The organism is Foetidibacter luteolus (assembly GCF_009650435.1).
Taxonomy (GTDB): Bacteria; Bacteroidota; Bacteroidia; order Chitinophagales; family Chitinophagaceae; genus Foetidibacter; species Foetidibacter luteolus.
In genome coordinates this window covers 1-57,671 of sequence record NZ_VVIP01000030.1, presented here as the reverse complement: position 1 = coordinate 57,671, position 57,671 = coordinate 1, and the positions used below count along the sequence as shown (strand labels likewise).

37 protein-coding genes (1 of these 37 running past the window's edge) are annotated in these 57,671 nt (G+C 44.2%); 19 read left to right on the top strand and 18 right to left on the bottom strand.

Annotated elements, in window-relative coordinates; all coding sequences use genetic code 11:
- From F0364_RS08475 to tatC, 3 genes are all read right to left on the bottom strand, one after another.
- Positions 1 to 75: the 5' portion of a ferritin-like domain-containing protein gene (locus F0364_RS08475; protein WP_153797342.1), read on the bottom strand. The gene continues 774 nt to the left of window position 1, outside the view; only the first 75 of its 849 coding nucleotides appear in the window; it begins with the start codon at positions 73 to 75; the stop codon falls past the left edge of the window.
- 11 nt (positions 76 to 86) lie between these two features.
- Positions 87 to 806: a ferritin-like domain-containing protein gene (locus F0364_RS08470; protein ID WP_153797341.1), complete on the bottom strand. Its 720-nt coding sequence runs from the start codon at positions 804 to 806 to the stop codon at positions 87 to 89.
- A gap of 128 nt (positions 807 to 934) precedes the next feature.
- Positions 935 to 1,768 (bottom strand): twin-arginine translocase subunit TatC, encoded by an 834-nt coding sequence (tatC, locus tag F0364_RS08465; protein ID WP_153797340.1) that lies wholly within the window; start codon positions 1,766 to 1,768, stop codon positions 935 to 937.
- Positions 1,769 to 1,907: 139 nt separating this feature from the next.
- On the opposite strand from tatC, the gene F0364_RS08460 reads away from it, so the two are divergent.
- Complete coding sequence (locus F0364_RS08460) at positions 1,908 to 2,081, top strand: Sec-independent protein translocase subunit TatA/TatB (protein WP_153797339.1); 174 nt, start codon at positions 1,908 to 1,910, stop codon at positions 2,079 to 2,081.
- Positions 2,082 to 2,406: 325 nt separating this feature from the next.
- On the opposite strand, the gene F0364_RS08455 is transcribed toward F0364_RS08460, so the two are convergent.
- The 3 genes from F0364_RS08455 to F0364_RS08445 form a co-directional block, all read right to left on the bottom strand.
- Positions 2,407 to 3,363: a gluconolaconase gene (locus F0364_RS08455; protein ID WP_153797338.1), complete on the bottom strand. Its 957-nt coding sequence runs from the start codon at positions 3,361 to 3,363 to the stop codon at positions 2,407 to 2,409.
- A gap of 7 nt (positions 3,364 to 3,370) precedes the next feature.
- Entirely contained in the window at positions 3,371 to 4,549 is a 1,179-nt protein-coding gene (locus F0364_RS08450) for a PQQ-dependent sugar dehydrogenase (RefSeq protein WP_153797337.1), read from the bottom strand.
- Positions 4,550 to 5,261: 712 nt separating this feature from the next.
- Complete coding sequence (locus F0364_RS08445) at positions 5,262 to 6,365, bottom strand: DUF6688 domain-containing protein (RefSeq protein WP_153797336.1); 1,104 nt, start codon at positions 6,363 to 6,365, stop codon at positions 5,262 to 5,264.
- 542 nt (positions 6,366 to 6,907) lie between these two features.
- Between F0364_RS08445 and F0364_RS08440 the strand changes: the two genes are divergently transcribed.
- The 3 genes from F0364_RS08440 to F0364_RS08430 all read left to right on the top strand — a co-directional run bounded on the left by F0364_RS08440 (position 6,908) and on the right by F0364_RS08430 (position 9,044).
- Positions 6,908 to 7,870: an aldo/keto reductase gene (locus F0364_RS08440; RefSeq protein WP_153797335.1), complete on the top strand. Its 963-nt coding sequence runs from the start codon at positions 6,908 to 6,910 to the stop codon at positions 7,868 to 7,870.
- Between the two features lie 27 nt (positions 7,871 to 7,897).
- Positions 7,898 to 8,713: a helix-turn-helix domain-containing protein gene (locus F0364_RS08435; RefSeq protein ID WP_153797334.1), complete on the top strand. Its 816-nt coding sequence runs from the start codon at positions 7,898 to 7,900 to the stop codon at positions 8,711 to 8,713.
- 79 nt (positions 8,714 to 8,792) lie between these two features.
- Positions 8,793 to 9,044 carry a hypothetical protein gene (locus F0364_RS08430; RefSeq protein ID WP_153797333.1) on the top strand — a complete coding sequence of 84 codons (252 nt, stop codon included), beginning with the start codon at positions 8,793 to 8,795 and terminating at the stop codon, positions 9,042 to 9,044.
- Positions 9,045 to 9,082: 38 nt separating this feature from the next.
- On the opposite strand, the gene F0364_RS08425 is transcribed toward F0364_RS08430, so the two are convergent.
- Positions 9,083 to 11,245 carry a xanthine dehydrogenase family protein molybdopterin-binding subunit gene (locus F0364_RS08425; protein WP_153797332.1) on the bottom strand — a complete coding sequence of 721 codons (2,163 nt, stop codon included), beginning with the start codon at positions 11,243 to 11,245 and terminating at the stop codon, positions 9,083 to 9,085.
- A gap of 377 nt (positions 11,246 to 11,622) precedes the next feature.
- On the opposite strand from F0364_RS08425, the gene F0364_RS08420 reads away from it, so the two are divergent.
- Positions 11,623 to 13,716: an outer membrane protein assembly factor BamB family protein gene (locus F0364_RS08420; RefSeq protein ID WP_153797331.1), complete on the top strand. Its 2,094-nt coding sequence runs from the start codon at positions 11,623 to 11,625 to the stop codon at positions 13,714 to 13,716.
- Positions 13,717 to 13,848: 132 nt separating this feature from the next.
- Positions 13,849 to 15,846 (top strand): sensor histidine kinase, encoded by a 1,998-nt coding sequence (locus F0364_RS08415; protein ID WP_153797330.1) that lies wholly within the window; start codon positions 13,849 to 13,851, stop codon positions 15,844 to 15,846.
- Between the two features lie 20 nt (positions 15,847 to 15,866).
- On the opposite strand, the gene F0364_RS08410 is transcribed toward F0364_RS08415, so the two are convergent.
- The gene (locus F0364_RS08410) at positions 15,867 to 16,502 is read right to left on the bottom strand and encodes a response regulator (RefSeq protein ID WP_153797329.1); all 636 of its coding nucleotides are present in this window, start codon (positions 16,500 to 16,502) and stop codon (positions 15,867 to 15,869) included.
- Between the two features lie 616 nt (positions 16,503 to 17,118).
- Here F0364_RS08410 and F0364_RS08405 point away from each other — a divergent pair.
- The 3 genes from F0364_RS08405 to F0364_RS08395 all read left to right on the top strand — a co-directional run bounded on the left by F0364_RS08405 (position 17,119) and on the right by F0364_RS08395 (position 26,987).
- Positions 17,119 to 22,221, top strand: coding sequence for a beta strand repeat-containing protein (locus F0364_RS08405; protein WP_153797328.1), 5,103 nt, complete (start codon positions 17,119 to 17,121; stop codon positions 22,219 to 22,221).
- Positions 22,222 to 22,802: 581 nt separating this feature from the next.
- A complete protein-coding gene (locus tag F0364_RS08400; protein WP_153797327.1) occupies positions 22,803 to 23,675 on the top strand; it encodes a sugar phosphate isomerase/epimerase family protein in 873 nt (290 codons plus the stop codon).
- A 429-nt stretch (positions 23,676 to 24,104) separates the two neighbouring features.
- Positions 24,105 to 26,987 carry a T9SS type A sorting domain-containing protein gene (locus F0364_RS08395; RefSeq protein ID WP_153797326.1) on the top strand — a complete coding sequence of 961 codons (2,883 nt, stop codon included), beginning with the start codon at positions 24,105 to 24,107 and terminating at the stop codon, positions 26,985 to 26,987.
- 971 nt (positions 26,988 to 27,958) lie between these two features.
- Here the strand turns inward: F0364_RS08395 and F0364_RS08390 are convergent.
- Positions 27,959 to 28,414, bottom strand: a complete 456-nt coding sequence (locus F0364_RS08390; protein WP_153797325.1) for a hypothetical protein — start codon at positions 28,412 to 28,414, stop codon at positions 27,959 to 27,961.
- Positions 28,415 to 28,442: 28 nt separating this feature from the next.
- On the bottom strand, positions 28,443 to 29,090 hold the full coding sequence (locus F0364_RS08385; protein WP_153797324.1) for a hypothetical protein: 648 nt from the start codon (positions 29,088 to 29,090) through the stop codon (positions 28,443 to 28,445).
- Between the two features lie 324 nt (positions 29,091 to 29,414).
- On the opposite strand from F0364_RS08385, the gene F0364_RS08380 reads away from it, so the two are divergent.
- Positions 29,415 to 30,815 carry a Gfo/Idh/MocA family protein gene (locus F0364_RS08380; RefSeq protein WP_153797323.1) on the top strand — a complete coding sequence of 467 codons (1,401 nt, stop codon included), beginning with the start codon at positions 29,415 to 29,417 and terminating at the stop codon, positions 30,813 to 30,815.
- Between the two features lie 367 nt (positions 30,816 to 31,182).
- Here the strand turns inward: F0364_RS08380 and rfaE2 are convergent, their stop codons facing one another.
- From rfaE2 to panC, 4 genes are all read right to left on the bottom strand, one after another.
- Positions 31,183 to 31,683, bottom strand: a complete 501-nt coding sequence (gene rfaE2 / locus F0364_RS08375; RefSeq protein ID WP_153797322.1) for a D-glycero-beta-D-manno-heptose 1-phosphate adenylyltransferase — start codon at positions 31,681 to 31,683, stop codon at positions 31,183 to 31,185.
- A complete protein-coding gene (locus tag F0364_RS08370; protein ID WP_153797321.1) occupies positions 31,655 to 32,650 on the bottom strand; it encodes a lysylphosphatidylglycerol synthase transmembrane domain-containing protein in 996 nt (331 codons plus the stop codon). The genes rfaE2 and F0364_RS08370 overlap by 29 nt, the downstream gene beginning before the upstream one ends.
- A gap of 54 nt (positions 32,651 to 32,704) precedes the next feature.
- Positions 32,705 to 33,049, bottom strand: coding sequence for an aspartate 1-decarboxylase (gene panD / locus F0364_RS08365; RefSeq protein ID WP_153797320.1), 345 nt, complete (start codon positions 33,047 to 33,049; stop codon positions 32,705 to 32,707).
- A gap of 246 nt (positions 33,050 to 33,295) precedes the next feature.
- Positions 33,296 to 34,144, bottom strand: coding sequence for a pantoate--beta-alanine ligase (panC, locus tag F0364_RS08360; RefSeq protein WP_153797319.1), 849 nt, complete (start codon positions 34,142 to 34,144; stop codon positions 33,296 to 33,298).
- Positions 34,145 to 34,252: 108 nt separating this feature from the next.
- Between panC and F0364_RS08355 the strand changes: the two genes are divergently transcribed.
- The 4 genes from F0364_RS08355 (at position 34,253) to F0364_RS08340 (ending at position 39,338) form a co-directional block, all read left to right on the top strand.
- A complete protein-coding gene (locus F0364_RS08355; RefSeq protein ID WP_153797318.1) occupies positions 34,253 to 35,071 on the top strand; it encodes a glycogen/starch synthase in 819 nt (272 codons plus the stop codon).
- Positions 35,072 to 35,093: 22 nt separating this feature from the next.
- Positions 35,094 to 36,533: a DUF4270 family protein gene (locus F0364_RS08350; protein ID WP_153797317.1), complete on the top strand. Its 1,440-nt coding sequence runs from the start codon at positions 35,094 to 35,096 to the stop codon at positions 36,531 to 36,533.
- Positions 36,534 to 36,587: 54 nt separating this feature from the next.
- Positions 36,588 to 37,841: a methionine adenosyltransferase gene (gene metK / locus F0364_RS08345; protein WP_153797316.1), complete on the top strand. Its 1,254-nt coding sequence runs from the start codon at positions 36,588 to 36,590 to the stop codon at positions 37,839 to 37,841.
- A 1,089-nt stretch (positions 37,842 to 38,930) separates the two neighbouring features.
- Positions 38,931 to 39,338 (top strand): hypothetical protein, encoded by a 408-nt coding sequence (locus F0364_RS08340; RefSeq protein WP_153797315.1) that lies wholly within the window; start codon positions 38,931 to 38,933, stop codon positions 39,336 to 39,338.
- 50 nt (positions 39,339 to 39,388) lie between these two features.
- On the opposite strand, the gene F0364_RS08335 is transcribed toward F0364_RS08340, so the two are convergent.
- Entirely contained in the window at positions 39,389 to 40,165 is a 777-nt protein-coding gene (locus tag F0364_RS08335; protein WP_207632572.1) for a helix-turn-helix domain-containing protein, read from the bottom strand.
- Between the two features lie 517 nt (positions 40,166 to 40,682).
- Between F0364_RS08335 and F0364_RS08330 the strand changes: the two genes are divergently transcribed.
- The 5 genes from F0364_RS08330 to F0364_RS08310 all read left to right on the top strand — a co-directional run bounded on the left by F0364_RS08330 (position 40,683) and on the right by F0364_RS08310 (position 49,814).
- Complete coding sequence (locus F0364_RS08330; RefSeq protein ID WP_153797314.1) at positions 40,683 to 41,087, top strand: type III secretion system chaperone family protein; 405 nt, start codon at positions 40,683 to 40,685, stop codon at positions 41,085 to 41,087.
- Complete coding sequence (locus F0364_RS08325; protein WP_153797313.1) at positions 41,084 to 41,791, top strand: PspA/IM30 family protein; 708 nt, start codon at positions 41,084 to 41,086, stop codon at positions 41,789 to 41,791. The genes F0364_RS08330 and F0364_RS08325 overlap by 4 nt, the downstream gene beginning before the upstream one ends.
- Before the next feature lie 11 nt (positions 41,792 to 41,802).
- A complete protein-coding gene (locus F0364_RS08320) occupies positions 41,803 to 42,480 on the top strand; it encodes an OB-fold-containig protein (protein ID WP_153797312.1) in 678 nt (225 codons plus the stop codon).
- Positions 42,481 to 42,528: 48 nt separating this feature from the next.
- Positions 42,529 to 44,559, top strand: a complete 2,031-nt coding sequence (locus F0364_RS08315; protein ID WP_207632571.1) for a flotillin family protein — start codon at positions 42,529 to 42,531, stop codon at positions 44,557 to 44,559.
- 362 nt (positions 44,560 to 44,921) lie between these two features.
- Positions 44,922 to 49,814 (top strand): DNA repair ATPase, encoded by a 4,893-nt coding sequence (locus F0364_RS08310; RefSeq protein ID WP_153797310.1) that lies wholly within the window; start codon positions 44,922 to 44,924, stop codon positions 49,812 to 49,814.
- A gap of 141 nt (positions 49,815 to 49,955) precedes the next feature.
- Here the strand turns inward: F0364_RS08310 and F0364_RS08305 are convergent, their stop codons facing one another.
- The 3 genes from F0364_RS08305 to recG form a co-directional block, all read right to left on the bottom strand.
- Entirely contained in the window at positions 49,956 to 50,993 is a 1,038-nt protein-coding gene (locus F0364_RS08305; RefSeq protein WP_153797309.1) for a PorP/SprF family type IX secretion system membrane protein, read from the bottom strand.
- Positions 50,994 to 51,190: 197 nt separating this feature from the next.
- Positions 51,191 to 54,823 carry a DUF7948 domain-containing protein gene (locus F0364_RS08300; protein WP_153797308.1) on the bottom strand — a complete coding sequence of 1,211 codons (3,633 nt, stop codon included), beginning with the start codon at positions 54,821 to 54,823 and terminating at the stop codon, positions 51,191 to 51,193.
- A 356-nt stretch (positions 54,824 to 55,179) separates the two neighbouring features.
- Positions 55,180 to 57,273 (bottom strand): ATP-dependent DNA helicase RecG, encoded by a 2,094-nt coding sequence (gene recG, locus F0364_RS08295; protein WP_262885372.1) that lies wholly within the window; start codon positions 57,271 to 57,273, stop codon positions 55,180 to 55,182.
- Positions 57,274 to 57,671 lie beyond the last annotated feature (398 nt).

The window sequence follows — 57,671 nt, the reverse complement described above, 5'->3', positions numbered from 1 at the left end:
GCGGCGGGTGTCTGTTCTTTCGGCAAATTCCGGGTCTGCCTGTTGCAGGTTTGCCTGTATATTTTCAAGATTCATTGTTGTTGTTTTTAGGATGGAAGATGACTGGCGTCGAGTTTGGTTCTGATATATGTTTTGGCGATGGGGAGCACTTCTGCCGGTTTGCGGCTGGTGTCCAGGCCATTGTTGTCTACAACGGTAGAATCGGCGAAGCTGCCATAGTCAATCAGGTCGCGGATATAAGCAGCATGCCTTGCTTCTACTGAAACAATCTTACCGGCAAGCAGCAGGTAATCTCCTGAGGCTATGAGGCTGCCCGCGCCATTGTAAGCAGATACACCCAGGTCTTCAAAAGCTTTGGCTGTAGCCAGTACGCTGCTGCGATTGAGGAAATTTACTGAGCTAAAGTCGAGCTTAAGGGAGGGTATGGCATTACTGCCCAGGGCGTTTTTGAAGAATTCGCGGTGAGCAATCTCATGATCCCGTATGTCCTGGAAGAGCTTTCTTTCGTAGGCCGTACACCCGTTGAAAGGGTTGCTGCAAACAAGGGTATAAAAAGCGGCTTCCAACTGTTCCAGCGTATAGGCATAGTTGAGGATACCTATATCGCCGCTGCCAAGGTCAACCACATCGTTGTCGCCTGGGTCTTTACCGGGTATGGGAAACCATTGCCCGATTTTTTGACAGGATGCCAAACCGGCGGTAAGAAGCCCTGCCGTGCCCGCCATGGTAAGAAACTTTCTCCGGGAATGCTGTTGCCTTTTTTCACCGCTGTCTATAGCAGTGCCAGGCATGTTGGTGTTTAACATGTTCTACCGTGTTTAGATTGTAAATAATGAGGAATAACGGCCAATCGTTTAGTTCAGGAACAGTAGTTTACGAAATGTTAAAACCTTTGGATTTAAAGAAGCTAAATATTTTTTGATATTTAATATGATTAAACATGCATGTGTGAACGCTTAAAGGCATAACCGGATACAAGAATACTGAGCTGGTACAATGCAAATAGCGGAATGAAGACAATGAGCTGGCTTACCCAATCTGGGCTGGGTGTTATAATTGCAGAAACGACGAGGATGATGACGATGGCGTATTTACGCGATTGTTTAAGGGTACGTGGCGTTACAATACCCAATTTGGTAAGCGCCCATGCAATTACAGGCAGCTCAAATGCAATACCGCACCCAAGTATGATGTTGGTGAGGTTATCGAGGTAATCGTTGATGGTGGGTTTGGTTTCTACCATGAAACCCAGTTTAAAACTTGAAAGAAAATTAAATGTAAAGGGCCCGAGTACAAAATACCCGAAAGATGCACCCAGAAAGAAGAAAAAGGAGACCCAAAAAATAATAAACCGGGTGCCGCTTTTTTCTTTTGGCTTAAGGGCCGGTTTTACAAAACTCCAAATTTCCCAGCATATGTAGGGAACAGCTATCACAAGGCCACCTATGAACGACATGGAAATGCCACTGAGAAACTGTCCCCCAAACGTGGTGGTTTGCATGGTTACATTTACAGGGGGCATACAAAGCGTATCACCTATATGCAGCCAGTGGCTGAAATTGCAAAGCATGCGATAACTGATGAAAGACGGGTTAACGGGGCCTGCAATGATTTGTTCGTACACCCAGTTGATATTGATGAAGATGAGCAAGGCAAACAAGAGAACGACAGCAAGGGAACGAAGGATGTGCCAGCGCAGCGCTTCCAGGTGATCTACTAATTTCATTTGCCTGTCTGATTTCTGTGCCGGAATAAAAGGTATAGCCATTGCAGGATTTTTTTAATGCAAGCATATACGGTCAATCAGGTAGCATGGTTTAACCAACCCTGGAAAACCGGAGCGGAATTTATTCCGTAAATAAAGTGCGATTAGCTAAACATCCTTTAATCACATCTAAACTTTTGTTATGGGCGGCTTAGGTTTCCAGGAAATACTCATTATTGCAGCAGTAGTACTGATTTTATTCGGTTCAAAGAAGATACCCGAGTTTATGAAGGGCATTGGCAAAGGCGTACGCGAATTTAACGATGCCAAATCTAATGTAAAACGTGAGTTTGACGAAGGGATGAAAGCTGAATAATTAACGGGCAGCTTACAAGAAACGGTAAGTACAGTTTGCTAATAACTGCGCAGTTGCCTGCCGGCAGAAAAGCAAGACAACTTTTTGCAGTTTAAAAGACTACGGTTCCGTCAAAATGCAACACTGGCAAAGCGATGGGAGAGGGCGTTACCAATCCTTCGCGCCTCATTCAAACCGTGCCGGGAAGATGGGCCGTTATGGTAAATAGCTTTTTTGTGATGCATTTGCTGCATAATCCGCTGCTTTTATTAAGACCTGGCAAATCACCTCTTTCGCATGGCTTTGTTTATGATGTACTGGCGGGTAGTGCAAAAGCATCAAGTTTTTATAATGGCTTTAATTCTGCAACCTGTAACGAAAATTCTTTGGATGGTGGTAACGTTGGATCATTCAGTTCATTGAGTTTGGAATTGAGGACATATAATTTATCGCCCTGGTAGGTAGCTGTAGATGGTTGTGCAAAACGGTCTTCAGTACTTGTTGCTGCCACGATCACCGCGGTCTTAAAGTCATCCTTGCTTTGAAGCATGAAAATTTTGTTTACACCTTTGTTTTGTACCAGAATAAGATTGTTGTTTTTATCCAATAACAAACCATCTGCTCCCGGGAAAAAATTGTCTGTCATAACAGTTTGAATCATCGATGAATTCAAAACGTCTATTTTAAGTATGGAGCCGTTATTATTGTTAACCGCCAGTAAATACCCATTTGGGTGATATACAATCCCGTTCAGCCCGATATCAAAGCCTTTAAACAAATCGCTGGTTACAAATAATGAGGCTTTTCCATTAACATCCACTTTGTAAATGGCCGGGGAGTAACTATCTGTTATATATACATTGCCTTTGTCATCCAGGCACAGGTCGTTTGCAAAATGTTTTCCCTGATAGATTGCCGATAAATCCACGTCAAGCGTTTTTTTGCCGCTTTTTAAATCAATACCAATAAGCCGTATCATTTTTTTGAACGTAGCAGAATCTTTGTACATCGAATACTTTGGATCGCCGGTACAAATGAGCAAAAGGTTACGTTGCCCGTCAACCTTCATCCCAAAGCTGGACTTAAGCGAGCTATCCTGAAAAAATGGCTTATAAACTCCGTCCGGAGTAACAGTACCAATTGTTGCCCGGGTGGCAGAACTTACAAAAAATCTTTGTCCCGCTTCATCCCAGGCAGTGCCTTCCGGGTAAACCCCGGGCGCTTCAAAGTTGATACGGCTTGTTTGTGCGGTGCCTACTGCTGCAACTGAGAGCAATGAGCATAGTATCAGTATTTTTTTCATAGACAATTTATTTGGGAATGACGGCATAAATCACTCCATTAGCATCATCGGTTACATAAATAATTCCAGTTGGGGATATTGCGAGCCCTGCCGGCCTGCCAAACCTCGTTTTCCCGTCGTTACTTAAAAAGCCGCTTAAGAAATCGGTTACTTCAGCCGGGGCGCCGTCTTTAAACTTTATGCATTGCACTTTAAACCCTTCCGGCTGTTGACGGTTCCAGGAGCCATGCCAGCAAACCAGTGCTGCATTTTGATAAGCTGCCGGTACTTTGCCCGAAGCTTTCAAAAATTTGAAATCAATAGGAGCGGAGTGTGCCGGAAATTCCATGACGGAGGGGATTGTTGTTTTGGCATAAGCTTCTTTGGTAGTGCCCAAAGGATCTTCCCTTGTTGGGTCTGCCTGTTGCTTTCCATAAACCTGCGGCCAGCCATAATTGCCCCCATCTATAATCATGTTCAGCTCTTCGGGAGGTATGCTGTCTCCACGCCAATCTGTGCCATTGTCTGCCCCCCAAAGCTCCCGGGTAACGGGGTGCCAGTCAAAACCTATGGTGTTGCGCAAACCCCGTGCATAGATTCTTCTGCCCGTTCCATCTGCATTCATTTGAAGTATGGTGGCATGTTCAGGATTGGTCTCTTTACAATCGTTACAACTGCTACCTACAGATATGTAGAGTTTTCCATCGGGCCCAAAAGAGATGACACGATTATCATGCTGGCTGCCTTCCGGCAGATCGTTTAAAATAGTAACGGTATCGGATAGCATCCCTTCACTGGTAATACGGGCTTTTTTCAGTTCCTTGTCCGAACAGCCGTACAACCAGCCGTCTTTTTCAGTTAACCCATGTACGCCCTTAAAATTAGCCCATACTGTTGTCAGCTTATCCATAATGCCATCGCCATTGGTATCGGTTAAAAACAGTATATCGCCCTGGTCCCGCCGCGAAACATACAGCCCTTTGTTTGTAACCACCACCATGCGTGGTTTACCCAGGCCGGTAGCAACCGCCTTTACGGTATATTCCTGTGGCACTTTAAGCTGGGCAATCATCGTTTGTCTGAAATCTACATGTTGCGGAAAGGTTGTATGAACGACCGCCTCGGTTGGCAGTTTTGCAGGCAGACCTTTTTGCGTGAAAGCTTCGGTAGAAAGAAATATAAAAAATAGAACTGTAATTTTTTTCATGCGTTTGGAGTTGTCAATAACGCTGCAAAATCATGCCACAGTAAACTACAATGAATGGTAAAAGATAATGGGTAGAATTCTCCTTAACCGCAATAAAAACGAGGAAAGTTTCATCATACCTTAAGCCTTATAACAGGCGCCGCTATGGATATTGATGTACTAAGAACAACTTAAAATGAATAAGAAAGATGTGGTACAAGCAGTTATTTCCACCCTTGTGGGTAAGTTGAACTAACGTCCAGTATAGCTTCGCCTGTACAAGTGAGTGACAAGATTTTTTGGGGGTGTCCCTCGTACCTCGGGCCGGGCTTTCCGCTATTACTCCGGCACAAAAGCTATGCTGCAATGGCTTCACCGGGGTAGCCGCTTCAATCCCTCACCCGCAGGTGCAACATGCTGCTTTTGTGAGCAAACTTTATAATTGCAAATCAGAACACGACAGCCATGATGATGCACTTAATAAACTGCAAACATGAAGTGGAGATGTACACAAATGCTGTCAATTAAATTGTTTTACAGGAGTTTGAATGTGCCATAATTCTGTTGTCATGACTGATCAGTTTACACTAACCGTGAAATACAAAGGCATTGCTTGCAGGCGAATAACATTATTCCGAAACGCAATTGCGGCAGTACGATACAAATGAACTTCTCATAATTAAATCCTTGCGGGTTATGACACTTACAAGGATTAAATGCCACATTTGAAAGATTAAGCCATTATATCGTTTTTACTGTTTTTAATTGCTTCCTTATCTTCTTTACTTAAGTACTGTCTGGCTATCCTATTTTCTGGCTTTAGATCCAGAGTGTATAACGCTAATACAAAAAACAATTCCAAGGGTTTCATCAAAAGATAGATAAGATCTGATATTAATTTGTGTTTGAAAATGCCGTAATAACGATGGATAAAGTCGCCGACAACGTCATACTTTTTTCTAATAAACTGGTGAAGCCCTGGAAATTTTTCCTGTAGCAATTCCTCAAACGCATTAGCAATAAGTAATTGGCGATTACAAATGATAGGCATCCCTTTTCTGATACCCAATCTAACTGGCTTAACCACTCCCTTATGGCCGTTTGCCGCAATGGTGCATAAATAGTGTCCACCCCCACATGGCTGATTATCTCCCTGGCAATTAAACGCGGCGCCAGACAATCCACGGTCATAGGCTTCTGTAAAGGCCCGGATAAATGCATCCGGCTCTTGACCCAGCAATAAAAGAAAGGAGCTAATTAGCAATAAGACCGGTAGACAAAGAACCAATAAAAAAGGAAATTTCAGCAATGGCTTCGATTGAAGTATAGACCAACATATTTTTTCCATTCTGCTTCTTGTAGCCTTGTTATGACTAGCGTACTTGATAAAAGCTCTTTGATTATTGGCAAGCGCAAGAACGTATAAACAAACAATGGGCAGGTTTCCTGGCAATGCCAGTTCGATATCATTAATCTGAATAGCGATAAATACATTCAATACAATTGCAATCACCAAAACAGTATTTACAAGCACTTCAAGAATTGGTGTTGCAAGCTTTTTTCTATAAGATGAATAATAATAGGTTATGATACACAAAACAATAAGTATAAATGTACTAAACGCATGTTTAGGTGCAAACAGTGCTGCAAATAGCGACCCATGGCAACAATCATTTTCGCTTGCAAAAAGCCAAAAAAGAAAAGGCAGGATAACCAGAACGGCAAATTCACAAAAAAGAAAAAGAAAAGACCGATAATTAATTCGGCCGGATACGAGGTAAATAACAATATAACTTAGTATGATAATGCATGGAATCCAGAAAGGGATTAAGAGCATATAGTTAAGAGTTATAATTAGCGGTTGATAGTTTTGTATAATACCTTTTAAAAAGCGGGATAAAGAGAGGACGAAAGTATAAATTTTTCTCTTGAAAATTATAAAACTAAGAAATGAATGAGCTTTAACAACGATCCTAATGCAGTGTTTCCAGGCAGTCTTTATTTTGACATACTCCATTTAGTTAGAGAATATCAATCAATAAGCTAAAGGTTAAATAATGGTTTTGTGCTCAGTGCCTTATACCCAGGTTTAAGATGCAAGACACGAGTACTTCACCTCAATGTTAAACCGGCTATATCATATCTAAACTGCGGGAAAAGCTCCATAGCATATCCAGCCGTACAAGTGTGCGACGCAAGAATGTTCAATGCTTATTCTATCGCCGGGCCCATAAATTTTTTCTTGTTTACACATTTTCACACCTGCACATTGGCATATTATGCCCTGAGCCGTACAGGCAAGTAAATTGAGCTGTTTAAGAAATATGTTATTGCTGAATGCGTAAGACCTTTACCTGGTAAATAAAACAACAAATGACTATGACACAAATTAAGCTTGGCAATAACGGTCCGCTGGTATCTAAGTTAGGGTTAGGTTGCATGCGCATGTCGCCTGTTTGGGGTGGTGCGGCCAGTGATGAAACTGAAAGCATTGCCACCATACAAATGGCACTGGATAATGGTATTAATTTTTTGAACACCGGTGATTTTTATGGGGCAGGCCACAATGAGCTGCTGGTAGGCAAAGCCATTAAAGGCAGGAGAGACGATGCCTTCATCAGCGTAAAGTTCGGCGCTATCTTTTACAATGGCCAGTGGCTTGGTTTGGACCTTCGCCCCATTGCTATCAAAAACTTTATCAACTATTCACTGGTGCGCCTGGGTATAGATACGATTGATCTTTACCAGCCCTGCCGGCTTGACGGCAGCATACCTGTAGAAGATGTAATAGGCACTATTGCAGACCTTATAAAAGAAGGTAAAGTGCGCCACCTTGGTGTATCTGAAATAACTGCAGAACAATTGCGCAAAGCCAACAGTGTTTACCCCGTAACGGCGCTGGAGATAGGTTATTCATTAGCTGACAGGCAAATAGAAACTGACCTGTTGCCTGCGGCAAAAGAGCTGGGTATAGCAGTAGTGGCTTTTGCCAATACCGCCGAAGGGTTACTTACCGGTGATATGAAAGCGCCGCTTGCCAAAGGAGATTATCAAAACCATTTTACCCGTTTCCAGGGGGATAACCTGGTAAAAAACCTGGAGAAAGTGGAAGTGTTGAAACAAATGGCACAGGAAAAAGGCTTTACACCTGCACAACTGGCTATTGCATGGGTTAACACGCAGGGCGGTCATATAATGCCATTGGTTAGCATGAGCCGCAGGAAGCGATTGCCTGAGAACATGCAGGCGATGGAAATAGCTTTTACACCTGCTGAAATGGATATGCTTAACAACAGCTTTGCACAAGGCGCCATATTAGGCGGTACGTACCTGCAACGATAGTAACAGGCAGATATATATCTTTACAAAGTGACAAATCCTGCAGAAATAATACCCGGGGTACTTTTCTATTCTTATCTCTCCGTTACAAGAAAAGATAAGGTGGGTTTTCTTAAGCATAACACGCTTGTGTTACAGGTGTCCGGGCATTTTACTTTAGAAACCGCGGCACAGAAAATTACGATGACAAAGGGCCAAATGTTGTTGATTGGCAAAAACCAACTTGGCACCATTACGAAAACGCCATTGCCGGGTGATGAAGCGTATGAAACGATCGTTATATCCTTACAGGAAGAAATGCTCCGGAAGATAGCTCTGGAAGAGCGTATAGAAACAAAACAAAAATATACCGGTGCGCTAAACGTGCTTTTACCGCCAAGTGATTTTTTGAAAGGATACTTTCAATCTGTTGTACCTTATGTAAGAAACCCATCAGCAACGATATCGGCTGACATGGGCTTGCTGAAAGTAAGAGAAGCGGTAAAGCTGATACTGCATGCCATGCCACAGCTAAGCGACCTGTTGTTCGATTTTTCAGCACCCTACAAGATAGACCTGCAAGAGTTTATGCTCAGCAATTTTCATTTTAACCTGCCAGTTGAAAAGTTTGCACAGCTTACCGGCAGAAGCCTTGCAGGTTTTAAACGCGATTTTCAAAAAGTATTTGATATGTCTCCACGGCATTGGCTGCAGGAAAAAAGATTATCGGAAGCCCTGCACCTGATAGAGAAAAAACACAAGAAACCTTCCGCCATATATCTGGACCTGGGCTTTGAAAGCCTTGCACATTTTTCGCATTCCTTTAAAAAGAAGTACGGTAAACCGCCAACAGAATGGTTGAATTAAAAAGGATTTACAGCAAGGGCGAACAGGACTGGACAGGTTATTTTCATGAAGGCGTTGCAGGTATTGTAATTTTGCTGCCATGACAGATCAGTTTATACTAACCGTGAAATACAAAGGCATTCAACTGGACCTGGAGTCGAAGTTGTTGGTTAAAGGCTATAGCTACCAGTTTTGCATTCAGCTTGATGAAACAGAAGTGTATTTTGAGCGGGATGAAGACCAACATTACCGGGCCCTGGCTATGCCGGGACAAAATGAAAAATTACTTCACAGGGTAGATCCTGAATTATTAAAAGAGATTGCCCTTAAACTGGAAGCTACTTTTAGTTGATACCGTGATCTGCGGGCAGTTAAGGGGGGAGTTAAATATCAGAATTCATTTAAGCTCAAGGGCAGCTTCCTGATGCGTTTACCGGTAAGATCAAATATTGCATTGCACAGGGCCGGCGCAAAAGGAGGTAAGCCAGGCTCGCCCACACCGCCCGGCAGTTCATTGTTCTCCATAATATGCACTTCAATTTCCGGTATATCGTTAATGCGGGGCATACGGTAAGTATTAAAATTCTTTTCAACCGCCATGCCATCTTTAAACCGTGTTTCATGAAATACGGCGGCGCCCAGCGCCATTACTATGCTGCCTTCCACCTGGGCATGTATAATATCCGGGTTTACATACCACCCACAATCAATTAACGCAAATACTTTATCAATTTTTATTTTCCCGGTACCGGGCCTGAATACTTTTACTATCTGCCCCACAATGCTGCCGAAGCTTTCTGTAATGGCAACACCCCATCCTGCATTTTTGCTACGGTTGTTCCAGTTACTGATGGCGGCCAGCTTATCTGTGAATGCCTGGTACCGTGAAGTATTAAGATGTGCTTTTCTAAAAGCCAACGGGTCCGCCCCTGCAAGATGTGCCAGTTCATCAATAAAACATTCACAGGCAAAACCATCTACATTGGCGCCGGGGGCACGCCACCACATGGTGGGTATGGGGCATTTAGTGGTTATACCGCCAAAACTATAATGCGGCATAGATTGATAATACGGTTGTGCCATACCGCTTATTTGACCGCTGTTTACTGTTACTGCTGCCGGTGCGGCATTTTCTGTTGTCCCTTCTCCAAAATGCGAGGTAGAAATAATTTGCATGCTGTGTATTTTTCCCCGGCCGTCAATACCACCACGGCAGCGGTAGGCTGCACCGGCACGAAAAGGCCCAGCCGTCATATCATCTTCACGTGTCCATACAACCTGTACGGGGGCTTTTATTGCTTTTGAAATTAGCGCAGCTTCATGCGGGTAATCCGTAAACGCTTTACGGCCAAAACCACCACCCAGGAAAGTCATGTTAACCGTTACATTTTCAATAGGTATATTGAGTCGCTCACTAAGGTCTGCCTGTATCCAGTTGGCTTCCTGGATAGGCCCCCAGATTGCTATACTGTTTTCCATTACATCGGCTATGCAGTTAAGCGGCTCCATGCAACTGTGCGACTGGTAGGGCATTTCATAAAAAGCCTCAGTAGTACGGTTTGCCTGTTTAAAGGCATCTTCAAATATTTGTGAGGGGATAGGTTTTGTAAGATTTTCCTGCATTCTTGCAGTTATTTCTGCGGAATCCAGGTGTTCAAATCCATCATCGTCCCACACTATTTTCAGTTGTTTGCGGCCCTGCATGGCTGCCCACAGTGTATCTGCTACAACAGCAACCCCTTCCAGCAATAAACCAAAAACAGCCCTCTGCACTTTCATTACATGCCGTACACCGGCAACAGACCGTGTAGCGGTATCATCAAAACTTTTTACTTTGCCTCTTATTCGCGGGTTACGCTCTACTACGGCGTATAACATGCCCGGTAATTTTTTGTCCAACCCAAAAATGGCGGTGCCGTTTATTTTAGGGGCGGCATCTTTTCGCGGCAGGGGCTTACCGATGATTTTATAATCCTTTCGCTCTTTCAGGCTTACATTTTCAGAAGGCGTTAAACGTGCTGCATCCATTACCAACATACCATAATGAAAAGATTGCTTTGTTTTCCGGTGCCAGACTTTTCCGTTTTCTGCATAACATTCCGAAGCATGTACCTGCCATTTACCTGCTGCGGCGGCTATCAGCATTTCCCGGGCCGTTGCACCTGTGCGTAGTAAATCAAGATACCAGCCTCTTACAGAAAAGCTGCCTTCCTGTGGTTGCGGGCCATATTTTTTGGGGTGCGCAGCCGCGTATTTAACAGTTACGTCTTTCATATCCACTTCAAGCTCTTCAGCAATGATCTGCGGAATAGCCTGCCAGGTTCCCTGGCCCATTTCTGAGCGGTGGTTGAAAATGGTAACCTTGCCGGAAGTGTCAATGGATATCCATGACATTAGCTCTGTACCCGTAACTTCACTTGCATCTCCGCCTGCAGACTTACCAAACTCTTTGCCCCTTGCCGCCAGGCTGCTGCCGATAACCAATGCCAGGCCAGACATGCCAGCCTGCTGAAGAAACACCCTTCGTGTATTGCCTTCCCGGTTATATTTCATGGGTTAATACATTGTTTCTTTAAATGTAGTTTGATTAATGGCCGTGAAAAAAAGTAATTGACCAATGGTAAGAAGGAAAAGCTGAACTGCATTTTTTAGAACGTAAAATTCGGTACAGCTCAGTTTACTAATTTCTGATAAGCGCCTTGCAACCGAAGCTTCCGGAGGAGTGGCAACAATCTACTCTGCGGGAAAAGCTTAGTAGCGGACAGAACGTACAAGAGTGCGACGCAACGATGTTCAATTATATTCCTGTAGCCCGGCTACAAAAAAATTCTTTCATGCTTATGTTGGTGTTGGGTACATGAAAAACTATACTGCTTAATTCCGGTTCAAATGTGTTTATTTTATACAAATATTTGAACCCAATTATTCGCATGACCATATCGAACGTACAACGGTTGCTTACCTGCCTTTTATTGGTATTTCTCGGCGCATGCTCGCCTGACAAAAAAGATAACAGCGCCGCATGGCCCACTTTTGGCCATGATGTTTCCAACAACAAGTTTTCTGCACTTACAGAGATTAACACAACAAATGTATCGCGGCTGCGGGAAGTGTGGCGTTATGAAGACACCACGGAAGGCGGTGGCGTGTATTTTAACCCGGTAATGATGGACAACAGGGTTATAGGCCTGATGCCTTCCAACAAGCTGGTGGCAATGGATGCTGTTACAGGAAAACTGTTATGGGAGTTTGTGCCCGATTCATCGGCTATATCTAACTGGTCAAAAGGCATGACCTACCATCCCGGCAACCCAGACCGTATCTTTCTTATTTCCGGTGGTACGCTCTACGCCATCAACGCCGGGAACGGCAGGGTGATGAAAGATTTTGGCAACAATGGCCGCGTAGATTTTTATGAAGGGCTGGAAGTGCCTGAAGCCATGCGGGCCAGTGTACCCGTATCAAGTAATGCGCCGGGTGTAGTGTATAACGACCTGTTTATTGTTGGGTGCAAAGTACCGGATGAACTTCCATCTACACCTGGTGATATACGTGCGTTTAATATTAATACCGGCAAGCTGGAATGGGTGTTTCATGTAATACCAAAACCCGGTGAGTTTGGGGCCGATACCTGGAACCCCGGCGCCCGCCAGCGCAATGGAGGCGCTAATTGTTGGGCAGGAATGGCGCTGGATGAAAAAAGGGGCATCGTCTTCGTGCCTACCGCTTCGCCATCATTTGATTTTTACGGGGCAGACAGGCCCGGTCAAAACCTTTTCGCCAACTGCCTGCTGGCGCTGGATGCCAAAACAGGCAAACGCATCTGGCATTTTCAGACCACGCACCACGACCTTTGGGACAGGGACAATGGTTCCCCGCCCAACCTTGTTACCGTAAAGAAGGATGGAAAAGAAATAGACGCGGTGGCATTGGTTACCAAGATGGGGTACCTGTTCCTGTTTAACCGCGAAACCGGCGAATCGTTGTACGGTGTGAACGAAGTGCCGGTTGATACAGTGAGTAGCATGCCGGGGGAAAAACCCTGGCCTACGCAACCGTTGCCTGTTAACCCGCCATTTGCCCGGCAGGGTTACCAGGAAAAGTACTATGGCCGTTCATCGGCATGGATAAAAGATGAGGTTGCCAAAAACAAATACAAGACCGGCGTTTATGAACCGCCATCCATGGAAGGGTCCATCATGCTGCCCACGGCCCATGGCGGTAGTAATTGGGGTGGCGCAGCGGTAAACCCGGCAACCCAAATGCTGTTCGTAAATTCCACAGATATTCCGATGATACTGAAACTGACCGACCTTAAACAAATACGGGCAGCCAACCAGCTTAACCCGGAAATCTTATTCAGAACTTATTGCAGCAACTGCCATGGCGCCGATAAGAAAGGAACGGGTGTTGGGCCAGACCTTACAGGCCGCGCTAAAAAGTATGAAAACTCACAGATTGCAAGTATACTGAGGAAAGGTGCGCCACCAATGCCATCGTTTAAGTTTTTATCGCAGGAGCAAATTGCGGCCATCGTGGCGTATGTAAAAGATACCGTGGCGCAACAATCATTCGAAACAGCAGCCATTCCGGAGAACAACGAACCATATGGCTTCAACGGGTACAGCTTTTATCTTGATCCTGAAGGCGATCCCGCCATTGCACCTCCATTTGGTACCCTGAGCGCCATTGACCTTAACACCGGCAACATTGTGTGGCAGGTTCCGCTGGGCGAAGACCCGAAATTCAAAAAGATGGGCATCCCTAATTCGGGTATGTTCAACCGTGGCGGCTGCGTTGCTACCGCCGGTGGCGTAATCTTCATCGGCGCTACGGGCGACAATATGTTTCGTGCGTTTGACCAGAAAACGGGAAAAGTTTTATGGGAATACCAACTGCCGGGAATGGCGAGTTCTATCCCTTCCACCTTCGCGGTGGGTAACAGGCAGTATGTGGTGGTATCTGTAAATGGAGAACAGGCCAATAATTTTAAGGGAGGGTATATTGCTTTTGCGATTGAGTAAGGTTTTATTGCGTTCTTTTCAACCATTAACTCGTAGTTGATAGCAGCAACCATCACGTTAATTAAAAAATGATATAGGAAATTTTACGTGCACAAGGTGTGACTAATTTTGCTTAAATATCCTAATCAGTTAATGAAAATAACTTTATTAGTATTTGTTAGCCTGTTTACCTTGATTTGTCACTTTTCCTCCGCTCAGATAAGTGACAGCTTGTATAATGCATTGCCTGAGCATGCCAGGCCTGCAAACAAACAGGTTTTATCAATTACCGATAAACAAAACATTCTTCACAACGCAAATCTTTTAAGAAAGCACGAAAAAGAACTTGAACAAATAGCGTTATGGTTAAAGGAGGAGTGTACTAACACCATTAACTGCCAACTTAAAAAAAGCAGTCTTGCCGCCCTAACTGCTTATTATTTTAATGTGGCGCCAGACTCATGTAAAAAATATTATAGGAAACTGGCAACCTGCGATGACGGCGCTCAGGCAAATAACTTAATGGCAGACGCGTACCTTGGGGCTGCCGAAACATATTTTTATAACGACCTGTACGATACGGCTTTACAGGCATCACATACCAGTTTAGATTATGCGGTTCGCTTGAAGGATACCGGATTGATAGTAAATTCCTATGACAACCTATCTCTTATTCACACTTACCTGACAGCATACGACAAAGGGTTGGAGTATATGGACAAGCTGCTTGCGATTTATCCCCGTTACAAATTGTGGGATGAAAATTATGTTTTATACCTTTTAAACAAAGTGGTTATTTATAACAGGCAATACACACATACTAAAAGTATGCAAGCTAAACTGAAAAGCCTGCGCCTCATAAGAGATGTAATGAGTCATGAAGCTCATAATAGTAAATATTGGTTCAAAGCCTGCTATAATTTTCTGGGCTACCTCAATTTTCTGGATAGTAATTACCTGTCCGCCATTCAATTATTCGATTCAAGCATGCTGCCCGCATATCATGACTCATCCCGTTTTTTTGGCGTTAAAAATATTTATTCACCGCTGTACAAAGCAATTTCCTTGATAAAGTTGGGCCGGTTTGCAGAAGGCAAAAAAATGCTGGAGCAACTGGATGTATCCAGGCCCCACCGGCTAAGTATGGGTATAAGACAGGCAGCTTACGAAGCTTTGTCAGAAGCTGCAGAAGCCATGGGTAACAACATACAGGCCCTGGAATATTACAAAAAATTTAAGTTGTATACAGACACGCTCGACTTGCAGGAGCAGCGTATAAAGGCGTATGAAACCGAACAAAAATATAACCTGGTAAAACTTCAGAACGAAAATCTTAAAAATGAGCAGGAAAAGCAACGGATAAAGTTTATCGGCATTATTGCCATTGCCTGCCTGGTCGTGGCCGTTTTATTAGTTTATCTGCTGTATAGAAAACAGCAGGTGACAAGGTTGCGGGAACGCCAGGCGCTGAGCGACGAGCTTGATAAACTTGAGCAGCAAAAAGAAGCCGAAGGCCTCAAGCAAAGGGAAGAATATGAGCAAGCCGTCTCCGGGTTAAGGAAAACTATTTCGCGGGATATTCATGATGAAGTCGGCAGCAGCCTGGCCATGTTGCCAATGATGATCAATGATGTTAAACAAAATACCCTCAATCCTGAAACGGCAGCTTTACTGGCAGGTATTGAAGCAGAAGCCCGTAGCGTATATACGCAGGTTCGGGAATTTATCTACCGGCTTCACCATTCTGCCAGAGCTGCCAGTTACGACGTATGCGAGTTGCTTGAAAATCTTGACCTTCGTTTCGGCAGAGGCACTGGTTTGCAGATAACTTACGAGGTAAATAAAAGTTTAGTCCGCCAGTATTTTACTGTTAATCAACACAGGGAAATGTACCGTATTATCAAAGAAGCTGTAACCAACACTGTAAAGCATTCCAATGCATCAAACATACATATAGACATATCCTGCAACAATGAATACTTTTTCTTTGAAATTGCCGATAATGGAAAAGGCATGCAGGATGGTTCTTCAAAGGGTTTGGGGCTGGCAGCCATAGAGCAGAGGCTTCTGGCTCTTGGAGGAAAGTTTGCCATTGCGTCCTCTATCAATGGCTTACGGTTAAGCGGCAGCTTCCCTGTAAGCCAGGATTAAGAAAGTTCATAAAAAAATACTCAACTATTAGTAGGGTTATGTAAACCTTTTTTAATCGCAAACAATACCAATTCTGTTGTCCGGGTAATCTTAAATTTCTTCATGATACCTTTAATGTATTGCTGAACGGTATTAATGGTTAGTCCCATATCAGCGGCAATTTCTTTCGGCACTTTGCCTTTACATATATGTTGTAATACTTCATTTTCACGGGGCGAAAGGTGTAATTCAGGCAGTTCGTCTTCAAAAACCTGTAGCAGTAAGCGCTCCTTTAAAGAAGCGTTCATGTATTTTTCATTTCTTATCACAGCCTTTACGGCATCCAGCAATTCCGTTTCCGTACAGTCTTTGGTAAGGTATGCTTCGGTTCCTTTTTTTACCGCTAGTTTCACCATCGACAAATCCGAAATAGAGGTTAGCAAAATAAATTTTGTACCAGGTAGCTTTGTCCTTATGGTGGTCACCAGGTCCATACCGCTCATTCCAGGCAGTAATATGTCAGAAATCACAATATCCGGCAGCCATTTTTCAAAATCACCTATCGCAGCCTCCGCATTTATATAAACTTTTACCACACTATCCGGATAGTTTCTTTCAAGCTGATCCTTTATCAGTTTTGCAATCAGCATGTGGTCGTCAATAACTCCAAAATTCATGGTTGAGGATTTAGTTTTTTGGTGTGGATGTAAGTTCTGCGGTCTTCCCTGCAATTTAGACGTTAATTATCAGGCTGCAGTTAATTAAGGGGGTGCCCCCAAGCTATCGCAAGGGGTCGGGCTTTTCGCTGCAAGTCCTCGCCAGTCGTTCCTCCTGGCTGTGGGCTTTCCGCTTCAATCCCTCACCCGGGTGCGTATACAGCTTCCTGTTTTTCGGCAAAAGGGGGGATACACCGTCGAAGCAGCAAAGTTATTTTTTCTTTTTGTTGTCATTGCTTGCCGTTTGGAAAGTTAGCACTATTCCTATTTTTCTACGGCTACCCCTCCAAATTATGAGTGGTTCTAACCTACCCTTGGAGTGTAACTTTGCTATCACAATAAGTATCCAGTAAAAAAAGCCCCAGGAGAAATAAGCCGTTGTTAGCCCTGTAAACCGGAGCACATTTAACCCCCGGGAAAGATATCCGATGATATTTGTCGAATTTAATCGCCGCTATTTATTGGCATTTACAAAACAGAATTTATGTTATAATTTCTAAACCCATAAGAAGTTTACCAACAGACCTTCCGGAATGCCCTTATATCCATATTAAAACCCCTCATAACTAATTCATTTATGAAAAATATAGTAAAAAAAGCCATACCCTTTACCATAGCCAATATTTTAAGGCCGGGCAAGCAAGCATCGCTTATCGCTTGTTTGATATTTTTTGTTGCCGTTAGCGAAAAAGCTTTTGCAGCAACAGTTTCTGGAACTGTTTGGAACGATGCAGATGGTAGTATTACCATTAATGGTTCCGAAGCGGGTACCAACACAAATAACTCGTTGTATGTAAACCTTGTTAACGGTAGCGGCGTGGTGCTGGCTTCCTCAGTTGTAACAGCTACTGGCACTTACAGCCTAACTGCTCCTAACAGCACTACTGGCCTTAAACTGGTGCTGGCAAACTCGGCTGTGAAAAATACTGCGGGTGCTTTGCCCTCTGGATGGATAAATACCGGTGAGATAAGGGGTTCTAATAACTCTGCAACACAAACAAGTACTTTGGGGCAGATTGAGCTTACCACGGGCACCAATAATGTAACCAACGCCAATTTCGGCATCGAACAAACGCCAACAACTAATAATGCAAGTGGAACATTTATTAATCCGGGCGGCACCAGCACCGTAACAGTGCCAACGCTTACCGGCACAGATCCCGAAGATGGAACCTATAACGGTACCTCTAATACTAATAGGATAAGGATCATTACACTGCCTGCAAGTGGTACCCTGTACTATAACGGCGCAGTGGTAACAGCAGGATTAACCATCAGCAACTATACCCCATCGTTCTTAACGTTCGATCCGCCAACCGGAGCTGGCACTTATACGATTACCTACAGCCAGGTGGATGCCGCAGGGCAAACCAGCTCTGTCGCCGGTACCGTAACCCTTACCATTAATGCTATCACGATAAGCGGTACTGTTTTTAACGATTTAAATGGAATGAGTGACAATACAGTGAATGGAGCCGGTTATAATGGCGGCGGCAGTCTTAATGCGGTATTGATTAATGCCACCGCCAATACTGTGGCAGCAATAGCAGCCGTAGCAACCAATGGCACCTACAGCTTTACCAATGCGGACGCAGGCAATTATAAAGTACAAATTACAACAAGTACTGCAACGGTAGGTGCTGCGGCCCCTGCAGTAGTGTTACCGTCGGGTTATGTAAGTACGTCGGAAAAATTCGGTACGGGCACGGGCAGCGATGGTACTCCAGATGGAATTTTGACGCTTGGAACAATAAGCGCCAATACTTCCAATGTTAGGTTTGGGATAGAACAACCACCAACTGCCAATAATGTAGCTGCTTCTAACCAGGTAAACCCCGGAGGCACCGCCACGCTCACCGTACCTACCTTAAACGGCAGTGATCCTGAACAAGGTACTTTGCCGGGTACGGGCAACCTCGATACGGTTGTGATCAATACCCTGCCTTCTAACGGTACTTTGTATTACAATGGAATAGCGGTAGTTGCGGGACAACAGATCAATAATTATAACCCAGCCTTGTTAACTGTTGATCCAAATGATGGTATAGGACTTTTAACCTTTACCTACAGTGAATTGGATGCTGCGTTACAATCAAGCAGCCCAGCAACTGTATCTATCTATTTTACAGGGGCCGCTACCACGTTGTGTACTTCTGGCCTGTACGGCGTGTACAACAGGCGTGTGTACCAAATCAATAATTTAACCCCTTCAGGTACTGATCCCCAAACAGATTTCGGGGTGGTATTGCCATTTAACAGCTATTCTCTTGCCAAAAGCTGTGATAATGGTGTATATGCGGTTACCAATGCCGCCGGCGTTACCACCAGGCAGGTTTACCGTTACGATCCTGTATCCAATACCGGCGCTTACATTACGGCAACATTGCCTGCAGCTATTGGAAGCATACCTGGCACCAACCACAACTATATCATTTCTGCAGCAACGGACGCAAACTGTAATCTTTACTTTATGTCTTCCTATGCAGACTACCTCACCAGGGTAGACCCCTATACAAATGCAGTTACTACTGTATGGAGTACGGTACCTGCTACAGCGGCACCGGGCCCCGGAGGAGCAGTTTTAGGTGGAGATTATACAGATATGACTATTGGCTCTGATGGTAAAATCTATTTGTTAGACAATTACCGTCATATGTTGTGGGTTATTCCTGATCCCAGCTTGCCACAGGCGCATTACCTGGGCACTATAACCGGTACGGGGGTATCATCGCTTGGCTTTTCGGACTTTTTCTTTTATAATGGCAATCTGTATTTTTCAACCGGATCTACTCTTCCGGGGCTGTATGTAATAGATCCGAATACTTTGGTGGCAACCGGGGTGGCTTCTTCCCTGAATTATTTCGATATGGCAGCCTGTAACTCGTTTACAGCAATTTCTGTACAGATAAGCGGCAATGTATATAATGATGCCAATGCGCTTGTCGATAATACCATCAATGGTACCGGTACCAACGCCGGCGGCCTGAATGCCATATTATACAATAACACTACAGGTGCCATTAGTGCAGTATCTGCCGTGAGCTCCAGCGGTACATATAGTTTCCACGGCATTGTGGGAAATAATTATACTGTCTATCTTACAAGTGCAGGTACGGATGCAGTCGGGCAAGCAGCGGCGCCTGCGGTAACGCTACCCAATGGTTACGTTTATACGGGCGAAAAATTAGGCTCAGGTACCGGAAGCGATGGCACTGCTAACGGCATACTGTCTCTTGGTGCTGTCAACGCAAATACTACCAATGCCAACTTTGGAATTGAGCGAATACCAACGGCTAACAATGTTACGGTGTCTAATCAGGTGAACCCTGGAGGCAACATTCAGATGACGGTACCTACCCTGAATGGAAGCGATCCGGAACAGGGTATTTTTCCGGGTACCGGGAACCAGGATACGGTTGTTATCAATACGCTGCCTTCTAATGGAACACTTTATTACAACGGAGTAGCGGTAGTGGCAGGAGATACCATCAAGAATTACAATCCCAGCTTGTTGAAAGTGGACCCGAATGGTGGTATAGATGTTTTGATCTTTACCTATCGTGAAATAGACGCTGCTCAACAAGCAAGCAATCTTGCAACAGTATCCATGTATTTTACAGGAGCCTTTATCACACTCTGCGCAAACACGGTATACGGCGTTTACGGTAACCACGTTTATCAAATAAACAACCTAACGCCTTCGGGTACCAGTGCGCAGACGGACTATGGAGCGGTGCTGCCGTTTAGCACATTTGCCGCAGCTAAAAGTTGCGATAATGGGATATACACAGTTACGAATGCAACCGGGACTATAACGAGGCAGGTGTACCGTTACGATCCCACCAATAATTCCGGAGCTTACATCTCGGCAACTTTGCCGGCGGCTATAGGTTCTATTCCCGGCACAAACCACAATTACATTATTTCTTCAACCACAGACGCAGACTGTAATGTTTACTTCCTGTCTTCTTATGCCGATTACCTGGTAAAAGTTGATCCATATTCAAATACCGTTACCACTTTATGGAGCACCGTGCCGCCAACCGCAGCGGCGGGCCCGGGCGGCGCTGTGTTGGGTGCTGATTATGTGGATATGTCCATTGGCCCGGATGGCAAAATTTACTTAATTGAAGATGTGCGCCATATGGTATGGGTGGTTCCCGATCCATCTTCACCCCAAGCCTATTACCTGGGTACCATTACAGGTACCGGGGTATCCCCGCTGGTGATAACAGATATCTTTTTTTACAACGGAAGCATGTATTTTTCAAACCAAACCTCTAATCCAGGTCTTTATGTAATAGATCCCAACACCTTTGTTGCTACTGCGGTTACATCTTCGCTTCGGTATACAGATGTTGCAACCTGTAATGATTTTACTGCGCTTTCCGTGCAGATCAGTGGTAACGTATACAATGATGCTAATGGCCTTACTGATAACACGGTAAGTGGCACCGGCACCAATGCGGGTGGCCTCAATGCAATCCTGTACAATAACACCATGGGTACCGTAACATCCGTTGTTGCAGTAGCAGCCAACGGAACTTATAGCTTCCATGGCATAATAGGCGATGATTTCACGATTTACCTTTCTACCACTACAGCTTCCGTAGGGCAAACCATGGTGCCAACCGTAACATTACCAACCGGATATGCAAGCGTTGGCGAGAACCTGGGCGGCGGTGCAGGCAGCGACGGAACGGTAAACGGTATACTGCCCATCGGCGCAGTAACGGCCAATGTGACCAACGCTAATTTTGGTATAGATCAACAGCCGGCAGCTACCACTTTCAGTTACACTATCGACCCTGTTCCCACCCGTGGCGGCACATATCCTATAGATGGCAGCTACAGGAACATGTTCCCGCTGGATGGAGACGACCCCGAGCAGGGCAGCATGGGAACAGGGGCTACTTTTGTTATCACCGGCCTGGGCAATATGGATGGCAACATACTTTCTTACAACGGGGTACAAATTAGCGGCCCCACCACAATAGCCAATTACAACCCGGCATTGTTAACCATCACGTTCAACCAAAGCGGCAACAGTGGATTTGCATTTAATTACGCGGTGCGGGATGCGGCAGGCGTACAAAGTGACCCTGCCAGCTATTCGGTAACCTGGGGTCTGGGTGTGCTGGCGGTAAAGCTGGTAAGCTTTGAAGCGCAACAAAAAAATAGCAGCGCCTTATTGTCCTGGAAAACGGTAGAGGAAACCGGCACAGAAAGCTTCGAACTGCAACGTAGCGCCGATATACGCAATTGGGTAACAATTAGTAACCAAACTTCAAAAAGCGGACACTCCTTCAACAGTTATAATTTTATAGATAAAGAACCACTGCAAGGCCGTAATTATTACCGGGTTGTTATAGATAATGAAGGTATTAAAGCGTATAGCCCGGTAAGGCTGCTTGAGTTTAAAGATTCCTGGCAATTAATGTTAAGTCCGAATAGCGTAAGCAATGGCCAGGAAATAAAACTGCAGAGCAACAAACAGTTGGCGGCTGTAGGGTTGCTTGATTTACAGGGTAGAGTTCTACAAATATTCAACTATCCGGTTGCATCAGAAGGAACGAACATCTACCGGTTAAACCCGGTGAATTTGCCTACAGGTATATGCATTGTTCAGATAATTAACAGGAGTAACGAATCCAAATGCTTACGGCTGGTAAAGTTTTAACCTTTTTAATGTATGGAGATGTTTACAGCAACGGTGTCGTGTGTCAGCGAACAACGCACCGTTGTTTTTGCAATACTACATTCCCTTAAAAAATAGTTTACAAGAATGTTGGTATGATGCAAAAACATTCATTTTGCCAACTGCGCAGCGTACACTCATGCCGCCGGGCGTCACTGGTAAATTCAAAAATTAATGAAGGGTTTAGCCTGGCAAAGCCGGTGTGTGTAAGCCATTTTTCACAAATCCTCCCTTTAGGGCTGCCAATTGTTGCGGCGCTAACACTGGCCATCTTAGATTAATTAACATTTTGCTGCGTTGGGTTCCTTGTTGAGTAAAGTGTTAAAGTACAAGAGTGCGACGCAAGTAAAGCTCAATCTATGTTCCTGCTGCCGGGCCCATAAAAGTCTTTTGCGTTAATCACCTGCCCGATATTTTCATAATTTTCAACACTGGCTTTATGGCTGATCGAATATAAATCTTTACCTTTTGCTGCCAGTAAGTGTAAGCCGGCATTATCTTAACAGTTATGGGTTGCCTGCCTGCACATTTGTAAACACCTGAAATACATCAAAACGATTACCATGAACAGAAGATCTTTTTTAGCCAATGCTGCTGCCGGGCTTGCCGCTTCCGGTTTTCTTGCTTCTATTCCCAAATCTATTCTTGCCATGCCGGGTACAAAAGATATTGATATGCTGCTCGGCTTTCAGTCTTATGTTTACCGTAATGAGATTGGCGCCAAACCAGTGGAAACCATGAAAACGTTGGCGGGTTATGGTTACAGGAATGTGGAATGGTGCAGCCCCAAAGGCTACCAGGGCCCTTTTGCCCCGCTGGATAAATACTCGGGTGCGGAGCTGAAAAAGCTTACCAACGATTGCGGGCTGCAAACTACAAGTTGCCATTTTACCTGGAAAGAAATTACTGACGATGCAAGCCTGGCTGAACGTATTGAGTTTGCCAACCAACTGGGCCTGAAACACATGGTTTGCTCCGGTGGCCTGATGGCTAAAACGGAGGATGAAGTAAAGAAACGCTGCGACCAGATGAACCATGTGGGCGAACTGGTGGCACAAGCGGGCATGGTTGCAGGCTATCACAACCACAACGGCGAGTTTGACGAAAAATTCAATGGCAGGCCGCAATATGATTTGATGCTGGAACACCTTAACCCGGAATTGGTAAAACTGCAGTTCCAGGTGGCGGCGATTACCTCTGGCTATAAAGCGCAGGATTACTTCCGAAAATTCCCCGGCCGTTTTATCTCGGCACACCTGCAGGACTACAGCCCATCTGACCATAAGAAAGAAGTAGTAATGGGCACGGGTATAGTTGACTGGCCAGACTTTTTTGCCGCCGCGAAGACTGCCGGGCTTCAATACATTTTTGTTGAAATGGAATCTGACCCAACCGTTATGCAGGGCTGCGCGGAGTACATAAAAAAGTTATCGTAATAAATAATTGCCCTTTGTAACAAACCGCGGCCTGGCCGGCTAAACCCAGGCCAGGCCGCGGTTTATATTGCCTTCTGATGAATGTCAAAACAACCATGCCTTCATGTATCCGTAAGTCTTCCCTTACTATAATACCTGTTTACTTGCTGCTAATTTTAAATTCCGCAAACCCACGTTTAAACAGCGCATACCCATTACGCTTATCACAATTTATTCTTAAAAATTTTTCAAAAAAGGCGATGACCTTACGCCTCGTGGTACGATGTATATAAAACAATAACGTGCTACCCTGACTGCTGTGCTGAATTACACCGGTATTGAGGCTCGAACCAGGCCCCGAATAGCTCAACACCATGTTTGCTTTTTGCCCGCAGAAAGAATGGTAACCCTGCTTGTTTTATTTTATTCCTCACACATAAACTCAGTCAAATGAAATCCTTCTACCTTGTACCTCTTATGGTATTGCTTGCTGTGTGCAATAAACTGAAGGCTGCCGAAACAGAGCCGAACAATACCTCTGCCCAGGCCAGTACCCTTAGCTTAAACGGAAGCAACACAGGAAAAATAAGTTCTTCCACAGATGTGGATTGGTGGAAAGTTACCACCACAGGCAACGGTAAGTTAGATATTACCCTTAAGCCCAATAATAAGTTTACCTGGCTTTACCTGTACGATGCCAATGGTACCACTGTACTGGATTCAAGTAACTCAAACACAAGTTTTACCAGGAGTACAGATGGGCTGGCAGCGGGCATTTATTACATTAAAGTAAGAACAGTTACCGCTTCTGATACTACCAGCTATACCATATCCAACACACTTACTTTACCAGCCCAGGCTAACGATGTTGGCGTAAACGATACAAAGGCCCAGGCGCTTACCCTGGCACAAAACAGCACAAAAACAGGCCATCTTGGTTATTATTACAATAATAAGCGGGATACAGCCGATTGGTATAAGATAACCACCACAACAACCCGCTATCTCAGGATTAAGCTTACCCCAGCCAACGGCCAGCCGCTGAATGTTACGCTGTATACATCTAATGGCACATCAATTATTAATTCGGCTACCAGTGCCAACGTAACGCTGAATACGGATGGACTGCTGCCTGATACTTACTATCTTAAACTAAAATGCCAAAGCACCAGTGGCTTTGCGCCTTATACACTAACAGATAGTACGTATACCCCAAAATCAGACACGCTAACGCTGCCTGTAAATTATGTTGAAAAAAGTAAAATTGCCACTGCAGGCGCTGTAAGGTGGTGGCGCTTAAAAACAAGCTCTGATGGAAAACTGTCCCTTACACTTACCCCTTCGGCAGGCAAGTATATGTGGATATACCTGTACGACAGGAATGGCACTACCTTGCTAAACTCAAGCTACTCAAGCAGCAAGTTTACGCAAACTACAGACGGGCTGGCTGCCGGAACTTACCTGGTGAAAATTAATTCTTACTACCCTGCCGATACATCCAGTTACATACTCGCCGATACATTACGCAGCCCGGCACAGGCTAATGATGTTGAGCCCAACGATACCAGGGCACAGGCGCTTACCTTGAACCTCAACAGCACCAAAACAGGCCATGTAGGTTACTACTATAACAACAAACGCGATACGGCAGACTGGTATAAGGTAACCACTAACGCAAACGGCCTTGTAAGGCTGAAGCTTACACCTCACAACGGTTACCATGTTTGGGCATATTTGTACGATAATAACGGAACAACATTGCTGAAATCAGGCTACTCCACTACTACTTTTTATGTTGACATGGATGGTCTTGCCGCCGGCACCTATTACATTAGGGTAAATTGTTACTACAATAACCAGTTTGCACCTTACACCCTAACTGACAGCTTGCTTAAGCCCACGCAGGCCAACGATGTAGAACCGAATGATACCAGGGCACAGGCGGTTAGCCTTGCGCTTAACGGTACTAAAACAGGGCACGTTGGTTATTACTACAATAATAAGCGGGATACAGCCGACTGGTATAAGATTACTACAACAGCCGATGGTTTGGTAAAACTGAAACTTACCCCACATAACGGCTCTTACTTATGGGCCTACCTGTACGATAATAACGGAACAACCCTGATAAACTCAGCCTATTCCAACGCCGCTTTTACTATGAATACAGATGGGCTGGCAGCAGGCACCTATTATGTAAAAGTTAACTGTTACTATAACAACCACTTTACGCCTTACACGCTTACAGACAGCTTATATACGCCGGCCCAGGCCAACGATACAGAGCCAAATGATAACAGGGCCCAGGCACTTACCCTGGCAGTTAACAGCACTAAAACCGGCCATGCGGGATATTATTACAACAACAAGCGGGATACTGCCGACTGGTATAAAGTTACTACCACATCCGATGGCATGGTTAAGCTAAAGCTTACGCCGCATAATGGGTCTTACCTGTGGGTGTACCTGTACGATAATAACGGTACCACTTTGCTAAACTCAGCCTATTCCAACGCTGCATTCAGCATGAATACAGACGGGCTTGCAGCAGGTACTTATTACCTTAAAGTAAACTGTTACTATAACAACCAGTTTACACCTTATACGCTAACAGACAGCCTTTACCTGTACCCGTATGCCAACGATGCAGAGCCTAACAACAAGCCATACCAGGCTTTAACAATGGCTGCTAATACAACAGTTACCGGCCACACTAATTTTTACTATAAACTGTTGAAAGATGGGGAAGACTGGTGGAAACTAAACTATACCGGCACAGGCAGCCTTAAGTTTACGTTTAACCTTGCAGCTAAAAAGGTAAATAGTGTTATTCCTTATGTTTGGTTGTATGTTTATAAAGATACTGCCGCCGCACCCGTTTATTCAGGTTACTTTAATACAGCGTCTAATGTAATTAACCTTACATCGCTGGCAAAAGCTAACTACTATATTAGGGTTGTACCTTACTATAATACTGATTGGACAGCCTATTCCATAGTTAACTCATTTACCGCGGGTGCGCCGTTGATAGTAACTGCACCACCTGATGACAATGTTGAAATAGCGTTACAGCAGGATGATGTAAGGTTGTTTCCTAATCCCGCTACCACACAGTTCCGGGTACAGTTTAGCGGCAATCCACGAAGCTTTACATCCATAAGCCTCAGGGATGCCGGTGGCCGCCAGGTATGGTCACAGGCCAACACAATGCTTTCGTTAAAAAGTAATGGGCTGGATGTAAATGTAGCCTCTCTGCAGCCTGGCATCTATTTCCTTACGTTGGTTACTGCCGGTAACCAGGTAATTACCAAAAAAGTGGTGGTTAGCAAGTGATAGTAATTATTTCCCTCCTTATTTAGAAAAAGAGGCCACGCATTATGAGTGGCCTCTTTTGCTTTTATTACAGGATAGTTACGGGCTATCGGGTTTTGTTTTATTAGAGGTTCAGGGGGTGTCCCTCGTGCCTCGGGCCGGGCTTTCCGCTACTACTCCGGCACAAGGCCCTGCGGCGAAGGCCTCACCGGGGTAGCCGCTTCAATCCCTCACCCGAAGGTGCAGCCTCTTGCATTTCTGTATAACTTTAAAAATGTAAACGCAGTCATTAATAAGAGCTGTGTCTTTTTCATGTTGTTTAATGATAAAGGGTTAAAAAATAATGGCGCAAAATTGCTGTTCAGTACGGCTGTTTGCAATACAACAACTGATGAGTTGAGAGAACCAATGACGGAATTGGTGAATAGAGGGGGTGAGCAAATCTGCTTTGCTTTTTAAAGAATATGCTTGCAGACCAGACCCGCCCCATTGGCAAAACTGTAAGTATCTGAATACGGAAGAAGTGAATGGGATGTTGTTGGGTAAGAAGTGAAAGCAGTCAGTAAATTTTTTAAGCTTTATGCTTTAACGCTTATGTCTTATTTCTTGCCACCTTCGTCATTCTAAATTTTCCAATTAAAATTTAATGCTTCGCACTTTGGGCAATTCAAATATTCCCGGTCGAGCTTATCAAAATCACAGCGATTGCATTTTCCATAACTAACATTAATATGGGTAACAATAAATTTAGCATCCTGGTGGTTTACTTTGTAATCTGCCATCAGGCATTTAACTGTCCTGATGGCAGATTCTAGTTTCATTTCCGACAGTCGGAGCTTGTCAGTTTGAGAGAATACAGGAACTTCAATTCCTTCTTTTGGGAAGCAATTTTTACACTTAACTATCATATTTGTTCTAACTGGCAGCAAATTTTAGTTATGCTGGTTTCTTCTGCTATGCGTTTTTTGAAACACTGGTTATCCCCGGTTTTCTCAACCGTCAATTAAAATACCAGTTGGCTGGTCACCTGTAAATTCGATGGTAACCTGGTGATTTAAATCATGAATTGTGTCAAAAGCCATTTCCCATATCAGCGGTTTGTTTTCCAGTCTCGGAATAACAACACATACAAGCCGAAACTCGTGATAGAAATCAGTGATTAGAAAATCTTCTTTCCAGTTGCGGAATTCGTCTTCAATCAACGGCTTTATTTTTTCAACATATTGTTTAAAGTTTGCCTGCAAGTCACGATAGAAATTTCTTTGGATTTCTGTAGGGCCTTCATTGTTTGCATGAATCAGGTATTCTGTTTCATTGTTGGTAGGAGCAAAATATCCTCTTCCTTCAAAGTAATTCTTTGAAGCATCGTTGAAATCCATAAAGCGGAGTTCCCCGAAAAAATCATCCTGAATTTTTACAGGCTTCTTAAAAAGACCGAATAATCCCATAAACAAACATTATTTATTAGTAAGCTTTCTAAAGTTTTTGCAACAGGTGTTCAGCGTATTGGCCTAACTTTTTAAATAGTTCTACGTCTTCTTCTATTTCGGTATAGTGCTTTCCTAAAACTTCTTTCTTATTTCGTGTATCTGTTAATCTTCCGGCTTTAATGATAATCCTGATTTTTTCTTTTTCGTTCGCATCAAGAGTTGTTATGTCAACAGTTTTAAGCCGGTCTATCACCTTTTCTCTGTACTGGATATTTTTATCTTCCTCTTCTAATAATAACCTGTTCATAACGCCATGAATTTCGTCTGGATATGGAGATGAAAAAGCAATATTGATCATTTCATCGGTAGTAGGCCTGGGCGAAAGCAGCATCAGGTTATAATACAGGCCCCTTTCTCTATCTACCATATATTTAAGCCAATACTGGCCAGACCTTTTATCCAGGTATTTTTCTGTCCATCCGTGTCCTGTTGTTTCAACAAGAGTAAGGTTTGAGAGAAATTCTTCAGCAATTCCCAAAATGCCAAAGAATTTTTTGTCGGTTACAAAGACTTTATCCTGCACTTCCATCGCCGGGGTATCTGCATCTATTGGAATGGGATAAGCCATTGACTGGTTTATGTTAACCAGTGATTCGGAAGAACGCTTCTTTTTTAAAAAGTCAAATATTCCCATACTCTTTTTTCTTGCGTTGCATCTGCCAACAACTTAGCTATTAAGGTTTGTGATGACAAACATTTTAAAAATAACAATTATTGCCCGGAAATAAATGTAAAGCACTGTAACGATCCTTCTACCCGGGCTAAAAAGCCCCATAGCGAATCCAACCGCACAAGAGTGCGACGCAAGTAAAGCCTAATAAACTTCCTGCCGCCGGGCCCATAATATTCTCTGAAAAGATGAGGCGTTAGCCTAATTTTAATGCCATTGGTTAAAAACGCTCAATGCCTTATTTTTGAAGACTAACCAAGATTGCTCACTTACGTTAAAACACAGCACATGTTACAATCAAACAAAGCTTCTCGCAGAAGGTTTCTGCAACAAATAGGCGCTACGGGTTTGCTGGCGGCTACTTACCCGCTTAACAACCTGGCCGCAAAAGAAAAGGCCGAAGAACGTACCCTGTTTTATGAAAGGAACATAGCCTCTACCGACAAAATACGGCTGGGTGTTATTGGCTTTGGCATACAAGGCCATCTTGACTTGCAGACTGCCCTTAAGGTGCCCGGCGTTGAATTGGCCGGCATTTGCGACCTATACACCGGCAGGATTGAAAATGCGAAGGAGATGTTTGGCAGCAGCATGTTTGTTACAAGAGACTACAGGGAGTTACTGGAGAAAAAAGATATTGACGCCGTTATTATTGCAACCACCGATTGCTGGCATGCCCGCATAACACAGGATGCGTTGGCCAAAGGCAAAGCCGTGTATTGCGAGAAACCTATGGTGTACAGCATTGGCGAAGGCCCTGAAGTAATTACTGCCCAACAGAAAGCCGGCAAAGTATTGCAGGTGGGCAGCCAGCGTGTAAGCAGCATTGGCCTGGCAAAAGCAAAGGAACTGCTGGCAGCAGGGGAGATTGGTAAACTAAACATGGTAAACGCGGTAAACGACAGGCAAAGCTCCATAGGTGCATGGGAGTACACCATACCTAAAGATGCCAATGCTGCCACTACCGACTGGGATACATTTATTAAGGTGACCGAAAAAATGCCTTACGACCCCAAAAAGTTTTTCTGGTGGCGGGCGTTTAAAGAAGTGGGCACCGGCGTGGCGGGAGACCTGTACATACACCTGCTAAGTGGTACGCATTTTATCACCAACTCCAAAGGCCCTGAAACCATTTACAGCAGCGGGCAGTTTAGCTACTGGAAAGATGGCCGCAACATGCCGGACGTAATGGCCGGTGTTATGCAATATGGCGATACGCCGGAGCACCCGGCTTTTCAGCTAACATTGCAGGTTAACTTTATCAGCGGCACGGGCGGTAGCGACCTTACAAGGTTTGTAGGCTCTGAAGGAACCATTGATGTGAAAGGCAACGACATTATAGTCAAACACAGCATTATGCCCCAGGCACCCGGCTTTGGCGGTTATGATTCTGTATTCACTTTCTCCAAAGGCCTGCAGAGTGAAATGCAGCAGGAATATGATGCGAAGTGGACGGAGGCGCAAAAGAAAAGACCGGTTAAAGAGGATATTGTATTTAAAGCGCCACAGGGTTACAGCGACCACCTGGACCACTTCACCAATTTCTTCGACGCGGTACGTACCAACAAACCGGTTATTGAAGATGCCACTTTCGGCTTTAGGGCAGCAGCTCCGGCGCTGGCCTGTAACGAAAGTTATTTTCAAAAGAAAATCATCCAGTGGGATCCCGTTGCTATGAAGCTGGTGTGAGAAAGCATAACAGTTTGAGCTGTGAAGTACGAAGTACGTCGGGTAACTGCGTTGTATATCTGCCATCAGATATTTAAGTACTTCGTACATCTAATTTCGTATTTATATTATTGGGCGCCTCCCAAGCTATCGCAAGGGGCCGGGCAGAACTTTGTTCGCAACCTTCGTTAAAGCAACATTCAGTTGCTTTTCTTCGCTTGTGCTCGTACTCCGGCACAGAAGCCCACACATATAGCCCTCACCGGGTATCCGCTTCAATCCCTCACCCAAAGTGCTGCACGCTGCTTCTTTATCCTGCCAGGCTTTGTGCAGCAGGCAAATGAGAATGTACAGCCTTACCTGATGTTGCGTTTTTTGAATGTTACTTTTAAAGCTGTTTTGAAGCTTTAATCTTTTCAATGAGGCCTGTGGTAGAATAACCATCGAGAATGGGATTGATAACCACCCTGCCCCCATATTCCATTACTTCTTTGGCGCCGGCAATTTGTTCTACGGTATAATCTCCGCCTTTAACTATAACATCCGGTTTAATGGTGGTAATAAGGTTTAGAGGGGTGTCTTCTTCAAATATTACCACGGCATCAACAATAAGTAAAGAAGCTAAGATTAAAGCCCTGCTGTGTTGGTTATTCAACGGGCGTGTGGGGCCTTTAAGGCGTTTGGTGCTGTCGTCTGAATTGAGCCCTACAATGAGTATATCCGCTTCATTGGCTGCCTGTGATAAGGAAAATATATGCCCTTCATGTAAGATATCGAAGCAGCCGTTGGTAAAGGCAACCTTTTTGCCGGTAAGCCGCCAGCCTGTTAAAACGTGCAGCAATTGTGGAAGTGCGAATATTTTATGAGGTATGTGTGCGGCGTTCTTCATTTTGATTCTTCTTTGATAAGGTCAGTGCTATATAGGCCAGGGTGCCAAAAATAATTGTAAATATAAACTGCGCTACCCATAAAATCCAGCCTAATGCCAATCCTATAATTTCATTTACGTTATAAAAAATCAATGTTTTTTGAATGGCCCAAGGGTAAGCCCCCAGCCCTCCCGGGGCAATTATAATTCCAAAAGTTCCAAAAATCAGCAGGGTAGTGGCAGTTGTTATGCTTAGGGATGATGTTTCAGACAAAGCAAAGCATCCAATCCAGGTTGACATGATATAGCAGCACCAGATAAGTATGGTGTAAACAAAAAACAGCAGCTTATTCTTTACTTTTTTTATGCTTACAAGGCCCTCCCACATGCCGCTGAGAATTTTGGAGATAGCGGCGCCCCATTTTGTTTTTCGAAAGGTCTTTACAAGAAAAAAAAGAATAATAACCGCCAACAAAACCACTACTGCCGCAAACCACTTGTTACCGGATTTTTGGGCAATTTCATCTATGTATTCCTGAATTTTATTGTATTCTGCAAAGAAGATGAAAACACATAAGGCAGCCAGGCTTAATAAGTCTGTAACCCTTTCCGCTATTATTGTGCCCACCAGTTTTTCCATGGGCACTTTATCTTTCCGCGCAATAACAGAACACCGGAGTATTTCCCCGGCCCGTGGTATTAGCTGGTTGCCAATATACCCTATGAGGATGCTGTATAAAAGGTGCAGTATTGGGGGATTATACCCCATTGGAACAAGTATTTGCTTCCAACGCAAAGCCCTTATATAGTGGCTTAAAAGAAGTATGGCAAAAACCGGGATGATAAGCCAGAACCTTGCACGTTGCAAGGCTGCCTGAATATCTGCACGGTCCTGGGCAGACAGCCCCTTTAAAGACCACCACAGCAGGAAGCCGCCGATGCCAAACCCAATTACGTATTTAAGAATGGTAGTGAGAATTTTTTTCATCTACGCGCAGGTATTGAAAGCAATTTAGGTAAGAACATGCAATCAATACATGAATTAAAGTTTATTTCCTTCCCTGGGAAATACGATTACCGGCTTAAAGGTTTTGGCTTCTTCAAAATCCATAGTGGCGTAGGAAATAATAATTACCACGTCGCCCACAGCGCCTTTGCGTGCTGCCGGCCCGTTTAGACAAACGGTGCCACTGCCCCTTTTACCTTTGATGATATAAGTTTCCAGGCGTTCGCCATTGTTTACATTCACCACCTGAATTTTCTCGTTCTCAATAAAGTTGGCCGCGTCCATCAGGTCTTCGTCAAGCGTAAGACTGCCTACATAATTCAGGTTGGCTTCTGTTAAAACCGCCCTGTGAATTTTTGATTTTAATATTTCTATTTGCATAGCGGCGCAAAGTTAGTAGTTGGTTATTAAATGATACTGTTAATGTAAGCAGTAAACCGGCTTGCAAAATACATAACAGGTTACACTTTCGGGTGAGGGATTGCAGCGGTTACCCCGCTGAAGGCTTTGTGCGGCGGCTTTGTGGCGGAGTAATAGCGGAAAGCCCGACCCGAGGTACGAGGGGCACCCCCTATAAAATCTTCCTATGGTTTGCCATGCGGCAAACCATAACGGTCGGAATCAGTTTTATTGCAGCAGTAAATTATCAATCAGCCTTACTCCATCAATAAAAGCGGCGCATACCGCAACCATTTCAGCATGTGGTTGCCATTCTTCTACAGGCTGCAAATTGTTTGCGTGGCAAATGGTTATATAATCAACCTTTTCAAAGCCGGCCTGCATAATCTTGTTTTTAGCCTGCTGTTCAAGGGTGGCAACTGGCATTAAACCAATATTCTCCTTTATATATTTAAGCGCTTCATATATAGCGGTAGCTTTTTCTTTCGCTTCATCGCTAAGCCGCATATTCCGGCTACTCATGGCCAACCCGGATTTTTCACGCAGGGTAGGGGCTATAACAATTTGTGTGGAGAAATTTTTCAGTTGGGCAAGTTTCTTAATTACCATGCATTGCTGGTAATCTTTTTGTCCTAAAAAAAGCAAATGCGGCTGTACGATGGAAAGCAACCTGTCCATAATACGGCACACCCCCTGGAAATGGCCGGGGCGGTATGTGCCTTCCAGTATATTTTCTAAATGCCCCAGGTTATAGTGTTCGCCATTTTGCAGCCCGCTGGGGTACATTTCCTGAACGGAAGGTAAAAACAGTATATCTGTACCCTCTGTTTCCAACAGTAAAATGTCTTTTTCGATAGTTACAGGATATTTTTCGTAATCCCGGGGATCGTTAAACTGGGTTGGGTTAACAAAAATGCTGCAGATGGTTATATCTGCCTGGGCTTTGCTAAGTCTTATAAGAGAAGTGTGCCCGGCATGCAAGGCCCCCATAGTAGGCACGAAACCGGTTTTACGGCCGGCAGCCTTTGCCTTTTCCAGGTAATTGAGAAGTTGTTGGCAGGTCTTAAAAACAATCATACAAGTTGTTAAACAGACGCGGTAAACTGGAAAACAATTGATTTTACAACCGTTTTCTGTAACTTTGCCCACTATTTTTTTGGTTATAAGCTAAAATTCTGCATAAGAATGTCAACAAAGAAAAGAATTTTATTCATTGCTACGGAAATGTCTCCCTACCTGGAACTAACAGAATTTGCGGAGATTGTGAACAGGCTGGCAATAAAAAGTAATGATACGGGGCTGGAAGTTAGATGTATTATGCCGCGTTTTGGCGTGATAAACGAAAGAAGGCACCGCCTGCATGAGGTAGTAAGGCTTTCCGGTATCAATGTTTCTGTTGATAATGACGATTACCCTTTGCAAATTAAGGTGGCGTCTTTACCTAATGCCCGCCTGCAGGTGTACTTTTTAGACAATGAAGATTTTTTCAGGCGCAAACATGTGTTTACCGATGAGAATGAAGAATGGTTTGATGACAATGGTTTGCGTACTATATTCTTTTGCAAAGGCGCCCTGGAAACAGTAAAAAAATTCGGGTGGCCACCAGACATTATTCACTGTAGCGGCTGGATGACAGGCCTTATACCCATGTACCTGAAAACGGCATATAAAAAAGAACCTGTATTCTCTCACAGTAAAGTTATCTTCACCATAGGGCAAAACACTTTTAAAGAAAAGCTTGGGGCTGACTTTGCGGAAAAGGCAAGCATCCACGCCAACATTAAAGAAAAAGACCTTGAGCCCTACAAAGAAGCCAACAATACCGCTCTATTTAGAGGTGGTGCTGCCAATGCCGATATTATCACTTTTGGCGCTGAAAAAGTGGATAAAAAGCTTACAGAAGAATTCTCAAAAGTAAAGGGCCGCAAGGTTGTTCCCTTTGCAGGCTGGGAAAGTGATTTAACAGAGTATTTAGATTTGTATCACGAGCTTGCGATGAAGTAGTTTAACCACGAATTAGTATTGAGTGAAACAGAATTCCCTTATTGCGTTAACGCTGTTGATATTCGTATTTACGGCCTGTACAAAAATTACCACAACTTCCATAGGCACAGGCCTTATTCCACCGGTTGATGGCATTACTACAAAGGATACAAGCTTACTTGTAAGCGCTAAAAATTTTCTTGATTCTATTCCCCGTATTATAAAGGGAGACGATTACGTAGTGGGCTACGCCAATGACCCTGTGTTTGGTGAAACAGAAGCCAAAATAAACCTGGAAATAAAGCCTGGCTCTTACCCGTTTAGTTTTCCTGTTTCAAAAGATAGCCTTACCATAGATTCTGTAGTATTGGTATTAAGCTACAAAGGCGCCTGGGGAGACTCCCTGCTGCCTGTCGCACTCCGCGTACACGAAATATCTTTAACCGATACCTTAAAAAAGGACTCTTCTTACTTAACCAGCCGTAACTTTCTTACAGCAGGCGAGCTTACTACCGGGCCAACACTTATAGATGTACGCAGGCTGAAGGATTCTATCAAAGTTTTCCAGGATTCCGGTATCAATATGATCCGCATAAAACTGAGCAATACATTTGGCGACAGGCTGAAAAGCTATACCTCAGCCAATCAATACCTTAACGATTCTGCCTTCAGAAAAAACTTTGCCGGTTTTCAAATAACGGCAGATCACGCCCCGGGTAATGCGCTTATAAGGGTTGGGCCTTTTGACGATAACACCAAGTTGGCTATTTATTACAGGCACAAGAGCACAACCGTTGCCGATAGTATGGTACAGGCAGTAAGCTATTTTAGAACAAGCAGCAACAGTGGCTCTGCCAATTACATACACCGTGAAAGATCTGCTGAAATAAAAAATGTGCTTGCATCCGCAAATGTGGAGGATTCGCTGCTGTACCTGCAAACTTCTCCCGGTGTTTCTGCAAAAGTTAAAATACCTGGTTTAGCGGGGCTTGCAAACGCGGTTATACACCGTGCGGAGTTGGTTATGGAACAAGTGCCTTACGAAACTAATCCTAATGTAGACAAAAGCTTTGTGCCACCGGCTTTGATGCTGGCTGCGGATAACCCGGATTATCTTACCGATTCAACAGGAAGGTTTATAATTCCCGGCACGGTTGATTTTTCCAGCGGCGCTGCCAATCTTAGCCAGTTTGGGGTAACGGCACGTCCTAAAATAAATAGCGGTGGCGCTACTACCGGGTATCTTTACAATTTTGATATTACCCGTTATGTACAGGGGGTTGTAACACAAAAAGATCCTACTTACAGTCTAATATTGTATGCGCCTTACAGCGAGTACATATATCCTACCAAAACGAATAAAACACAAGTTCCGCTGGCTAACGGGGCCTTTAATACAGTGGCCATTGGCCGTACACGGCTGGGTGGTGGTAATAATTCTTCTTACAGAATGCGGCTACATATTGTATATTCGCTGCTCTGATAATTAATTAAATAATTTTGCAAACCCTATATTTGCACCCGTAAAAAAACAATTATGCCTTACCTATTTACATCTGAAAGTGTGTCTGAAGGACACCCGGATAAAGTGGCTGACCAAATTTCTGACGCACTTATTGACAACTTCCTTGCTTTTGATCCTGAAAGTAAAGTGGCCTGTGAAACACTCGTTACAACCGGCCAGGTAGTTTTAGCCGGTGAAGTAAAGAGTAAAGCATACTTGGATGTTCAGGAAATAGCACGTGGCGTTATACGGAAAATTGGCTATACCAAGAGCGAATACATGTTTGAAGCCAATAGCTGTGGTATATTATCGGCCATCCACGAACAATCATCAGACATTAACCAGGGCGTTGATAAAAAGAAAAAGGAAGAGCAGGGTGCTGGCGACCAGGGTATGATGTTTGGTTACGCTACCAATGAAACTGAAGATTATATGCCGCTGGCTTTAGACCTGGCACATAAAATACTGCAGGAACTTGCTGCTTTAAGAAGAGAAAACAAACAGGTTAAATACCTGCGCCCTGATGCGAAAAGCCAGGTTACACTGGAATACGATGATAATAATGTTCCGGTACGCATTGATGCGATAGTGGTTTCTACCCAGCATGATGATTTTGATACAGAAGAAAAAATGCTGGCAAAAATTAAAAAAGATATTGTTGATATCCTGATTCCCAGGGTAAAGAGCAAGTATAAAAAATACGCCAAGCTGTTTAACAGCGATATTAAATACCACATTAACCCTACAGGAAAGTTTGTAATTGGCGGTCCCCATGGCGATACTGGTTTAACCGGCCGCAAGATTATCGTTGATACTTACGGCGGTAAAGGTGCGCATGGTGGTGGCGCTTTCAGCGGAAAAGATCCCAGCAAGGTTGACCGTAGCGCAGCCTATGCCACCCGCCATATAGCTAAAAACCTGGTTGCCGCCGGTGTTTGCAGCGAGGCGCTGGTACAGGTTTCTTACGCAATTGGTGTTGCCCAGCCCATGGGTATCTATATAAACACCTACAATACCGCGAAAGTTAGCCTTACAGACGGTGAAATAGCTAAGATAGTGGAAGGCATTTTTGACATGCGCCCTTATTTTATTGAGCAGCGCTTAAAACTGCGCAACCCTATTTACAGCGAAACCGCAGCTTATGGCCACATGGGCCGTAAACCTGAAGTGGTTACCAAAGAATACAAATCCCCTGAAGGAAAAGTGATTAAGAAAAAAGTGGAACTGTTTACCTGGGAAAAACTGGATTATGTGTCCAAAGTAAAAAAGGCTTTCGGAATTAAATAAAAAATCAACTTTTTATATAAAGGCCACCATTTTTGGTGGCTTTTGTTTTTTACATACGTTTCTAAGCCGGGTAGGAACAATGTTGTAAATGTTGTAGCAGGGGCGGCTAAAATATACAGGCGGAAGTTATGGGCAAAAAAAAGGGTCTTCTGTAGAAACAGACGACCTCTAACGATTGCTTGCCATATGAAAAAGTTCGAAATATCTTATTTGGAGCAAAAACTTCTTATCAAATCCTCAATTTTCTTCGTTTTTGCTTTCTTATGTAAAAGTAACACACTAAATAGCCGGGATAAAATCAAAAATTATGTCATTTAATTATTTTCAACCATTTAAAAGTCTCTGAAAGGCTTGTTATTACTGGGTTCAAGAAAAAAAACAATATGATGCCCAACATCTTTGGGATGGTTGATTTTTTAGAAATTTGTAAGAAAAAGTTAAGGAAATTTTTTGGGTTTATTGTATAAACGCTTATTTTCGTTTACCCTTTTAGCGAAAAAAAGGGCCTTCTGTAGAAACAGACGACCTCTAACGATTGCTTGCCATATGAAAAAGTTATAGAAATCTTGTTTAGAAAGCTTTCTTCAATTTTGGCCTTTAATGATTGCTTATCTCTCCCTCTCTCTTGATTGCTTGCCGTATGAAGTTTTTCGTAACTCTCTGGTGTAAAAGTAACACATTCGGTTGCACAGCAATTACAAATTTTTACCGGTTTTACTTATCCCAAAACAAGAATAATTTACTGTAATCCTTTGTACTATTGGGTTTTAGCGTAAAACAAACATGATGCCCAAACTGCTTCATACCCTGTTTTCTACATGTTTCCTGTTACTTTTTTGTTGCAGGAAAATGTAGTTTAAGTTTTGCGGTAGTAGTAAAAAGGAGGCAGTATGGTTGATTTCTTCGATTTGCTCAGCAGAATTCCCTAACGTTGAAGTGAGTGACACAACAGGCGATGCCATGAAACCCCCAAAGCCGGTATCCAAAAAAAATTAGCCGGGCAAAGCCCGGTAACAAAAACTTAGCGGTTATTTTTTGTTTGGCGCAGCTAATTTTTTTAAATTCAGTAAATAAAAAAACGGTTGCACTATGATTAAATTTAATGAAATCAAAATCGGCGATTATGTTATCGGCGAATACGAAGGCCAAAAATGGGAGGGTGAAGTTACCCGCCTTAATGGCGACGAAAAACAGGTGTGTGTAGAAACAGATGTACAGGAGTTCTGGTTTGAGCCTGAACATCTTTACCCCATACCGCTTAGCGATGAAAGCCTGCAGGCGCTTAATTTTACCCGGGAAGAATTTCCTGACGGCAGCGTTAAGTACAAGAAGGGCTCTTTCAGAATTTCCATTGACAAAAAAGATGATTTTTCCAGTGTGGAGCTGTGGTACCGCGAAGACCGCAGGCACCACCCGGATGTACATTATGTGCACCAGTTACAAAATCATTATCTGCAAATGACGAAAATACACCTTACAAAAGAGGTGCTGGCATAAGCCAAACTGCGCAGTTTATTCTATCCCTACCTTATTGACAAGGCGGCTTATTAGCCGCCTTGGTTATTTAGCGAAAGTATTTTTTTCTCCAGCATGGCAAGCCTTTCTTCCAGCAGGTCCTCCTTAGGGGCAATTCGATAGTGAAAAACATGGCATATTTCCCATAACTGTACTATGTGTGCAACAGGCAATTCAATACTTTCTAATGCGTCATAATCCGCTGCAAGGCGTATTATGTCATTGGCCGGGGATACCGATACCCTTCTTAAAATAAATTTTTCCTCTGTTTGCACCAGTGCCACTGCCGTTGGTTTTAGCAAGGCGTATTCAACGGGCGGCACCAGCCGGCCAAAAACAATATCTTTCGGAAAAAATCCTTTGCCCTGGCTCGTCAGTTCAAGCCCGGTTACGGTAAAGGCAATCACGCCATCCGTACTGTCTAACGGCAGTTGAATATGCGGAAGCCTTTCTGTAAAAGTTTTATTGCTGTATTGGTGCAGGTAATCTGTTTGCAAGGCTTCTGTAATACAGGGTATTTGTGCAAATTCTTTCAGCCGCAAACCTTCGCTGTTAACAGTAATGTGGTCATTAAAGTGCAGCAAACGGTTTACAGTAAGTTCGCTGGTAAGCAGTTCGTCAATGCTTATATTAAAATAGTGGGCAATGGTAATTATGGTTTCAATTTTAGGGTTACTGCGGCCCTCTTCGTATGCGCCAAGTGTAGCCCGCTGTAATCCAAACAATTCAGCAAAAGCCTGTTGGCTTAAACCTTTTACATTGCGGAGCTTTTTTATATTTTTACCGAACATTTCTTTAACTTTTTGCAAATAAAATTTGCATATTAAACAGGATTTACTATTTTTATGCTCGTTAAATTAGCTAATTAAACAATAAAGCTAATAATAATTGAATTAACGGCAATTAAATTATTACTAAAAGGCAATTGATTAATTGAGGAATGATATATTGCAGCCAACCCTAAACACTAAAAAAACATGCTCGAAAAATTGTACAGGTTACTGAAAGAACTTGCCGGTTTTAACCGCAAACCAATGCCCGTTTTTGCAACGCATCGCAAAGCTATATTTAATCACAGCTCCCATGAAAACAGGTCCTGCCGTGATTATGCTTAGCAAAGAAACAAGAGGAGATAAAAGATAGGGCGCCTGCCGAAGGCACCGGGCTATCCGCTGCTACTCCGCCACAAAGCCATGGCACATGGCCTTCAGCGGGGTATCCGCTTCTATCCCTGGCGCTTACGTGCCGCAGTACAATAGTACTTAGCAGGCTGTAATGAATCAGCCAATTGCACTACCCATAAACAATGTATAAACAATGCCGGATATGAAAGATTACTTTAACCTTGTAAAAAGTTACCTGCTGCAGCTTCAAATGGAAATTAGGCATGAGAACAGGCAGCAAGGCATACTGGTAGTAAATAATGTAGAAGAAGGCATAGTGAATCTTATTCTATGCGTTGCCCCGCCCATCCTCATTTTTGAGCAGTACATTTTCGAAATAAGCGGCTCGCCCAATGGTGTTTACAAAGCTTTACTGCAAAAGAACAGGGATATTATTCATGGCTCTTTTGTGCTGGACGAAACGGGTGCCAGGGTAATTTTCAGGGATACGCTGCAGATTGAAAACCTTGATATCAACGAGTTTGAAGCAACCCTCAACTCACTTAGCCTGCTGCTTAGCGAATACGCGGGGCAGATTATTAACTTCTCTAAAAAACATACAGTATGAATTTCTTAAAAAGATTGCTGAAAATAGGGGAAGCAGAAGTGCATGCCTCGCTGGACAAGATGGAAGATCCCATCAAAATGAGTGAACAGGCCATCAGGGATATGAGGCAGGACCTGGAGAAAAGCCTGGAAGCACTGGCCCAGGTAAAAGCCATGAGCATTCGTGCAAAAAATGAAGTAGAAGAATACAATAGCAAGGCTGCTGATTACAGCCAGAAGGCCATTCTGCTGCTTAAAAAAGGCCAGGCTGGCGAGTTGCCCGCTGCTGAAGCGGAAAGACTGGCCAAAGAATCCCTGGTTAAGAAGGAAGAGGCTGCCGGCCAGTCAAAGCGTGCAGCAGGTGAAAAAGAAAAATTCGACCTGAATGTGTTGCAGATGGAAGTGAATGTAAAAACCATCCGGCAAAACATCAGCAAGTGGGAAAATGAGTTGAAAACGCTTAAGGCAAGGGTTAAGGTAGCCGATGCCACCAAAAACCTTAACCGCCAAATGGCAGAAATTGATAGTCATGGCACGGTTTCCCTGCTGGAAAGAATGAAAGAAAAAGTAATACAGGAAGAGGCCCTGGCAGATGCTTACGGAGAAATTGCCAACGCCTCCCGTTCGGTTGACGCTGAAATTGACAAAGCCATTAACCTGAACGAGTCTAAGGCTGAAAACGAACTGGCTTTGCTAAAAGAACAATTGGGCATTAACCCCGCTTAAATACTACTTTTTTGAAAGAACTGATTGAAATAGCTTTCTCGCCGGTAAATGCTTTCCTCAGCATTATGTCAATATTGCTGATAGTCTATTGGCTGCTGGTTATTTTTACCGGCCTTGACCCTGAATTCTTCAGCATTGACTTTGACGGAGATGCGGATATACATGTAGAGCATGGCAGTATTGATGTAGATGCCCGGCCAGACAAGCATGTGCATAATGAGGATGGCGACGCCGGTACTTTTATTAATATTCTTAAGTTCTTCAATTTCGATGAGTTGCCGCTGATGTTCATGCTTACCATACTCTTCTTCTGCATGTGGTTTATCAGCGTAAATGTTACTTACTATTTCAATATTACAAGTACGCTAACAGGGGTGTTGCTTTTGCTGCCCATGTTATTGGTAAGCCTGTTTGTAGTTAAGTTGCTTGTAAAACCGCTGGCTTTTCTGTATAAACACATCAATCATAAAGGCGAGCCTGAAATAGATTTCCTTGGCAGAAGGTGCATGGTAATATCAACTGTATCTGCCACCAAAATAGGCCAGGTTGAGTTGTTTGTAAACGGCGACCAGATTAAAGTATATGCAAAAAGCAACAATAACGAAGAGTTGAAGGCTGGTCAGGAAGCTGTTATTGTAGATGAAGCAAGTGATAAAAAATACTATCTCATAGAAAAATTTGACTATTAATTATTTTAAACCCTCTACGCAATGGTTGAAACTTCTGCCCTCATTATTATGATAGCCGTTATAATAGTAGCTATCGGTTTGCTTGTCTGGATTATCTCCATGTACAAAAAGATTATCCAGGGTAAAGTTCTGGTACGCACCGGCGCCGGTGGTACCAAAGTGTTTTTCAATGCCGGCCTTGTGGTGCCGGTGTTGCACAAGATGGAAATAATGGACATATCCGTTAAAAAGCTGGAGATTGAAAGAACCGGCGCCAATGGCCTTATTTGTAAAGACAATATCAGGGCCGATATTAAAGTAGCTTTTTTTGTACGGGTTAATAAATCCACACAGGATATTATCAACGTAGCGCAAATTATCGGCTGCGCCCGTGCTTCAGAAATAGAAGTGCTGCGCAACCTGTTTGATGCCAAGTTTTCCGAAGCATTAAAAACCGTTGGTAAAAAGTTTGATTTTATAGAATTGTACGAGGCCCGACGCGAGTTCAGGGAAGAAATTATTTCCATTATCGGTACAGACCTTAATGGCTATGTGCTGGACGACTGTGCCATAGACGACCTGGAGCAAACCAGCATAAGTTTTTTGAAGGCTGATAATATACTGGATTCTGAAGGCATTAAAAAAATAACCGAGCTTACCGCGGTTCAAAATATTAAGGCCAACCTTATCAAAAGGGAGGAAGAAAAAACCATCCGCAAGCAGAATGTAGAAGCCCGTGAGGCCATAATAGCGCTGGATAAGCAACTGGCTGAAAAAGAAGAACAACAGAAACGCGAAATAGCCAATATAAAATCAAGGGAAGAAGCTGAAATTAAAAAAGTAGCGGAAGAAGAAAGGTTGAAGGCGGAGTCGGCCCGCATCATTACCGATGAAAAAGTGGCCATAGCCAGTGAAAACATGGAACGTCAGGTGATAGTTGCCCTTAAAAACAAACAGCGCACAGAAGCGGTTGAAACGGAAAGGGTAGAGAAAGACCGGGCTTTGGAAGCTACAGAAAGAGAGCGAATTGTTACACTTGCACAGATAGAAAAAGAGAAAGCGGTGGAAGTGGAACGTAAGAACATACAGGACGTAATACGCGACAGGGTGATGCTGGAAAAAGGTGTGGTGCAGGAACAGGAAAATGTAAAAGATATACAGGCTTTCAAGGCGGCAGACCGCGACAAAAAAGTGGCCATTACCGCTGCAGAAAAAGCGGGTGAAGAATTGTTTATCAAACGGGTAAAGGCTGCCGAAGCAGAAAAAGAAGCGGCCAAACAAAGAGCGGAAGAGTTGAATATAGATGCTCAGGCCCAACGCGACGCCAGCGAGAAAGATGCCCAGGCCCGCAAGGTGCTTGCAGACGCTAAAGCAAAGGAAGAAGCTGTTGTTGGCTTAAGTGAAGCCCAGGTATTGCACGCCAAAGCAGACGCTATGGAAAGGCAGGGCACAGTAGAAGCGTCCATCATTGAAAAGAAAGCCGTGGCCGAAGCTTCCGGCATCAGGGCTAAGGCCGAAGCGTTTAAGTCGCAGGGGCTTGCAGAGGCGGATGTAATTAAAGTAAAAGCCCAGGCAGAAGCCAGCGGCATTGATGAAAAGGCCGAGGCTATGAAAAAGCTGGACGGTGTGGGTAAAGAGCACGAAGAATTTAAGCTTAAGCTAAATAAAGAACTGCAGGTTGATTTGGCGCAGATCAATATTCAAAAAGATATCGCTGATGCCCAGGCCACTGTAATTGGCGAAGCCCTTAAGGCGGCACACATTGATATTGTTGGCGGCGAAACCATGTTCTTTGAGCAGATTGTTGGCCAGATAACCAAGGCCAAAGGCTTTGACAGGCTGGTTAACCACAGCGAACACATTACCGATATCAAGGATGCTGTAATTGGCGATGGTAACGGCGGGGAAAACCTGCTCGACAAGATTAAAGGCTTTGCCGATAAATACGGTATAAGCTCTGAAACGCTTAAGAATTTTACCGTGGCCAGCCTGTTGCTGGAATTGCAGCAGCGCAGCAGCGACAAATCAGAAAAAGGCATGTTCGCCAACCTCGCAAGCCTTGCCAAACAGCTTGGCTTGTCTGATAAAAAGGTAAAGTAACGTCAGTCAATTTGTTTTGGCTTCGTGAGGGGTTTCAGGGGGTGCCCCCAAGCTAACGCAAGGGGTCGGGCTTTCCGCTCATACTCCGGCGCAAAAGCAGCGCTGCGATGCCCTCACCGGGGTATCCGCTGCAATCCCTCACCCAAAGGTGCAACACGCCGCTTCTTTCGTGTAAAGGGTTTAATAAGTACGGGTTATGAAACATTTTGTTTAGCCATTCCCTTTATGGTAAAACACATAAGAAGCTTTCGCATAAAGTACTTCGTACTTCATATTTCGTACTTGATACGGTGTATGCACAGGCGCAACTTTTTCCGGCAATATAATTGCGCATTTCATCATTAAACAGTGTCTTTACAGAGATGAACCAGGAACATAGCACGGCTGAAACCGTTTTGGAAGGTGGCACATACGAAATTATCCGCGGCCGCCTGCAGGCGCAGAAAGCCGGTTTGCTGGAGCGGCTACGCAAGCTGAATGATGTAAGGAAAGACGTGTTCGGCAGCATTGAAACAAAGCTTATAGCCAATAACAGGATTCAGACAGAAAACAGTTGCATATCCCGGGATATTGTATCCATTGGCAACCTGTGTATTTTTGGCTACAATGTTCATTTTGGGCTAAGAACAGAGATAAAGCTGGATGATGTTTTCAGCGTATTCAGCTATGAAGACGGAAACTTTAAACACGTAACGCTTAATACAATATCAGATGCCGGTTTTATTGATGATTTTGTTAACCTTTACAGGTACTACCGTAATACAAGATTTTACAAGTTTTCCATTATTGGAAATTATCTGTATATGGTATTTCAGCTAAGTGAAAGCTTAACGGATATCAAAACTTTTAAATGGCTTATAAAGGAAAACAATCTTGTATATGTAGACAACCGCAGCGATCATGAATACCGCTTTCCCAACCAACACGATTTTAGCTGGGTACAAACAACCAGGGATATGCAGAAGTATGGTAAATACCCGCATGTTTCCATACTGGATAAAGTATTTGTAGAAACCATCGGCGGAGACCTTACCATAAAGGTTGAAGACAATACCAATAAAGGAAAGGGTATTTACCACGAGCCGGTTTCTCATCCGGACCAAACCCTTGACGATGGCGGTTTCCGCTATGCTGATCTTGGCAATTTATTAGCGCTCGAAATAAAACCTTTCCAGGAAGAAGCCCGCTACTTTGTTTACAACCATAAGCTGAAAGAGGTTCAGAAAATTGACAGTATAAAATCCTCTGCCATATTGTTGCCCGATAACCAGGGCCTTGTATTTTCCAACGGTTATTATCTACAGTCAGGAGAATATAAAATCTTTGAGAACAGTCTTTCGAATGTAAAGTTCCAGGAGCGTTTGGCTTCTCCCAACGGAGAAGATTTTATGTACGTTTTCTTCGAAGCGTTACTTGGCCGTTATGTATTGATACAATACAACATCATCAGCCAGTCTGTTAAAACGCCTATTATCTGCAACGGTTATACTATTCTAAAAAACGGAGAGCTTTGCTATTTTGTATCAGAAGAAGAACAAACAAAAAATCATGTAATTCAAATCTGGCAAACGCCGTTCATCCAGGGCAATATTATTTCTCCCGTACACAAAGACTCTTACGTTTTTAAAATCGGCAACAAAGACATTGTAAAAGCGATGGCCGATTGCCAGATGGTTATCACCCTGCTGAATAAAGAAGACAACTACAGCGGGTTGTATAACGACCTGGCCCGCTTTGCGCAAAACATACTGGATAGCTATTACTGGATTGACACTGAGGAAACCTTCAGGCTTAGCATACCCCTGGCAGAAATAAAGAATACAGCCGGCGCCGCCATTGACGAGTTTGAAAAAGTTGTTCAGTTAAGGCAGGCCGCACAAAAAGCAACGCAGCAAACAAAAGAAAAAGCGCTGGCTTTATTCGGCAAAATAAAAAGTGCTTCGTTCGCCGGTATAGACGATTTTGTTATGGTGCTTACCAGCCTGCGCAAATTGCATGGCGAAGTAATAAGCCTGAAAGATGTACGGTATATTGATGCCGGTTTCATCAGCGGGTTGGAAAAAGAAATTGCAGAACAATCAGATAAGGTTTCCCGCCATTGTGTACAATTTCTGCTGGATGATAAAGCGTTGGCGCCTTACCAACAGCGTGTGGAGGAAAAAAGGAAAGTGCTGGAAACGGTTGCTAAGGTGGTTGAGGGAAAAAAGCTGGAAGAAGAAACCATCCAAATTACGCAAGACCTTGAGATGTTAATTGAGACGGTAACCAATCTTAAGATTGAAGATACTTCTCAATCCACGAAAATAATTGAGTCTATCTCATCCATATTTTCCGGGTTAAACCAGTTGAAGGCTGCGGTTAAAAACAAAATACAATCGCTGGCAGGTTCAGAAGCCAGCGCCGATTTTGCCGCACAAATAAAATTAGCCAGCCAGGCCATTGCCAATTATCTGGATATGGCTGATACGCCGGAGAAAGCCGATGAGTTGCAGAACAAAGTATTTGTGCAGTTGGAAGACCTGGAAGCCAGGTTTGCCGGGTTTGATCAATTTATTGCTGCTATTATGGAAAAGCGGGAAGAAGTGCACACCGCTTTCGATGCTAAAAAGAATAGTCTTGTTGAGGCAAGAAATAAAAAAGCTATAGCGTTGGAAAGTGCAGCCCAGCGCATCTTGAAAGGGGTGGCAAAAAAGGCCTTGGGCTTTAACAGCGCGGAGGAAATTAACGGGTATTTTGCCGCGGACATGATGATTGGCAAACTGCGGGATCTAGTTGAGCAGTTGCACGGCCTGAACGATACCGGCAAAGCTGAAATGATTGAAACCGGGTTAAAGTCCGCAAAAGAAGATGCCCTGCGAAAACTGAAAGACAGGCAGGAGCTATACGAGGATGGCAACAGCATTATAAAACTTGGCAAGCACAAATTCAGTGTTAACCAACAGGTGCTGGATCTTACCATTGTTTATAAAAACGGCAGCCTGTTTGCCCACCTTACCGGTACAGACTTTTACCAGCAAATCAAGAATGATACATTGTCCGCTTCTCAAAAATACTGGGGGCAGGAGTTGGTTTCAGAAAATGAAAAAGTGTACCGTAGCGCCTACCTGGCATATAAAATCTTTCTGCGTTTGCAGGCAAATCCTGCCGCGGCACATGCCGATGAAGCTTTATTGGAACTGGTAAAAGAAGAAACATCCCAAAGCTACACAGAAGGCTATATAAAAGGGGTGCATGATGCAGATGCCTTCAGGTTGCTAAAGGTATTGCTGAATAAGCATCATGACCTTGGCCTGTTAAGGTACACACCGCAACAACGTGCTTTTGGCCGTTTTTTCTGGAACAGCATGCTGGCTGAAGAACGGCAGCTGTGGAATAAAAGGATAAAAGCCGCAGGCGAAGTGCAGGCCGCTTTTCCAACAGGTAAATCCTACCGGCAAACTATTGATGCCCTGGAAAAAAGGTTGACAATTTTTACTGCTGAAAGCCAGTTGCTGGCAAGGCATCCAACAGATATTGCAGCTATAGCCAGCTACCTGTTTGATGAACTGAAAACAGATGATTCTTTTTGCATCAGTTTTAAAGCCGCAAAGCTGCTGGAAAAATTTGAAGCAACCCTGGCTGATAAAAACGCTGATACAGCCTTCAGGCATAGCATTGAAAATTCGGCGTTAATTGATGAAAAAATTCAACTGGCCAGCCAATGGGTGTCGGCATTTTTAAGCGAGCAGGCCAACCCGGAGAACAACGATTATCTTTTTGAAATAGTTGCTTTGCTGCTCTTCAGGCATGAATCTTTCGACAACATCATCAGTGAGCACCCGGTACAGGTTGTTGAGGGTATAGCCGGCTCTCACCCAAGTATAGAAGAAGGGAGGCTTACATTTAATTACCATGCTTTCATGCAGCTCTTGTCAGGTTACTTTGCTGCAGAAGCACCGGCTTTTGAAAGTTTCAGGAAAGAGCGTCATCATATAACCACGCAGTTAAAAGAAGAATTGCGGCTTTCTGAGTTTGAGCCCAAAGTATTAACCTCTTTTGTAAGGAACAAACTGATAGACCAGGTATACCTGCCTTTGTTTGGCGACAACCTGGCCAAACAGTTAGGTGCTGCCGGTGAAAACAAACGTACGGACCGCTCTGGCATGCTGCTGCTGGTATCTCCGCCGGGCTACGGTAAAACCACTTTGATGGAATACATTGCCAACCGGCTTGGGCTCGCTTTTATGAAGATTAATGGCCCTGCATTAGGGCACGATATCACCTCGGTTGATCCTCTTTCTGCCAACAACTCTGCCGCCAGGGAAGAGTTGAAGAAGCTTAACCTGGCCCTTGAAATGGGTAATAACGTAATGCTGTACATTGATGATATACAGCATTGCAGCCCTGAGTTTTTGCAGAAGTTCATATCGCTGGCCGATGGCACACGTAAAATGGAAGGCGTTTACAACGGCAGGCCCAAAACCTATGATATGAAAACAAAGAGATTTTGCGTGGTGATGGCCGGCAACCCTTATACAGAAAGCGGGGAGAAGTTTAAAATTCCCGACATGCTGGCCAACCGCTCAGACATCTATAACCTCGGCGATATTATCGGTAATACTGCGGACCTGTTTAAGCTTAGCCTGGTAGAAAACGCTTTAACCGCTAACCCTGTATTAAGCCAATTGGCAGCCAGGAATGCTGGAGACCTTTATGCCTTTATCAGCGCTGCGGAAAACGGCACAATAGAAGGGCTTGATTTAAAAGGCAGCTACAGCAAACAGGAAACAGAAACCTATTTGTCTTTACTGGGCAAAGTGCTGAAAGTGCGTGATACGCTGCTAAAAGTTAATGAGGCTTATATTAAATCTGCCGCTATGGACGATGCCTACCGCACAGAACCGCCATTTAAACTGCAGGGATCTTACCGTGACATGAACAAGCTGGTGGCAAAAATTGTGGCTGTAATGAACAACGAAGAACTGCAAACGTTGCTGCTTACGCATTATGAAAATGAATCGCAGACTTTAACCAGCGCCGCTGAAGCCAACCTTTTAAAATACAAAGAACTGGCGGGTGTTTTAACAGAAGCAGAACAAGCCAGGTGGTCATCCATAAAAGAAACCTTTCAAAAAAACAATAAGCTTAAAGGATTGGGCGGAGAAAATGGAATGATGCAGATACTCTCGCAAATGATTGAGTTTACCGAACATGTTGAAGGTATAAAAGAAGCGCTCAAAACCGGTATTCAAAAAGCTGCCGGTAACAAAATGTAGTAACCGACTTTTCATGTATGCCTACCAGAGAATGATGGCCAGCCGGGCTTGCTCAATAATGTACCAGGCGTACAAGAGTGCGACGCAACGATGCTTAATTGATGTTCCTGCCGCCGGGTACAAAAAATTCTTCCTGGTTTTTTAGAACCTTACCGTAGGGCATTTTACTGCCTTGCCGCCACTGCTGTACAAACCCGTTTTTACAAGTGACAATTCATAAGCGCCACGCGACTGGTTATAGCTCTTTAGCAGAGATGAAGTAACGTCATAGTTTACTGTTAGCTTAAAGTCTGCAAGCTGGTAACCCACCATGGGTATAAAAGCGTCGTTGGCACGGTAATAAATGCCGCCTATCAACTGCGTGTTGCCATCGCCGCTAAGGTTGTAGTTAGCGTTAAGGCCAATAACTGTTTCCCAGGCATTGCCCATCTTGCTTATGTAAGCGTTGGGGTTAACAATCCATTGATCGTTGAGCTTAAATGCGCCGTTCAAAAACAGGTTAAAACGCATGGCCAGCCGCTGGTCTGTAAGGGAGTTGGAAGAGAAGAAAGACTCCCTGGGCCTGTTGATATGCGACACGCTGAGGCCCACGTTGTAATAGGTATTGTCGTTGGGAAAATAAGCATAGTTCATGCCGGCCTGCAGGTCAAAATAGCTTACGCTGCTGTAGGCAAACGGCTCGTTGTTGGGAATGGTGATATCAAAGAATTCGCCGTTCCACTGGTTGTCAAATGTAAGTTTGCTAAAGTCAACCCGCTTGTTGCTGTAGCCAATGTTAAAGCCGGTGCTTAACAAGCTATTTAACCCCAGCAACTGGTGATAAGCAATAGACCCATATGCTCTTGTAGAAGTAAGGCCGCCGGTGCCTGCCACATCTCGTAGTAAGGCGCCGCCAACACCCAGCCAGCCATTGTCAAAAGTGTTGTTGAACAACTGAACGTCGCCCCATGCGCTCATGGTTTTGTAGGGATTGTTTATAACACTTGCCCACTGGTTGCGGTAGTTAATACCCACACGCCAATCCACATCCGGCGCAAAACCTGTATTGGCCGGGTTAACCAGTAGTGGTGTATTAAAGTACTGCGAAAAATGCAGGTCCTGCGCATGGGTAATTGCTGCGGTAATGGTAACTGCAATGGCTAAGGCTGCAACCTTGTAATAATGTAATGTTCTGTTCATAAAAACCCTCCTCCTTTCATCTTTAAATCTCCCATAAGTAATATCAGTCAGTAGCAGATGCGCCATACATGGCGTATCTTTTTTTGGGGACGGACATTCGGTATTTCAATATGGCTTCGTTGTGTCACTCACTTGTACTTGCGGTTTTTCATGGCGGCTTTTCAGACCCCATAAGGAGAGACGTAATGCATACGTCTCTACCGCAACAATGTTATGTCGCCACGCTTTTGAAACTTAGTACCATCCGTAAATTCTACATCCAGCACATAGGTGTACACTTCCTGCGGTTGCAGTACACCTTTGTATTTGCCATCCCATCCTATCTTCTGTGAATTGCCTCCATACACCAATGTTCCCCACCGGTTAAAAATGCGCCATGCCAGCTTGCTTATGCCATAACCGCGTACGGTAACATGGTCGTTAATACCATCGCCATTCGGCGTAAAAGCATTGGGTACATCAACCAGCGGCACTACAATTGCCTGCACCGTTACTGAGAATGTATCTGTACAACCATACTGATTATAGGCCACCAGGCTTACCCTGTAATTGCCGGATTCGTTGTAAATATGCGAAACAACGGTGTCTCTTCTAATTGTATTAAGGCTGTCACCATCTCCAAAGAACCATTTATACCTTGTTGCGCCGGTTGATGTATTGGTAAATACATAAGGCGTGTTTTCTTTGGGTGATGTTGGCGTATAAGTAAATGATGCCGTTGGTTTGGGGCTTACAATAACAGTGAATGTGGTATCATGCACCTTATTGCAGGTGGATGTATCTGTAGCTGTAAGCCTTACTGTGTAATTACCGGGTGTTGTATACAGGTGTTCCGGGCTTTCTTCTGTTGATGTGGGCGAGCCATCACCAAAATCCCACAGGAAGTCATGGCCACCGAAAGAAGTATTTTCAAAAACCGCGGTATAAGGTGCGCAGCCAAACGGAGGCGTTGTAAACTGGGCTACCACATTTGCGGCAATGCGCAGGTTAATGGTATCCGCATCCGGGTAATTACAATAATTGGTGTCAATTAAATTAAGTATTACCTGGTAAGTGCCCGGTGCCGCATAAGTGTGGTTAACAGCTTCCATACCCGCGGTGTCCGTTACGCCATCGCCAAAATCCCATACAAAGCTTTTGCTGTTAAAGGGCAGGGTAGCTGTGGAAGTATTGGTGAATTCATATTCCAGCGATTCGCAAAGGCCCACTTTTCTTCTTGTAAAGCCCAGGTTGGCTTTATTGTCTTTGGCCTGTATTTGTACATAAGAAGTATCCGCAACATTACAGGAACTGGAATCTACAGCTATCAGCATTACATTATAAGTGCCTACATTATTGTAGGTGTAAGATGCAGAGGGAATGGTGGTGGTAATCCGGGGGCTGCCGTCGCCAAAGTCCCAGATGTATTGTTTGGCTATGGCGATTGTATCAGTGAAATCTACTCTAAGCGGAATACAGCCAACTTTATCCCTTATCACTCCCTGTATAGAGGAACGCACACCCGTACCAATACCTGCCAGTTCAAAAGCTATTTTAACCATGCCCAGGTTGCAGCGGGATGCTGTTGTGGCAGGGTTAGAAGGGCTCCACACATTACCGGGTATTGTTGGGAAAGTGCCACGTACGCCGCCCCTGTCGCAATTGGCGCAGATGGCGGTATAAATAACACCCATACGGTCAAAGCGGCTGGTGCCGCCATCAACATGGTCGCCAAGACCGCCACGTTCGCCGAAAAAGGTTCCGTATAGCTGGCTTTGTGCATCTTTCTTCAATACAAAAAAGTAAAAGTCGCTGCCATCGGTGCTGCTTTGTATGGCATCAGCAGTTACGCTAAGCCCGTTAGTATAAGCATTGGGATAGCCACCCCCCTGGTTAATACCGCCGCCCCAGCCGGATACATACACGTTCTCGCAACGGTCAACAAGAAATGCCACCGGGGATATATCCGGCGCTGCCTGCCCTTTGCCAAAAACGGTAGAATATTCCCAGCCGGAAATGTCTGGCCTTAGCTTGGCAATAAACTGCCTGCCATTGTTTTGCCGGAAAGTGGCATTAACAACGGGCCAGGTACCCGTGGTAGTGCCCATAATGTAGGGATAACCAAACTTATCAAACTGAACGCCATAAACAAGGTCGTTGCCATTGGTGCCCACGTAAGTTGATTTTACCAGCGCACCCGTACTGTTGTTAATAATGGAGACAAAACCATCGCAAAGGCCGCCCTGGTAACCGCTGAACAGAACACCGCCGGCGCCAACGCCTGGTAAATTATTGCTGACTGTAGCACCGCCTATATAAACATTATTATCAAGCGGGTTAATAGCCAGTACAAAGGCTGCATCATCTTCTGTACCGCCAAGAAAGGTTGACGTAATAACGGTGTTAAGGTTGGGGTTTGTTTTAATAAAAACACCATCCTGCTTGCCACCCCTTGATTTTTGAAATGCGTTGGCGGTGGTGGGAAAATCATCTGACTGTGTACAGGAGGCGAGGTAGATATTGTTTTGCCCGTCCACTATCACTTCACTTCTTGCATCATCGCCGTAGTTACGGTTAATGCTTGTAGCGCCCTGTACGCTGGATGACTCATATTTTGGTTTGATGTTAACACCATCCCTGCCGCTGCCCCCAAATAGCCTTGAACCAACCAGCCTTGAGCCATCGGCACTTATTTTAGCAATAAAAATATCCTCTGTTTTAGCGCCACCCTGGTTACCTGCGCCAAACTTGGCAACCGTAGTTGGAAAATCTGCTGATGAAGTTCTGCCGGCAACAATTAAATCGCCATTGTTGTCAACCACCAGGCTATGCGGCTGCTCGTTGCCGGTGCCGCCCAGGTAGGTGGCGTATAACCTGCGTGTGCCATTGGGAGAAAGTTTAATGATGCCTATATCGCAGGCCGGTACATCTTCATTGGCTCCGCCACCGGAATAATCCGTATCAAAAGAACCGGTGCTTACGGGAAAACCAGTGCCGAATACAATACCGCCGCCATAGAAATTTCCTTCGCCATCATAAGTGGCGGTATAGCCCCAGTTATCAACGGTACTTCCGGCAAAGGTGGAAAACACCAGCGTAGGATCAATAACAAGCGTTTTGGTTTTATCGTAGTTATCCACCTTAAACTTTACGATGTTGTTTTTTACGCTGTATTTACTGCTTACTTCCATGCGCCCTGTTTGCCCGGCCTGGAAAGAGTACGGCTTCAATTCTGAAACCTCACCGGCAGTGGTTTTAATTACCAGGCTTTGGTTTTTCAGTTCCAGCTTTTCGGCGCCTTCAAACTGCAGGGCTATACGTTCTACATCACCGCCGGGGTTTACAATCAAATCGTATTTTAAGTAACTGCCATCCATGTAATAGCGTATGTCAACATTGGGGTAAATGTTCTTGTACAAAACCGCCTGGTATACCTGGCAGTTGGCGCTCCATTTGGAAGGGTCTTTACCTATGAAATAATTGGCTGCTGTATTCAGTGGTTTTTCGGGTATTACCTGTGCGTTGGCAGAAGCATTTATAAATTTCATTTCGTAGGCATGGCTTCGCAGCTTGTAGTCTTTTGGGCCAGCTTGTGGCAACCTGGCCGCAGCGGCCCCGGTATCTGCATGGCTATGGGCATATTCAGCAATACGCCGCATGTCTTCCTGGTTGTTTAATACTACCTTGTAGCCTGTAGAGGTAAGGAAAAATGAACCTCCGTTAAGGTCTCCTTTAAAATGAACACGGCTATCCCACTGCCCCTTGTTTTCAATAAACTCTATGCTCTGGCTTAGTGTATTTTTCCATGCAAACAATACTAAGAGGGTTGCTATACGCGAAAAAATTTTCAAGTTGAAATTTTTTAAAAAGTTACTAATTAAAACGTTCTGCCAACATTTATTGTTGTGGTAATATTGTGCTACACCCTATCTTTTTTTTGAACGGTTTGTTGGATGGTCAATTGTAAATGGTGAATACCCTGGATTAACCTTCCTGCTGCCGTTTTTCTAATCTGTTTCTAATGTTTGCAATGGTTGATGAACGCTATGTTGCGCCACAATCAAAGCCTGTTGCACCTTGCCGAATAAGGAACAAGGCGTACAAGTGAGTGACACAAGTAAAGCTAAATAGTAGCAATGAAGCTAAGCCACAAAAGAAGCATTGTTCCAAGTGACCTTGTTCATCATCTACAAAATACTATTCACCATTACGAAATTCTGCTCCAAACAGTTTTTCCTTTTTGCGAAAGCAGGTAGTTTTTGATTGGTTGGTTTTGGTGCTGAACAAGGTCTTCGTCCTGTTCAAGAATTTTCTCAGCAAAATGTTTAGCGGTTTCGAGCAGGGTTTTATCATTAACCAGGCTGGCCAGCTTAAAGTTAAGCACACCACTCTGGCGGGTTCCTTCAATATCTCCCGGGCCACGCAATTCTAAGTCTTTTTCGGCAATTTTAAAGCCGTCGTTGGTGGCGCACATAATTTTTATACGTTCCTTTCCTTCGTTGCTCACTTTGCTGCCGGTTAAAAGAATGCAAAAACTTTTTTCGCTGCCCCTGCCCACACGGCCCCGCAACTGGTGCAGTTGCGATAAGCCGAATTTTTCTGCACTCTCAATAATCATAACAGACGCGTTGGGCACATTAACACCTACTTCAATTACGGTAGTACTTACCATAATGTGGGTATCGCCCTCAACAAAACGCTTCATATTAACATCTTTTTGTTCGGCGCTCATGCGGCCATGCACCATGCTGATGTAATATTTGGGCTCCGGGAAAAAGCTTTTTACCTGTTCGTAGCCCTGCATCAGGTCTTCGTAGCTAAGCTTTTCACTTTCCTCAATCAACGGGTAAATAATGTACGCCTGCCTGCCTTTTTCAATTTCGGTACGCACAAAGTCCATCACTTTGGCCCGGTAGGTTTCATAGCGGTGCACGGTTGTAATAGGTTGCCTGCCCGGTGGCAGTTCGTCCATTACGCTGTAATCAAGGTCGCCGTATGCGGTCATTGCCAGTGTACGCGGTATAGGCGTCGCCGTCATCACCAAAACATGCGGCGGTATTTCGGCTTTCTTCCAAAGAGCTGCCCGTTGGGCTACGCCAAAACGGTGTTGTTCATCCACTATGGCCAGCCCCAGGTTTTTAAAGTTTACTTTGTCTTCAATTACCGCGTGTGTGCCTGCCAGCATGGTTATTTCGCCCTCCTGCAGGCCCTGCAATATTTTTTTTCTTTCCGATGTTTTGGTGCTGCCGGTTAAAAGGCGCAACTGCACCGGCATATCCTTTAACAAGGCGGACAGGCCGGCATAATGTTGCTGTGCCAATATTTCCGTAGGGGCCATTAAACAGCTTTGAAAACCATTGTCTGCAGCCAGCAACATACACAAGAGCGCAACTATGGTCTTGCCGCTGCCTACATCTCCTTGTAAAAGCCTGTTCATCTGGTGGCCTTTAGCGGTATCGCTCCTTATCTCCCTGATTACCCTTTTTTGGGCGCCGGTAAGCTCAAAAGGCAGGTAGTTGCTGTAAAAGCTGTTAAACAGGTTGCCAACCTTTTCAAATATTACGCCCCGGCTGTTGCGGTGGCGCTCCAGGCGTACCAGGTTAAGCCTAAGCTGGGCAATAAAAAACTCTTCAAACTTCAGGCGGTTAACAGCCTTGTAATAGTCATCCGTTGTTTTGGGAAAGTGCACATCGCAGTAAGCCCGGTAGCGGCTGGTTAGCTGCAGTTGTTCCAATAAATATTCAGGCAGGTTTTCGGGAATATCTTTTTCAGAAAGCTGGGCCAGCAGGGCGCTGGTTAATTTGCCCATCTGCCGTGCATTAAGGCCCCGGGCTTTTAATTTTTCTGTTGTTGGGTAAATAGGCTCAAGAAATGTGCGGCCTTCGGCGCTTACTTCAGACAGCGCTTCAATTTCAGGATGGGTAATCTGCGGTTTACCGTTAAAAAAACCTGTTTTGCCATACACCAGGTATTGCTGGCCGGGTTGCAGCATTTTTTGTACCCAGTTAATGCCCTGAAACCAGGTAAGCTCAATAATGCCGCTGGTATCTTTAAGCTGGGCGGTTAGCCTTTTTGCCCGGCTTTCTCCAACGGTTTCCATATTAAGAAGGGTGCCGGCCACCTGTATGTAATCTGTTTGATAGGTAATATCCCTGATAAGGTTTACCTGGGTTTTATCAATATGGCGGTGCGGAAAATGCTCCAGCAGGTCGCGAAAGGTAAAAATACCCAGTTCTTTATGCAGCATATCGCCACGCAGCGGGCCTACGCCTTTCAGGTACTCAATAGGTGAATCTAATATGGATGGCTGCTGGTGAATAATGCCTTGTTTTTAAGTACGCAAATATCAACGTTAAGTAAATATGTTGAACGGTGCAATGTTCAGTGTTGAAAGTTGTTGGTTTTAGGGTATAAAAATTTTTGAATATGTCGTTGCAAGCCTTTACAAAGTGCCAGGGAGGCGCTGCCGTTAACATGAGGCATTAAAGTAACGAACATAAAACGGTAAAGCCTTGGAGAACTGGAGGCTGTAAAATAAACTGTGTCAAGGTTAAAAAATAAGATAACCTTTAACACATCAAGATGAAGTCAAAAACAGAAACACCGTTCGGGTTTGATTACGAGGCCGTGAAGAACAAGGCCCTGGAACAACTCAAGAGTGGAAAGCCACTATTAGGAAAAGAAGGTGCTTTGGCGCCG

Bases quoted from the DNA above. Each gene is read 5' to 3' on its own strand.
- F0364_RS08470 (WP_153797341.1), bottom strand. From the start codon at position 806: ATGTTAAACACCAACATGCCTGGCACTGCTATAGACAGCGGTGAAAAA.
- tatC (WP_153797340.1), bottom strand. From the start codon at position 1,768: ATGGCTATACCTTTTATTCCGGCACAGAAATCAGACAGGCAAATGAAA.
- F0364_RS08460 (WP_153797339.1), top strand. From the start codon at position 1,908: ATGGGCGGCTTAGGTTTCCAGGAAATACTCATTATTGCAGCAGTAGTA.
- F0364_RS08455 (WP_153797338.1), bottom strand. From the start codon at position 3,363: ATGAAAAAAATACTGATACTATGCTCATTGCTCTCAGTTGCAGCAGTA.
- F0364_RS08450 (WP_153797337.1), bottom strand. From the start codon at position 4,549: ATGAAAAAAATTACAGTTCTATTTTTTATATTTCTTTCTACCGAAGCT.
- F0364_RS08445 (WP_153797336.1), bottom strand. From the start codon at position 6,365: ATGCTCTTAATCCCTTTCTGGATTCCATGCATTATCATACTAAGTTAT.
- F0364_RS08440 (WP_153797335.1), top strand. From the start codon at position 6,908: ATGACACAAATTAAGCTTGGCAATAACGGTCCGCTGGTATCTAAGTTA.
- F0364_RS08430 (WP_153797333.1), top strand. From the start codon at position 8,793: ATGACAGATCAGTTTATACTAACCGTGAAATACAAAGGCATTCAACTG.
- F0364_RS08425 (WP_153797332.1), bottom strand. From the start codon at position 11,245: ATGAAATATAACCGGGAAGGCAATACACGAAGGGTGTTTCTTCAGCAG.
- F0364_RS08420 (WP_153797331.1), top strand. From the start codon at position 11,623: ATGACCATATCGAACGTACAACGGTTGCTTACCTGCCTTTTATTGGTA.
- F0364_RS08415 (WP_153797330.1), top strand. From the start codon at position 13,849: ATGAAAATAACTTTATTAGTATTTGTTAGCCTGTTTACCTTGATTTGT.
- F0364_RS08410 (WP_153797329.1), bottom strand. From the start codon at position 16,502: ATGAATTTTGGAGTTATTGACGACCACATGCTGATTGCAAAACTGATA.
- F0364_RS08405 (WP_153797328.1), top strand. From the start codon at position 17,119: ATGAAAAATATAGTAAAAAAAGCCATACCCTTTACCATAGCCAATATT.
- F0364_RS08400 (WP_153797327.1), top strand. From the start codon at position 22,803: ATGAACAGAAGATCTTTTTTAGCCAATGCTGCTGCCGGGCTTGCCGCT.
- F0364_RS08395 (WP_153797326.1), top strand. From the start codon at position 24,105: ATGAAATCCTTCTACCTTGTACCTCTTATGGTATTGCTTGCTGTGTGC.
- F0364_RS08390 (WP_153797325.1), bottom strand. From the start codon at position 28,414: ATGGGATTATTCGGTCTTTTTAAGAAGCCTGTAAAAATTCAGGATGAT.
- F0364_RS08385 (WP_153797324.1), bottom strand. From the start codon at position 29,090: ATGGGAATATTTGACTTTTTAAAAAAGAAGCGTTCTTCCGAATCACTG.
- F0364_RS08380 (WP_153797323.1), top strand. From the start codon at position 29,415: ATGTTACAATCAAACAAAGCTTCTCGCAGAAGGTTTCTGCAACAAATA.
- rfaE2 (WP_153797322.1), bottom strand. From the start codon at position 31,683: ATGAAGAACGCCGCACACATACCTCATAAAATATTCGCACTTCCACAA.
- F0364_RS08370 (WP_153797321.1), bottom strand. From the start codon at position 32,650: ATGAAAAAAATTCTCACTACCATTCTTAAATACGTAATTGGGTTTGGC.
- panD (WP_153797320.1), bottom strand. From the start codon at position 33,049: ATGCAAATAGAAATATTAAAATCAAAAATTCACAGGGCGGTTTTAACA.
- panC (WP_153797319.1), bottom strand. From the start codon at position 34,144: ATGATTGTTTTTAAGACCTGCCAACAACTTCTCAATTACCTGGAAAAG.
- F0364_RS08355 (WP_153797318.1), top strand. From the start codon at position 34,253: ATGTCAACAAAGAAAAGAATTTTATTCATTGCTACGGAAATGTCTCCC.
- metK (WP_153797316.1), top strand. From the start codon at position 36,588: ATGCCTTACCTATTTACATCTGAAAGTGTGTCTGAAGGACACCCGGAT.
- F0364_RS08340 (WP_153797315.1), top strand. From the start codon at position 38,931: ATGATTAAATTTAATGAAATCAAAATCGGCGATTATGTTATCGGCGAA.
- F0364_RS08330 (WP_153797314.1), top strand. From the start codon at position 40,683: ATGAAAGATTACTTTAACCTTGTAAAAAGTTACCTGCTGCAGCTTCAA.
- F0364_RS08325 (WP_153797313.1), top strand. From the start codon at position 41,084: ATGAATTTCTTAAAAAGATTGCTGAAAATAGGGGAAGCAGAAGTGCAT.
- F0364_RS08315 (WP_207632571.1), top strand. From the start codon at position 42,529: ATGATAGCCGTTATAATAGTAGCTATCGGTTTGCTTGTCTGGATTATC.
- F0364_RS08310 (WP_153797310.1), top strand. From the start codon at position 44,922: ATGAACCAGGAACATAGCACGGCTGAAACCGTTTTGGAAGGTGGCACA.
- F0364_RS08305 (WP_153797309.1), bottom strand. From the start codon at position 50,993: ATGAACAGAACATTACATTATTACAAGGTTGCAGCCTTAGCCATTGCA.